At 38.8% G+C, this 57671-nt stretch carries 45 protein-coding genes, 2 tRNA genes and 2 pseudogenes (2 of these 49 cut by a window edge); 28 read left to right on the forward strand and 21 right to left on the reverse strand.

Going from position 1 to position 57671, the window contains the following annotated elements; translation table 11 throughout:
* Positions 1–531: pseudogene (locus tag BLS35_RS28205) on the forward strand (recombinase family protein) (its annotated part extends 414 nt beyond the left edge of the window); the annotation flags it as partial.
* A 595-nt stretch (positions 532–1126) separates the two neighbouring features.
* On the opposite strand, the gene BLS35_RS19580 reads toward BLS35_RS28205, so the two are convergent.
* Both BLS35_RS19580 and BLS35_RS19585 read right to left on the reverse strand, forming a co-directional pair.
* A tRNA-Arg gene (locus BLS35_RS19580) sits at positions 1127–1198 on the reverse strand.
* Positions 1199–1243: 45 nt separating this feature from the next.
* On the reverse strand, positions 1244–1759 hold the full coding sequence (locus tag BLS35_RS19585; protein ID WP_090784477.1) for a DUF2911 domain-containing protein: 516 nt from the start codon (positions 1757–1759) through the stop codon (positions 1244–1246).
* A gap of 135 nt (positions 1760–1894) precedes the next feature.
* Here BLS35_RS19585 and BLS35_RS19590 point away from each other — a divergent pair, with 135 nt between their 5' ends.
* Genes BLS35_RS19590 through BLS35_RS19610 form a run of 5 tightly spaced genes read left to right on the forward strand, consistent with a single transcriptional unit; the run spans position 1895 to position 7360 of the window.
* The gene (locus tag BLS35_RS19590) at positions 1895–3208 is read left to right on the forward strand and encodes a PAS domain-containing protein (RefSeq protein WP_090784479.1); all 1314 of its coding nucleotides are present in this window, start codon (positions 1895–1897) and stop codon (positions 3206–3208) included.
* A 50-nt stretch (positions 3209–3258) separates the two neighbouring features.
* Entirely contained in the window at positions 3259–4020 is a 762-nt protein-coding gene (locus BLS35_RS19595) for a glycoside hydrolase domain-containing protein (RefSeq protein WP_090784481.1), read from the forward strand.
* The gene (locus BLS35_RS19600; protein ID WP_090784484.1) at positions 4017–4490 is read left to right on the forward strand and encodes a TspO/MBR family protein; all 474 of its coding nucleotides are present in this window, start codon (positions 4017–4019) and stop codon (positions 4488–4490) included. Before BLS35_RS19595 ends, BLS35_RS19600 begins: the two co-directional genes overlap by 4 nt.
* An 18-nt stretch (positions 4491–4508) precedes the next feature.
* Positions 4509–6833, forward strand: coding sequence for a patatin-like phospholipase family protein (locus BLS35_RS19605; RefSeq protein WP_254778976.1), 2325 nt, complete (start codon positions 4509–4511; stop codon positions 6831–6833).
* Positions 6830–7360 carry a hypothetical protein gene (locus tag BLS35_RS19610; protein WP_090784488.1) on the forward strand — a complete coding sequence of 177 codons (531 nt, stop codon included), beginning with the start codon at positions 6830–6832 and terminating at the stop codon, positions 7358–7360. The genes BLS35_RS19605 and BLS35_RS19610 overlap by 4 nt, the downstream gene beginning before the upstream one ends.
* Here BLS35_RS19610 and BLS35_RS19615 read toward each other — a convergent pair.
* Positions 7357–9750: a translocation and assembly module lipoprotein TamL gene (locus tag BLS35_RS19615; protein ID WP_090784490.1), complete on the reverse strand. Its 2394-nt coding sequence runs from the start codon at positions 9748–9750 to the stop codon at positions 7357–7359. The two genes, BLS35_RS19610 and BLS35_RS19615, sit on opposite strands and share 4 nt — an antisense overlap.
* On the opposite strand from BLS35_RS19615, the gene BLS35_RS19620 reads away from it, so the two are divergent.
* From BLS35_RS19620 to BLS35_RS19630, 3 genes are all read left to right on the forward strand, one after another.
* Positions 9741–10490 (forward strand): TrmH family RNA methyltransferase, encoded by a 750-nt coding sequence (locus BLS35_RS19620; RefSeq protein WP_090784492.1) that lies wholly within the window; start codon positions 9741–9743, stop codon positions 10488–10490. The genes BLS35_RS19615 and BLS35_RS19620 overlap by 10 nt on opposite strands.
* 49 nt (positions 10491–10539) lie before the next feature.
* Positions 10540–10613, forward strand: a tRNA-Cys gene (locus tag BLS35_RS19625).
* A 33-nt stretch (positions 10614–10646) separates the two neighbouring features.
* A complete protein-coding gene (locus BLS35_RS19630; protein WP_090784493.1) occupies positions 10647–10820 on the forward strand; it encodes a spore protein in 174 nt (57 codons plus the stop codon).
* 80 nt (positions 10821–10900) lie between these two features.
* Here BLS35_RS19630 and BLS35_RS19635 read toward each other — a convergent pair whose 3' ends face one another.
* Positions 10901–11935 carry a quinone-dependent dihydroorotate dehydrogenase gene (locus tag BLS35_RS19635; RefSeq protein WP_090784495.1) on the reverse strand — a complete coding sequence of 345 codons (1035 nt, stop codon included), beginning with the start codon at positions 11933–11935 and terminating at the stop codon, positions 10901–10903.
* Positions 11936–12092: 157 nt separating this feature from the next.
* Here BLS35_RS19635 and BLS35_RS19640 point away from each other — a divergent pair, with 157 nt between their 5' ends.
* Genes BLS35_RS19640 through BLS35_RS19650 form a run of 3 tightly spaced genes read left to right on the forward strand, consistent with a single transcriptional unit; the run spans position 12093 to position 15853 of the window.
* Complete coding sequence (locus BLS35_RS19640) at positions 12093–14009, forward strand: ABC-F family ATP-binding cassette domain-containing protein (RefSeq protein WP_090784497.1); 1917 nt, start codon at positions 12093–12095, stop codon at positions 14007–14009.
* Positions 14006–15274: a type IX secretion system plug protein gene (locus BLS35_RS19645; RefSeq protein WP_090784499.1), complete on the forward strand. Its 1269-nt coding sequence runs from the start codon at positions 14006–14008 to the stop codon at positions 15272–15274. The genes BLS35_RS19640 and BLS35_RS19645 overlap by 4 nt, the downstream gene beginning before the upstream one ends.
* Before the next feature lie 57 nt (positions 15275–15331).
* Complete coding sequence (locus BLS35_RS19650) at positions 15332–15853, forward strand: acyl-CoA thioesterase (RefSeq protein WP_090784503.1); 522 nt, start codon at positions 15332–15334, stop codon at positions 15851–15853.
* 11 nt (positions 15854–15864) lie between these two features.
* On the opposite strand, the gene BLS35_RS19655 is transcribed toward BLS35_RS19650, so the two are convergent.
* The 3 genes from BLS35_RS19655 to BLS35_RS19665 all read right to left on the reverse strand — a co-directional run bounded on the left by BLS35_RS19655 (position 15865) and on the right by BLS35_RS19665 (position 19086).
* Positions 15865–16269, reverse strand: a complete 405-nt coding sequence (locus BLS35_RS19655) for an EVE domain-containing protein (protein ID WP_090784505.1) — start codon at positions 16267–16269, stop codon at positions 15865–15867.
* A 68-nt stretch (positions 16270–16337) separates the two neighbouring features.
* Complete coding sequence (locus BLS35_RS19660) at positions 16338–18506, reverse strand: cation:proton antiporter (RefSeq protein WP_090784508.1); 2169 nt, start codon at positions 18504–18506, stop codon at positions 16338–16340.
* A 16-nt stretch (positions 18507–18522) separates the two neighbouring features.
* Entirely contained in the window at positions 18523–19086 is a 564-nt protein-coding gene (locus BLS35_RS19665) for a hypothetical protein (protein WP_132226030.1), read from the reverse strand.
* A gap of 133 nt (positions 19087–19219) precedes the next feature.
* Here BLS35_RS19665 and BLS35_RS28210 point away from each other — a divergent pair.
* Positions 19220–19453, forward strand: a pseudogene (locus BLS35_RS28210) (acyltransferase family protein); the annotation flags it as partial.
* A gap of 278 nt (positions 19454–19731) precedes the next feature.
* Here BLS35_RS28210 and BLS35_RS19675 read toward each other — a convergent pair.
* Genes BLS35_RS19675 through BLS35_RS19685 form a run of 3 tightly spaced genes read right to left on the reverse strand, consistent with a single transcriptional unit; the run spans position 19732 to position 25455 of the window.
* Entirely contained in the window at positions 19732–22920 is a 3189-nt protein-coding gene (locus BLS35_RS19675) for an efflux RND transporter permease subunit (RefSeq protein WP_090784515.1), read from the reverse strand.
* 22 nt (positions 22921–22942) lie between these two features.
* Positions 22943–24097, reverse strand: coding sequence for an efflux RND transporter periplasmic adaptor subunit (locus BLS35_RS19680; RefSeq protein ID WP_090784519.1), 1155 nt, complete (start codon positions 24095–24097; stop codon positions 22943–22945).
* A gap of 8 nt (positions 24098–24105) precedes the next feature.
* On the reverse strand, positions 24106–25455 hold the full coding sequence (locus BLS35_RS19685; RefSeq protein WP_090784522.1) for a TolC family protein: 1350 nt from the start codon (positions 25453–25455) through the stop codon (positions 24106–24108).
* 274 nt (positions 25456–25729) lie between these two features.
* Here BLS35_RS19685 and BLS35_RS19690 point away from each other — a divergent pair, with 274 nt between their 5' ends.
* A complete protein-coding gene (locus BLS35_RS19690) occupies positions 25730–26821 on the forward strand; it encodes a sensor histidine kinase (RefSeq protein ID WP_090784525.1) in 1092 nt (363 codons plus the stop codon).
* Between the two features lie 10 nt (positions 26822–26831).
* Positions 26832–27590, forward strand: a complete 759-nt coding sequence (locus tag BLS35_RS19695; RefSeq protein ID WP_090784528.1) for a LytR/AlgR family response regulator transcription factor — start codon at positions 26832–26834, stop codon at positions 27588–27590.
* A gap of 2 nt (positions 27591–27592) precedes the next feature.
* Here the strand turns inward: BLS35_RS19695 and holA are convergent, their stop codons facing one another.
* Positions 27593–28618, reverse strand: coding sequence for a DNA polymerase III subunit delta (gene holA, locus BLS35_RS19700; protein ID WP_090784532.1), 1026 nt, complete (start codon positions 28616–28618; stop codon positions 27593–27595).
* Between the two features lie 64 nt (positions 28619–28682).
* On the opposite strand from holA, the gene BLS35_RS19705 reads away from it, so the two are divergent.
* Genes BLS35_RS19705 through BLS35_RS19715 form a run of 3 tightly spaced genes read left to right on the forward strand, consistent with a single transcriptional unit; the run spans position 28683 to position 30176 of the window.
* Complete coding sequence (locus BLS35_RS19705; protein ID WP_090784535.1) at positions 28683–29294, forward strand: RDD family protein; 612 nt, start codon at positions 28683–28685, stop codon at positions 29292–29294.
* Positions 29295–29306: 12 nt separating this feature from the next.
* A complete protein-coding gene (locus BLS35_RS28090) occupies positions 29307–29705 on the forward strand; it encodes a zinc ribbon domain-containing protein (RefSeq protein ID WP_090784539.1) in 399 nt (132 codons plus the stop codon).
* 9 nt (positions 29706–29714) lie between these two features.
* Entirely contained in the window at positions 29715–30176 is a 462-nt protein-coding gene (locus BLS35_RS19715) for a type I restriction enzyme HsdR N-terminal domain-containing protein (RefSeq protein WP_090784542.1), read from the forward strand.
* Between the two features lie 294 nt (positions 30177–30470).
* On the opposite strand, the gene BLS35_RS19720 is transcribed toward BLS35_RS19715, so the two are convergent.
* The 3 genes from BLS35_RS19720 to BLS35_RS19730 are packed head-to-tail and all read right to left on the reverse strand — an operon-like array spanning position 30471 to position 36163.
* Complete coding sequence (locus BLS35_RS19720; RefSeq protein WP_090784544.1) at positions 30471–31856, reverse strand: efflux transporter outer membrane subunit; 1386 nt, start codon at positions 31854–31856, stop codon at positions 30471–30473.
* Positions 31857–31876: 20 nt separating this feature from the next.
* Positions 31877–35011, reverse strand: a complete 3135-nt coding sequence (locus BLS35_RS19725; RefSeq protein ID WP_090784545.1) for an efflux RND transporter permease subunit — start codon at positions 35009–35011, stop codon at positions 31877–31879.
* A gap of 30 nt (positions 35012–35041) precedes the next feature.
* A complete protein-coding gene (locus tag BLS35_RS19730) occupies positions 35042–36163 on the reverse strand; it encodes an efflux RND transporter periplasmic adaptor subunit (protein WP_254778978.1) in 1122 nt (373 codons plus the stop codon).
* Between the two features lie 350 nt (positions 36164–36513).
* On the opposite strand from BLS35_RS19730, the gene BLS35_RS19735 reads away from it, so the two are divergent.
* Positions 36514–37104, forward strand: a complete 591-nt coding sequence (locus tag BLS35_RS19735) for a helix-turn-helix transcriptional regulator (RefSeq protein WP_254778980.1) — start codon at positions 36514–36516, stop codon at positions 37102–37104.
* 120 nt (positions 37105–37224) lie between these two features.
* On the opposite strand, the gene BLS35_RS19740 is transcribed toward BLS35_RS19735, so the two are convergent.
* Genes BLS35_RS19740 through BLS35_RS19750 form a run of 3 tightly spaced genes read right to left on the reverse strand, consistent with a single transcriptional unit; the run spans position 37225 to position 42153 of the window.
* Positions 37225–39501: an FAD-dependent oxidoreductase gene (locus BLS35_RS19740; protein ID WP_090784553.1), complete on the reverse strand. Its 2277-nt coding sequence runs from the start codon at positions 39499–39501 to the stop codon at positions 37225–37227.
* A gap of 42 nt (positions 39502–39543) precedes the next feature.
* Positions 39544–41226: a sodium:solute symporter family protein gene (locus tag BLS35_RS19745; RefSeq protein ID WP_090784555.1), complete on the reverse strand. Its 1683-nt coding sequence runs from the start codon at positions 41224–41226 to the stop codon at positions 39544–39546.
* A gap of 9 nt (positions 41227–41235) precedes the next feature.
* Entirely contained in the window at positions 41236–42153 is a 918-nt protein-coding gene (locus BLS35_RS19750) for a DUF4886 domain-containing protein (RefSeq protein ID WP_090784767.1), read from the reverse strand.
* Between the two features lie 463 nt (positions 42154–42616).
* Here BLS35_RS19750 and BLS35_RS19755 point away from each other — a divergent pair, with 463 nt between their 5' ends.
* Positions 42617–43666, forward strand: a complete 1050-nt coding sequence (locus tag BLS35_RS19755; RefSeq protein ID WP_090784557.1) for a GntR family transcriptional regulator — start codon at positions 42617–42619, stop codon at positions 43664–43666.
* 264 nt (positions 43667–43930) lie between these two features.
* Here the strand turns inward: BLS35_RS19755 and BLS35_RS19760 are convergent, their stop codons facing one another.
* Entirely contained in the window at positions 43931–46594 is a 2664-nt protein-coding gene (locus BLS35_RS19760) for a valine--tRNA ligase (protein WP_090784559.1), read from the reverse strand.
* Between the two features lie 236 nt (positions 46595–46830).
* Here BLS35_RS19760 and BLS35_RS19770 point away from each other — a divergent pair, with 236 nt between their 5' ends.
* On the forward strand, positions 46831–47949 hold the full coding sequence (locus BLS35_RS19770) for a FecR family protein (protein ID WP_090784562.1): 1119 nt from the start codon (positions 46831–46833) through the stop codon (positions 47947–47949).
* A 1-nt stretch (position 47950) separates the two neighbouring features.
* Positions 47951–48514 carry an RNA polymerase sigma-70 factor gene (locus BLS35_RS19775; RefSeq protein ID WP_090784565.1) on the forward strand — a complete coding sequence of 188 codons (564 nt, stop codon included), beginning with the start codon at positions 47951–47953 and terminating at the stop codon, positions 48512–48514.
* Positions 48515–48593: 79 nt separating this feature from the next.
* Here the strand turns inward: BLS35_RS19775 and BLS35_RS19780 are convergent, their stop codons facing one another.
* Positions 48594–50747, reverse strand: a complete 2154-nt coding sequence (locus BLS35_RS19780; RefSeq protein WP_090784568.1) for a S9 family peptidase — start codon at positions 50745–50747, stop codon at positions 48594–48596.
* 77 nt (positions 50748–50824) lie between these two features.
* Here BLS35_RS19780 and BLS35_RS19785 point away from each other — a divergent pair, with 77 nt between their 5' ends.
* The 5 genes from BLS35_RS19785 (at position 50825) to mazG (ending at position 54891) form a co-directional block, all read left to right on the forward strand.
* Positions 50825–51697, forward strand: a complete 873-nt coding sequence (locus BLS35_RS19785) for a DMT family transporter (protein WP_090784571.1) — start codon at positions 50825–50827, stop codon at positions 51695–51697.
* Between the two features lie 198 nt (positions 51698–51895).
* Positions 51896–52564: a tRNA (5-methylaminomethyl-2-thiouridine)(34)-methyltransferase MnmC2 gene (gene mnmD / locus BLS35_RS19790; protein WP_090784575.1), complete on the forward strand. Its 669-nt coding sequence runs from the start codon at positions 51896–51898 to the stop codon at positions 52562–52564.
* 89 nt (positions 52565–52653) lie between these two features.
* Positions 52654–53766: an AI-2E family transporter gene (locus BLS35_RS19795; protein ID WP_090784579.1), complete on the forward strand. Its 1113-nt coding sequence runs from the start codon at positions 52654–52656 to the stop codon at positions 53764–53766.
* Between the two features lie 9 nt (positions 53767–53775).
* Positions 53776–54072: a hypothetical protein gene (locus BLS35_RS19800; protein WP_090784581.1), complete on the forward strand. Its 297-nt coding sequence runs from the start codon at positions 53776–53778 to the stop codon at positions 54070–54072.
* Between the two features lie 9 nt (positions 54073–54081).
* The gene (gene mazG / locus BLS35_RS19805; RefSeq protein ID WP_090784583.1) at positions 54082–54891 is read left to right on the forward strand and encodes a nucleoside triphosphate pyrophosphohydrolase; all 810 of its coding nucleotides are present in this window, start codon (positions 54082–54084) and stop codon (positions 54889–54891) included.
* Positions 54892–54913: 22 nt separating this feature from the next.
* Here the strand turns inward: mazG and BLS35_RS19810 are convergent, their stop codons facing one another.
* Positions 54914–55858 carry an RpnC/YadD family protein gene (locus BLS35_RS19810; RefSeq protein ID WP_254778982.1) on the reverse strand — a complete coding sequence of 315 codons (945 nt, stop codon included), beginning with the start codon at positions 55856–55858 and terminating at the stop codon, positions 54914–54916.
* A 183-nt stretch (positions 55859–56041) separates the two neighbouring features.
* Complete coding sequence (locus tag BLS35_RS19815; RefSeq protein ID WP_090784584.1) at positions 56042–57331, reverse strand: DEAD/DEAH box helicase; 1290 nt, start codon at positions 57329–57331, stop codon at positions 56042–56044.
* 222 nt (positions 57332–57553) lie between these two features.
* Here BLS35_RS19815 and BLS35_RS19820 point away from each other — a divergent pair, with 222 nt between their 5' ends.
* Positions 57554–57671, forward strand: the beginning of a protein-coding gene (locus BLS35_RS19820; RefSeq protein ID WP_090784586.1) for a VOC family protein. 311 nt of this gene lie beyond the right edge of the window; the window shows 118 of its 429 coding nt (coding positions 1–118); it begins with the start codon at positions 57554–57556; the stop codon falls past the right edge of the window.

Consider the following 57671-nt stretch of genomic DNA (forward strand, 5'->3'; position numbering starts at 1 on the left):
GCGTTAAACGTAACGTACGGGATGCGCAGAGCCAGGAAAGAAGGCCGCTGGATGGCACTGGCACCCGTGGGCTATAAAAACAAAACCGCTGAAAACGGCAGAAAGTTTATCGCTGTTGATGAACCTCAGGCTGGTCATATGAGATGGGCATTTGAACAGATCGCAGAAGGTTTTCTGGCCACAGAGCATGTATGGATGAAGGCCCGTGAAAGAGGATTAAAATGCAGCCGTCCCAATTTCTGGAACCTTATTACTCATCCAGTATACATCGGTAAAGTTCCAATTCCAGCATTTAAAGATGAAGAGGCCTACCTCGCGGACGGGCAACATGCCCCCTTAATTTCCGAAGTTCTCTTTTATAAGGTGCAGGAAATACTGGAACTAAGAAAGCGACAGTTTGAAAAGAAAGGAACCAAAGCAGTATCACCGCGTTCATTGGCATTACGGGGATTTCTGATCTGTCCAAAGTGCGGTCACATTATGACTGGAAGTGCCTCCAGGGGGAAACAAAGGGTTTACTATCCATATTACCATTGTAAATCCAGTTGCGGAATAAGGTTTCAGGCAGAAATGGTGAATACTCTTTTTGAACGTAATCTAAATCAATTTGTTCCAAAACCAGGTATGGCCGAACTATTCAGGGCCATAATTTGCGATTCCTACATAGAAAACGGTGGAAGATCCTTAGCGGACCAAAATCAAAAAACTGATCAGATTGCCGAGCAAAATAACCGGAAAGCAAGGGCATTAGAGCTGTTGATAAATAAATCGATCTCTGGTGATGAATATCAGCGAATCAGAAAAGAGTGCGAAAATACCATTGCAAGATGTGAAGCAGAACTAAGAGAGTTAACTCAGCAGGTTGATAACGATCTTGATATAGAAGGTTTAGCTGTCTTAGCAGTGGATAACCTTAAAAACCTTCCTGAATTCTATGCAACAGCGGATTCTGATATAAAAAGGGCTATCGTGAGTTCGATTTATCCAGAAAAATGGGTTTTTGATGGCGAGAAACATCGAACCCCTGAAATCAATGAGGCTGCCCAGCTTATCTACCACATTAACAGAAATTTAAGGCATAAAAAAACCGGAGCAAAATCTTTATCAGATTTTCACTCCGGTGAGGTGTCCCCGACGAGATTCGAACTCATATCGTTGGTACCGGAAACCAAAATTCTATCCATTGAACTACGGAGACAGGAGCGCAAATATATGGATTCATTTACTTAAAATCCACATCAAATTACTTTACCATAAAAGGAACCAAAATATCACCCCAGATTAAGGCTACTTTCCCCCCTTTATCAACTGTAAAAGTCATTTTCTCCGTAAATGCTGCTGCTTTAGCTGGCTTAACCTTTATACGTAAAGCATCATCGGCTTCAACATGCTTATCAGCAGATACATCTGATTTTTTACCGAAAATAATTACCCATTCCTTTTCTCCTGGAATAGAATACATACCATATTTACCAGCTGCTAATGCTTTTCCATCAACCTTCACGGCTTTACTTACTTCAAATGTGGTTGGCTCGTTAGCTCCGGTGCGCCATACTTTACCAAATGGTGCAATTTCTTTGCCTATTGTCCTACCTTTTACAGATGGCTGACTGTAATCTATAGTAACTGTAGCTCCCGAATTCAGTGTTTCTTTTACCACTGCAGGTGGACTAGGTCTTTTACTTTTATCTTGCTGTGCAAAAACCGTTGAGGCTGCAAACATCCCGGCAACCATTGCTAAAACAATTATTTTCTTCATAATCTATTTTTTTATCTTCTAAGATGATGAAAAATACTTTAAATCGGAAATAATATATCGGAACAAATTTTGATCTCAGCGTATATTTGAATAAATTGTATCCTAATCATAAACGGGGAGTTAATATAACTTATCATGTTCTATCAAAATGCACTCATTATTAGGGAGAATGATCAGAATGCTAATGATGATTCCCTCCACAAACAACTTGTAAACATTGGTTACCATCCATCACAGCTTGTAACAGTGGTAGCATCTGCTTATCTGCAGGAAGATCCCATTAACTATGAAATAATCTTGTTTGTTACCGAAGATATGGGACAAGCTCATCCTTTTATCCTAAATTTAAGTACCACCCTTCCGGATCATCCATTGATTATCATTACCGACACAGCTTTAACCGATAGTATACCCCCACCGGGAGCAGATGACTGGTTGCTTAAAGCATGGCTAGAACCGCTATTGTTAAAAAAAACCATAAACCAGACTATAGAAAGAAAGAAGAATTCTTGCAATTACTCACGAATTTTTAGGGAGAACCCGAGCCCTATGTACATTTATGACAAAGAAACTTTTCAATTTTTGGAGGTCAATACTTCTGCATTGAAGCAATATGGATATGATAGAAAAGAGTTTCTACAACTGACTGCAAGAGATATTCGTCCGATAGAAGAATTAGAAGCTTTTTACAAGATAAATGATGAATTACCCGCTTCTTATTCAAATGCAGGAATCTGGCATCATACACGTAAAGACGGTGAGACATTTTATGTACATATTTATACTCATCAAATACTATTTGGTGGCAAAAGATGCAAACTGGTAACTGCTGTTAATATAGATGGCAGTGTAAAAGCTGAAAAGGTTCTTAAAGAAAAAGCAAGAGAAACAGAAAACATATTGGAGAGCATTACAGACGGCTTTTTCACTTTAAACAAGAGTTGGGAATTTACGTATATCAACAAAGAATTTGAACGAATATTAAGCAGAAACAGAGAAGATCTACTTGGAAAAAATATATGGGAGATCTTTACTGAATCTTTAAAATTGGATTTTTTTGCTCAATACCATAAAGCTATGGACGAACACGTATCTGTCCATTTTGAAGAATTTGACCACACCATTTCTCGTTGGCTAGCCGTAAATGCTTATCCAACAGAGAGCGGATTGGCCATTTACTTTGTTGACATTACCGACCAAAAGAATTATCAACAAAAAATAGAAAGACAGAATAAACAGTTTAAAGAAATTGCCTGGGTACAAGCGCACCAAATTCGTGGACCGGTATCTAATTTATTAGGACTTGTCGATCTTTTCAACATCAAGCAACCTAGCGATCCTGATAATCTTGAACTGCTGGCAAGAGTAAGACATACGGCTATCCAAATGGACGAGTCGATTAAGGACATTGTTTACCTCACACGTAAACTTGAATCTGAAAACATGTAATTATGCCTAAAAAGTTCTACTTTTAAAAAATTATCATTCAACCTTTTCTGATGAAACATACTATTGCCCTTTTTGTAGTCCTGCTACTGGTTAAAAATGCAACTGCACAAAAAAATAAAACAGCATACGCCCCCCTTGTTGTGAAAGAAAAAAGTATTACCCTACCGGGAAAACAGCTGGATATAAATACTGATGGATTCCCAGCAATGATCCAAACCTCATTTAATCTGGTTACAGAACCTATCCATTTTCATGTGATTAATGCAATGAACCATAAAGATATCAAATGGAAAAATGGAGCATTCAATTATACTTCGCAAAAACCAGAAATAGTAAGTTGGTCAGTTAAAAATACTTCCGACAGCTTAAGTATGGATGTGGACGGAATGATTAAAGCTGATGGAAAATTGGATTATACCGTTAAAATCACAGCCTTAAATGACATCAACCTGGATAACATCCGTATGCATATTCCTTTTACAAAAGAGGCTGCAAAGTTTGTTAAGGGCCTTGGTCAGAAAGAAGAATTAAGACCTGAGGCAATAGACTGGAAATGGAGTACGGACAAAGCTGCAGAAGCCAAGGTTTGGGTTGGAGATATTACTGGCGGTCTGCAATTTGAATTGACAGACAACCAGCGTAAGAAAATCCCTACATCATGGGCTAATGATGGGCATGGAGGTATTCATATCGAACAAAAAGGAAAAGCGATATTGGCTGATAACTACAGTGCTGAGCATCACTTAAAAAAAGGAGATGTCTTATATTACAATTTTAGCTTATTGATTACTCCTGACACCAAAAGTAAATGAGATTAAATCCCCTTGCGTTAATCATCAACATTGCCATTCCGCTTGCTATTGGAGCTGCTGGCGCCTTTTTCACCGCTAGTTCTGTCTCAACCTGGTATGTAACTTTGGCTAAGCCCTCATTTAATCCACCTAACCAGATCTTTGCTCCGGTATGGACTGCCCTTTATATCCTAATGGGCATATCGGCCTATCTGGTTTGGCAAAAAAGGCATACCATTAAACGTTTTCCTCGGACCATCGCCATCTATTTCATTCAATTAATCTTGAACCTGATGTGGTCTTTTATCTTCTTTTACTCACATCAAATTGGGGTGGCCCTATTCGAAATTGTATTTTTGTTATTTATCGCCATCGTAAATGCCATCATCTTTTATAAAATCGATAAAATAGCAGGCTTACTCTTTATCCCCTATATTTTATGGATAAGTTTTGCCACTGTATTAACTTATAATATATTCATTCTGAACTAATTTCCCTATTTTTAGGATGTGACCATATTAAAAACACTCCTAACCATTACCCTGGCCTTTTTGACATTTCATAGTCATGCTCAAAAGGTGGGATTGGTATTGAGTGGTGGTGGCGCCAAGGGGATTGCCCATATTGGAACCCTAAAAGCGCTAGAAGAAAACAATATTCCAATCGATTACATTACCGGCACTTCTATGGGCGGAATAGTAGGTGCCATGTATGCAGCCGGCTACTCTCCCAGCCAAATAGAGCAGGTGGCCTTAAGCCCCGAATTTCAGGATTGGGTAAGCGGTAGATTTAGTAGTGACTACAGCTTCTTTTTCCAGAAAAAACCTTTAAACCCATCTGTTGTAACGGCAAAACTATTAGTGGATACAGGGCTACGCCTAAGTTTTAGATCCAATCTGATCAATGACATCCCATTAAATTTCGCGTTGCTGGAACTCTTTTCTCAAGCATCGGCCATCTCTAAAGACAATTTCGACAACCTATTTATCCCCTACCGCTGTATGGTTTCTGATATTTTATCTCAAACCAGCATTACGGTTAAAAAAGGCAGTTTAGCCGAAGCGGTAAGAGGAACAATGGCAGTACCATTGATATATCGCCCTATAAAACTCGAGGACAAATATGTTGTTGACGGCGGACTGTACAATAATTTCCCGGCTGATGTTATGAAAAAGGAATTCAATCCTGACGTCATGATCGGTGCCAATGTTTCAGCTAAAAATCACAGTGAATATCCAAAGAATGGTGATGATCGGTTAATGAATAGGTTGATGAGATTCATGTTCCTGGCCAAATCAGACTCCACACTTATTGGCGAAAATGGTGTTTATATCCAGCCAGAGGTTAAGGATTATACCCCAAGTAATTTTACCCCAGTACAAGCGCTAATAAAGCAGGGATATGATGCCACAATGGCCAATATGGCACAGATTAAAAAGAAAATAAAAAGACGGGTGAGTATTAATGACCTTATGGCTAGAAGAAATCAGTTTAACAGTAAAAAGCCTGATCTGATTTTCAACAGCGTAACGGTAAATGGCGTAAATACACAGCAAAAAAAATATATAGAACGACTTTTTAAACGTGATCAAGCTACTTTTAATCTGAGTGACATTAAACAAGGCTATTACAAACTGGTTGCTGATGAAACCTTTGAAACAATTTACCCTAAAATATCTTATGACCCGGTATTAGACAATTTTAATTTTGAAATACTTGCTCATCCAAAAAAGAGTGTAAAAATAGATTTCGGAGGGAACATCTCCAGCAGACCAATTAGCAATGTTTTTTTAGGCATACAATACAACTTCCTGGATAGGAAAGCATACGCCTTCGGTGTGAATCTCTATTCAGGGCGTTTTTACGAATCTGTTCAACTCACAAGTCGTGTAGATTTCCCTTCACGTTTACCTTTGTTTCTTGGTGCCGATATAACCTATAACCACTTTAATTATTACGAGACGAGCTCCATATTTATCGAAAACCCACACCCGACTTATATAGAGCAGTCGGACAGAAAAATTGACCTTAAAATGGGTATACCATTGAATAGAAATGCCCGGATTACATTGAGCACAGCTTTTATCAACAATAATGATAACTATAGTCCAAACAATACTTTTTCTGTTGGGAATGTACTTGAAAAAACAATCTTAAATGGTTCGAGATCTAGTTTATCATTCGAACAAAATACCCTTAACAGAAAGCAGTATGCCAATAAAGGCCGTAATTTTTTATTTAGCTTCAATTATTTCTTTGGTCGGGAAAGTTATACCCCAGGCAATATCAATGAGACTCCAGCTTTGCTGGAACCGCTAAAAGTTGGTGTAAACAAGCTATTCAGGCAGTGGATAAATCTAAAAATGACTGAAGAGAACTACTTTTTAAAGTTTGGAAAATACACATTGGGTTATCAGGCTGAAGCGGTGTATTCTAATCAACCCCTCTTCTCTAATTACTATTCGACTTTATTAGCAGCACCTGCATTTTACCCACTGCAAGACAGTCGATCGATATTTTTAGAGAACTTTAGGGCGACAAGTTACCTTGCCGGAGGGCTTAAAAACGTATATAGCCTCAAAAAAAGTTTGGACCTCCGTGTGGAGGGCTACATCTTTCTACCCTACCGGGAGTTTGAAAAAGTTGGCTTCCAAGGCGTAGCCCATAAAAATGCATTTAGCAATTGGCATTATGCAGGCACTGCGGGCTTCGTTTATCATACTCCATTGGGCCCAATAAGCCTTAGCTATAATTTATACGATGACCCAATAAAAAGAAACGGCGTTTTATTACATTTGGGGTACTTAATTTACAATAAACGATCTTTAGAATGAGACAAATTTATTTATTGCTCCTGCTTGTGGTATTCAGTGGTACGGCCTTTGCCCAAAAAGCAGACATTAATAATTTCGTAGTTAAAGAGAGCTTGCTCAAAAACAGCAAACTTGCCATTATAGCTGCTGATTCTTTAGACAATCCGCTCGAAAAAATAAATGGCACTTATACTTTTACCGTAAGTGGATTTAGCCAACCTGTAAACTTTCATGATGGTGTAGCCATCCTACCTTTACAGCTGGAACGCTCCGCATTTGTATACATCAAACACCAAAATGATTCAGGCACACATAGTAAACTGCTTTACGTTTATAAAAAAGATGGGGATCTAAATCCTTATGCCATTAATAGCATGTGGTTGGTCATTATCCCTGCGCTAATTGTATTTTTCGCCTTTGCCTTTAGAAAATTTATCACAATAGCAGTGATCCTTTTAGTGATCTATATTTATTTCAATCATAGCAATGGATTAAACCTATCCACCTTTTTTGAAACTATATTTGATGGATTAAAAAGCATGTTTTAAAAAGGCATTCCAATACCAAAATTGTATTGTATAAAGCGATAAGTATCTGGAGAGTTGGCTATATTATAAGCATCTCTAAAGGCTTTTCCGCCCGTCAGAAACTTGCTGATCACCCATTGATCAGCACCTGTAAATTGTGGGTCTTTAAGCTTCAATCCCACGTCAAACCTAAATACAAAATATTGCACATCATACCTAAAACCTGTACCTGTACCCAAGGCAATCTGTTTGCCAAATGATTTAAGATCAAATCGTGATGCTGATGACCCGCTTGCGACATTCCAAACATTTCCTGCATCTAAAAAAACAGCTCCTTTAAGTTTGGCACCAAAAAATTTATTCAGCAGTTTATACCTATACTCAAGATTTGCTTCAATATGCATTTCTCCAGTCTGGTCAAAGCCATAAAGTATTTTACGTTGGTTTTCATCTGGAAGGGCGATCGCTCTGTTGTAATTTCCAGGGCCCAAAGTCCTGGCTTGCCACGCTCTTACCCCACTCGATCCACCTGCGTAAAACAATTTCTCGAACGGAATGCCTGTTACAGAGGAATTACCATAAGCATAAGCCATACCTGCATTTATCCTGGCTACAAATTGTTTATCCCCACCAAGCCCTTTGTACCAGCGAACATCAATCTCAGGACGCACATACTGATTAAATGGAACCCCAAATATAGTTGAAGAACCTAGCGAATCTACCTTTGTATGGAACAGTTTTGATACCCCTTGCAACATGTTACCAGCCAAATCCATGTCTCCCCTGAAGTAAATAAAGTTTCCATTAGTCAATAGTTTTTCGGCATTCAAAGTGTATGCATATTTGATACCCAATGTTACGTTCTTCCTTTCCAACAATATTAGGTTTACTAAATTATCCTTGATTATTGGGAAGTTCACATTCGAGGTATCAAACTGATTAAAGAGTAAGCCCCCAAAACGGTACTCAAAGTTTAATGGGGTTACCGTATGGAATTTAGACTTCGTTTCACGAAACTCATAAGCAACTGAAGTCAGGATCACTTTACGTTGAAAAAAGTCCTTCTGTAAGGCGTAGACATAACTGGCAGAGAAAATGGTATGCGGCATCCCACCCCTATTTGGTTTGGACCGCATAAAAGGAATCATCAAACGAGGAACAGTTAAATTTGTACTCACCGAAAAGTCGCGCTGATAAATCTCGCTAAAGATAGGCCCTTGCCCCAACCAGGCTTGTAAACCACCCTTTATCTGAAACTCGAATTTCTCTGCTCCTCTAAAAAGATTATTATTGGTATAGGTATTACTCAAAGTAAAACCAATCGTCCCTCCATTAAAAGGGACTTCCCCTTCAATCCTATTGCTCATCACCTTTTGCGGAATCAGATGAATTACAGGATCTACTGTGCCTGCGCTATCATTAGGCTTTTTATAGTCAATTTTAACGTTCTTAAAAACATTCAACTCATACATACGATCGTATGTTAAATTTTCGTTCCCAATGTCGTATTGTTGCCCTGGGTGCAAAAAATTATACCTGCTGATGGGGTTTCTTCGAAATTTCCCAGAGAGGTCGGTATACCTTACGCCCTTATAAATTCTAGGGTTCATTTTTATGGAATCCGACGGAAAACCATCAGAATTTGGTGCGATAATAATATTCATCTCGCCCAATTTGTACTGTAAATGTCTTGGCTTATCTACAGGATTATCTATAATCATGGTGACATTCGCTTTACTGGCATTTAAGTTTGAATCCACAGAGAATTTGACATACGGACGTGAAAAATCAAAATACCCATTTTGTTTCATCATCAGATACACCTGATCCCGCTCATAAGCTAAAGAGTCATCATCGTAACGCTTCCCTTCTTTTAAATGGCTATATTCGGCCTTATGCGATAAATACAATTCCTTAATTTTCTCATCCGGAATTTCATAATTAATCTTATTCACAGAAAATGCCGTCCCGGTATCAGCTTCAAAAAAAACTTCGGCGCGTTTATTTTTAACCTTTATATCAGATTTAACTTTTGCATTAAAATACCCTTTGCTCATTAGAAATTTTTCGATCTGGTTACGCGAAATTTCAACCAATGTGCTGTCTAAAATTGGGGGTGGTGTACCCAAAGGTTTAACATTATTTTTCTTATAGCGCCCATCTTTAGTATTAAAAACATTATAAATCAAAACATTGACACCAAGCTTAGATGTCGGTCTGATGTCCTTTTGTATATAATTGAGTGCTTCTTCTTGCAATGCCTTCGGAATACTATCTATCTCTACCTTTTTTACGATAGATTGGTAGTCTTCGATATACTTTGTTGATGAACATGCTGTAACAAAAACAATAATAAATAGTAATATTGCACGAAACAGAACATTTTTTTTATAATCGTGGTATGCTTTCAAAATCTCAGATAAGTTTTATAAAATCGTTACATCAAAAAAAGTACCGCAAAGAAAACGGAATATTCATTATTGAAGGTATAAAATCTATTGAAGAATTTATCCAATCCAACTACCAAATACACAGTATTTATTACCTGGCACAATACCATTCTTTACTACCTACTTTACCAGCAAATATAAAGTTATTTGAAGTAAACAACGCCGAACTGGATAAGATTAGTACTTTACAAACTCCACAGGGGATATTAGCATTAGTAAACATTCCAAAGCCGCCTGTATTAAACCTGGTCGACTTAAAAAACTCCTTTACATTGGTATTGGATGGTGTTCAGGATCCTGGTAATATGGGAACCATTATCCGTACTGCGGATTGGTTTGGTTTTAAACATATCGTCTGCTCAAATAATTGCGTAGAAGTCTACAATCCTAAAACGGTACAAGCTACGATGGGTTCCCTGAGCAGGGTAAATATTTATTATGAAGAGCTCCCTTTAGTCCTAAAAAACATAAAAATGCCAATATTTGGGGCTGTTTTAGACGGAAAAAGCATGTATAAAACTGACTGGGGCAATGAAGGATTAGTGATTTTGGGTAATGAAGGGCAGGGAATCAGCCCTGAGGTGATAAAATTAATTACAAATCCGGTAACCATTCCACGCACTGGAGGCGCTGAGTCTTTGAACGTTGCGATATCCGCTGCAATATTGTGTGCAGATATTAGCAGAAATTTTCAGAAATAAATTGCATCCTAATATATAATTACTATTTTTGCAACCTGAAATTTAATAAGGTCGAGTGGCCGAGTGGCTAGGCAGAGGTCTGCAAAACCTCCTACAGCGGTTCGAATCCGCTCTCGACCTCCAAGTTTTATTAATAAATAAATAAAAAAGATTGACATGGCAGTTACCAGATTAAAAAGAAAAGACAGAAGAAATAAAACTTTCGCAAAATTAGATGTAAAATTCTTAAAATTAGCGACTAACATTGAGTTGGGTAGCAGATCAAGACAATCTACTAAAGATCAATTGGCTAAAAACAACGCTGTATTAGCTCAATTAGCAAAAGCATAATTTTCTTTTAGAAAACGAATAAAAAAAGCTCATCTGCAAAACAGATGAGCTTTTTTTATTGACTCTATTTTTTGAGTTGGTTACTTCTTCACCAACTCCTTACAAATCCTTTTAACGATACCAGGACCTTCATAAATGAAGCCTGTATACAATTGAACTAAAGACGCACCTGCATCTAGTTTATCCTGCGCATCTTTTGGAGAATGAATCCCCCCTACTCCTATAATAGGAAATGCTTTATTCGATTTATCTGATAAATACTTAATCACCTCGGTAGAACGCACAGTTAAAGGCTTACCACTTAAACCACCGGCTTCAGTACTGATCTTCTCAGGCGATTTTAAGCCACTCTTATCAATCGTAGTATTGGTAGCAATAACTCCGGCAATTCCAGTCTGCATTACAATCTCCACAATATCATCCAATTGCTCATTGGTTAGATCAGGTGCAATCTTTAACAGTATAGGTCTTGAAATGTCGTTCTTCTTATTTCGTTGCTGCAAAGTGTTTAAAAGATTCATTAACGGCCCCTTTTCCTGCAACTCTCTTAACCCTGGTGTATTTGGAGAACTCACATTGACTACAAAATAATCAACCACATCAAACAGGCGGTCGAAACATTTAATGTAATCACTCACAGCATCCTCATTCGGTGTATTTTTATTTTTACCGATGTTGCCACCTACTACAATATCGCTATCCTTGCTTCTCAAAAGTCTTAACCTTTCCGCAAGTGTATCCACACCCTTATTGTTGAAACCCATCCTATTGATCAGGGCACTATCTTCTTCCAAACGGAACATCCTAGGCTTATCATTACCAGGCTGTGGCAAAGGAGTTACGGTACCCACTTCTATAAAACCAAAACCCAGATTGCTTAATGCCTCTATGTATTCACCATTTTTATCAAAGCCAGCTGCTAGTCCTACCGGGTTCTTAAATTTAATTCCAAAAACCTCACGTTCTAATCCTTTAATGTTGACATCAAAACTGCTGCGCAAAATGGTTTTTCCTAGTGGAAAATGATCGTGAAACCATTTCAACCTTTTTACAACAAAATAGTGGACTTTTTCGGGGTCGAACTGGAAAAATATAGGCTTAATTAACTGATACATGGCGCGAAGATAAGCAACGTTTTGATGTATCACAAAAGTACAGCTTCCATGTTTTTGTATAATATTTCACAACTATGGCAAAAAAACAATACAATTCTGCTATTGCCCTTGCTAAACACCCACAAATTTGGTCGTAAAGTTGTACTTTTGCAGCCAAATGATTTCTATAAACGACTTAACATTCCTGCTGGGCTCTAGGGCATTATACGATGAAGCAGACTGGCATATTAAACCAGGAGAGAGAATTGGACTTATTGGTGCCAATGGAACGGGAAAATCTACCTTACTAAAAATAATTGTTGGCGAATACGCACCTTCTTCGGGTTCGATCTCTATGTCGAAAGACTTGAAAATCGGTTACCTAAATCAGGATTTACTTTCTTACGATTCACACCATAGTATTTTGCATGTAGCAATGGAGGCTTTTGAACGCCAAAACCAATTACATGATGAGATTGAAGAACTATTAAAAAAAATTGAAACAGATTATTCTGAAGAAGTTTTAAATAAACTGAGCGATAAGCAACAGGAGTTTGAGGCTTTAGATGGATATAGTATCGAATATAGAGCAAATGAGATTTTGGCAGGTTTGGGTTTTAGCACCCAGGACCAGCATAGGCCGCTAAACACCTTTTCTGGAGGTTGGCGGATGCGCGTAATGCTTGCAAAGATCCTTTTACAAACTCCTGATATCCTATTGCTGGATGAGCCAACCAACCACATGGATTTACCTTCCATTAAATGGTTAGAGACTTACCTGCTTAGTTTTGAAGGCGCTATCGTAATCGTTTCTCACGATAGGTACTTCTTAGATAAAGTGGTCAATAAAATTGTAGAATCCCGCAAAGGAAAATTAACGCCATATGCAGGTAACTACACCTTCTATTTAGAGGAAAAAGCTTTACGAGGCGAAATCCAAAAAGGAGAGTTTAAAAACCAACAGGCCAAGATTAAGCAGGAAGAAAAATTAATTGAGCGTTTCAGAGCCAAGGCATCAAAAGCTAAAATGGCACAATCAAGGATAAAAGCCTTGGATAAACTAGAGCGCGTAGAGGATGTGGATGACGATAACCCAACGGTTAACTTCCAGTTTAAATTCTCTAAACCATCAGGTCGTCATGTGATCCGCATCGATGAAGCGAACAAAAGTTATCCTAACATTGAAATTCTGAGAAATGCTGATGGTTTGATCGAAAAAGGCGATAAAATTGCTTTAATTGGTGCCAACGGTAAAGGTAAATCTACTTTACTAAGGATTATTGCCGGTGCTGAAGGATTTGATGGAAAATGTGAAACAGGTCACAATGTAACGACTACCTTCTTTGCACAACATCAATTGGAGTCACTTCACCTTGAAAACACTATTTTAGAAGAACTACAGGCTTTTGCGCCTAAGCATACTGACACAGAGCTTCGTGGTATTTTAGGTTGTTTCCTTTTTACAGGTGATGACGTTTTCAAAAAGATCAAAGTGCTTTCGGGAGGTGAAAAATCAAGGGTGGCCCTGGCTAAGTCTTTAACGACAGATTCTAACTTCCTAATTCTGGATGAGCCTACCAACCACTTGGACATACAATCTGTAAATATCCTGATTCAGGCCTTAACACAATATGAAGGTACTTTTATAGCGGTATCTCACGATAGGTATTTCTTAGATAACGTAGCCAATAAAATCTGGTTTATCGAAGATAAAGACATAAAAGAATATCCTGGTACTTACGCGGAGTATGAAGAATGGAATGCCAAGAGGGTACAACCAGTTGCCACGAGTATCCCGGTAAAACAGGAGAAAGAGGTAAAGCCTAAGGTTGAGGAAAAAGCAGCTCCAAATGCTCAGCAACAGCTTAAAAAGTTAAATGATCAATTGCAAAAAATTGAGCAGGAAATTACTGCTTTTGAGCAGAGCGTAGAAACCATTGAAGCAAAAATTGCTGATGAGGATGTTTATTCAAATTCTGCGAAACTAGCTGAAGCCAATAAAGAATATGCTGCAGCCAAATTGTTGCTGGATAATGCACACAAAAATTGGGAAGAGCTCGCTTCGAAAATCATGGAATTAGAACTAAGTCAATGATAAAACGGATAGGATTGTTCTTTTTGCTTGTATGCAGCATTCAAATTGCAAAGGCACAAAACCAGCAGTTTGTTTACGACAATAAAGTGTACCTGCCACAAATCAAAACTGTGCAGTGTTACAATGCTAAAAAAGAACAATCCATCCCAATCATTACCTTAAAATCAAATGAGCAGCTCATCTTCTCCTTTGATGATCTGAATGGAAGTAGTAAGATTTACTGGTACACAGTAGAGCATTGTACATCGGATTGGAAATCTTCGCGTCTCTCTCCTATCGATTACCTGGATGGCATATCTGAAGACCGGATAAACGATTACAAGTATTCTTTCAATACGCTTCAAAAATATACTCATTACCAAATTCTCCTACCTAATTACCAGATTAAGCCTAAAATTTCGGGCAATTACCTGCTAAAGGTATATGAGGATGGTAACCAACAGAAACCTGTAATCTCTCAGCGTTTTTACGTGGTAGAGAATCTGGTTGATGTAGGTGTAGAAGTTGTCGCAAGCTCACAGGTTCCGCTACGTTTTAGCAACCAGAAGGTTAATTTTACTATTTTCCATAAAACACCGATCCAAAACCCATACAATGACCTGAAGGCCATAGTGATGCAAAACGGCATTCCTCAAACGGCCATTTTAAATACTAAGCCAACTTTTATAAAACCGGGCTCATTGGTCTACAATGACCTTTTATCGAATGATTTTCCCGCAGGCAATCAGTTTAGAAAGTTCGACATCCGTAGCTTACGTTTTAAGGCAGAGAACGTACAAAACATCATCAGAGACACAGTAATTGATGTGGTATTGTTTCAGGATGTGAATACGAACAAACCTAAATACACCAATCTTGTTGACGAGAATGGTAATTTCTTTATTCGCAATACAGAAGGCAGGGATAACAATACCGACGCTGATTATGCCAATGTTTACTTTACGCTAAATGCAACTCCACCCAATGCCAATGGCGATGCTTATGTGGTAGGTCGCTTTAATAATTATGTATTGGATGAAAGCAGTAAAATGACTTTTGAACCTGCTAAAAGAAGATTTTTTGGGAAAAACTTATTAAAACAGGGCTTGTACGATTACAAATACATTTGGCTTGACAAGGCGACAGGAAAAATTGATCCTGCCATTTTTGAAGGCTCCTATTTTGAAACAGCCAATACTTACCAGGTGTTTGCTTACTACAGAAAACCGGGTGCAAGATGGGAAGAACTGATTGGTTACAGCAATGTAAACACTTTAAGAAAATAGTTTCTATTCATCCTTCCTACGGATGTCTATTCAATTTTAATTACTTTTGCAGAAATTATGAGTACAAAATTAAAAAGCCCAAAAGACTCTTTCACCATTATGAATGAGTTGGTATTGCCGAATGATACGAATACCCTTAACAACTTAATGGGAGGAAGATTGCTCCACTGGATGGATATTGCCGCGGCCATTTCTGCTCAGAAACATTGTAATCGCATTGTAGTTACTGCATCGGTTGATAACGTTTCGTTTAAGCAGCCAATTAAATTAGGTGATGTAATCACAATTGAAGCTAAAGTAACTCGTGCATTTAATACCTCTGTTGAAGTGAGACTAGATGTGTGGGCTGAGAATATCCCATCAGGTTCCAGAGCTAAATCTAACGAAGCTTATTATACATTTGTGGCGGTAGACCAGAGTGGAAGAACTATCCCAGTTCCGGAATTGATACCGGAAACTGATGAAGAAAAAGAACTGTTTGCCGGAGCTTTAAGAAGAAGACAATTGCGCTTAATATTAGGTGGAAAAATGAAGCCTAATGATGCTGTAGAGCTAAAAGCCCTATTTTTCCCAGAATAAGCTAAAAAAAATTAGCTTCCCATTTCAAGGATTTTATCAAATTCTTCAGCTTTCAATGGCATAACAGAAAGACGTCCCTGGCGAACTAAAGAAATATCTTTTAAGCTTTCCTCAGCTTTAATCTGCTCTAGGCTTACCGGATTTTTAAGGGCTTCGACAGGGGCCAAATCTACCACTACCCAGTTCGCATCGTCAGTAGTCGGATCCTGATAAAACTCTTTTACAACTTTAGCAATACCTACTACATTTTTGCCTTCATTGCTGTGGTAAAACAAAACCAGATCACCTTCCTTCATGGCTTTCAGATTGTTACGTGCCTGATAATTACGAACACCATCCCAAAAGGTACGTTTGTCTTCGTTAAATTTAGTCCAACTGTATTTAAAAGGCTCACTTTTGACCAACCAATGATTCATCTGTATATTTTTTGTTTTGAATGCCAAAGCTAACAAAACCTAAATAATCTACACAATTACAATCCAATCTATTTACTTTTGAAAAGCCCTCTCACAAAGCGTCCGGCTTTTCCAATTACACCAAACTGTTCGGTAATCGTTTCGATCAAATGGCTATCAGCCTGTTCGATATTGCCCATATTAATACCAGCTTCCAGCTGTTTAGGATACAATACGATCAAACTTTGTTCAACAAAATAGTTAGATAAATAATAAGGAAGCTTGTTCATTTGGGAAACATAGGAATCATGACCTTTACGCGATGACACAATGATAAACAGGTCATTCAGCTTTAATTCCCTGCTGAAAATCAGAAAGTCGTCCCAATTGCTGAATTCAGTAAATTTCACTTTAATCACACCAATGCTTCTTTCTATAACTTTTAATACCGCATCATTGGTAGCCAACGTACCATAGAAATTAACAGGTATGCCAGCTTCTTTCGCAATCATCATCAGTTTTTTCAGCCAGTGCAAAAACCCGGGTTCAGTCTCCGCATTAGGCGGCATAGCCACCACAATCCTCTTAAAAGTGTTTAGCGGTTGGGTCGGCTTATAAATGTAGATCGTTTCGTAAATCTTTTTAATGATGTTTTCGGCCTTGGTACCCAAAAAAGTATGTTGATCTGCTTTTTTATGCATTCCGATTACAATATCACCAATGCTATGTTCCTTGATGGTATACACAATTCCGTTACTGATACTCGAATCATACCTGGTTATTGGGATAATACTATTTTCAGAAGCTGCTGCATGCGCAATAGCCTTGGCAATGATTTTCTTTGAAGTTCCTGTATGCTGACTGGCAGCAATTTCATCGTCTATTACATTTAATCCATATATAGAAGTATCGTTCTTTTTAGACTTCAGCATAATTCCAAAATCCACCAATTGCGTAACCATATCAGGGTAAGCTAGGGACACCAGTATTTTCTCATTTACCTGTTCATTTGCGGTATTTGTTTCTTCCTGATCCTGATCAAGGGCCAGTTTCTTCGATGCTCCTTCAACTACAAAAGAACTCACCCCGCAGCTTACCAGGATCAACAAGATGGTACCATTCAGCACGTCTTCATTCAAAAGCCTGATAGGCTCACCGGAAGCCGTCTCCCCTGTTATAATGTTATAGCCGACCAAGATAATGGCTAAAGTTGCAGCGGCATGAGAAGAGCTCAATCCGAAGATCATGGTGCCCTCAGTCTTAGTTAGCTTAAATATTCTTTGTGTTAACCAGGCTGCCAGGTATTTGGTTGCAAGCGCAACAACCAGGATAACCCCGGCCACCTTCAAAGCCCCCCAACCTTTAACCAGTACCGTAACATCAACCAGCATCCCTACACTGATTAGGAAAAATGGGATAAACAAGGCGTTACCAACAAAGTCTATCCTATTCATTAAAGGAGAGCTATGTGGCACAAATTTATTGAGTACAAGTCCCGAGAAAAACGCACCAATAATCGCTTCAATCCCCGCAGCTTCAGCCAAAAATGAAGCGAGGAAAACCATTGCCAGCACAAAGATATATTGGGAGATACTGTCATCAAAACGCTTAAAAAACCACCTGATTACAATGGGGAATACAGCAAAAACTATAGCTACAAAAATGAGGGTCGACACACCAAGTTGAACCCAGAAAGCCGAAGAAACATCTTCTTTTGTCATACCTGCAATCCCTGCGAGAATAAGTAAGGCCAGGATATCCGTAATCATCGTCCCACCAACGGTCATACTTACAGCTCTGTTTCTGATAACGCCATATTTACTGGCAATGGGATAGGAAACCAGCGTATGGGTAGAAAACATACTAGCCAGTAATAATGACGACAAAAAGCCGTAACCCAATATATAATAACTGGCCAGAGAGCCAAATACCAATGGGAATATAAATGTGAGTAAGCCAAATACTAAAATCCGTTTCCTGTTCTTTTTAAACTCGGCCAGATCGATTTCCAAACCAGCAAGAAACATGATATACAGCAGTCCTACGGTACCAAACAAAACGATGCTACTGTCCCTTTTGAGCAGATTTAAACCGTAAGGTCCTACAATTACCCCCGCTACAATTAATCCAATAATATGAGGGACTTTTATCTTGTTGAAAATTATAGGGGCAAATAAAATGATAAACAAAACCAGCGAAAAAATGATAACCGGATTTTGCAATGGTAAAGAAAAATCTAATGAAGACAATAAAGTCATAAGCTACAATTGAATGTTATTTTAACTTCTTGGCACTTAACACATAAACAATTTTGCATTCTTTCTGTCGGATTTCCCGTGTTCCATCCATTCTGCCATCAACGATAAAATTAAGCGTTGCACCAATTAAAGCATCTGGATTTGGTTTTTCATCAATTATTTTCAGTGTATTGTTCATATAGGTCCCCACGTACACTCTAAGCAATACGGCTCCTGAATAAGCCCGCACCATCACCGTATTTTGATTATAACTGATATACCACTGCTCAGTTTTTGTATCTCCTATTGCAGATCCGTCACAGCTTGTTTCGGTACAGCTCATTTTCACACTCCATTTACCAGTAATTGCCGGATTATATACACTCGTAGTATCTATTTGTTTCTTTACACTGTCTAACGATACTTTTTCAGTCTCCAATTTCTGTTCCTTTGTCTTTAACTGCTGCTCCCAGAGCATTAATTGTTGTTCTTTCTTAACAATTTCTTCTTGTTGCTGCTTTAGTTTTTTTTCACGATCATTTAATCCACAGCTTTGCAAAAAAACAATCATAATCAATAACAGGATGGAAATTGGCTTCATAGGCATACAGTTAAATTCTTCAGTCCAGGCTGTAAACTTACAAAAATTCGACCAACACGGTAGCTACCCCGCTTTTCTTTCATTAAATAGGAAACAAGAGAAGGGATATTTAATAGAATAAGTATTATTGTAAATGAACGCGAATCAACTAAGCCCAGAGATCTTAAAAACTAAACAACATTTTGAAGTTCTTGACGGATTAAGAGGAATAGCAGCACCAGCTATAGTGCTTTTTCATTGTATGGAAATGGTATATATGCCCAGCAAAAACTTCATTGCACATGTTTTTTTAGCGGTAGATTTCTTTTTCTGCCTCTCGGGATTTGTGATTGCCTATGCTTACGATGATCGGATCGAAAAAATCGGATCTTATCCCATTGTACCTGACACATTATGCAGTGATCTGGACGTTCTTAAACTACTATACCAATCATAAGCCATGAACATCACAACTAACGATGATTATATTGACCGGGATGATCTTATTATTTGGTTTTGCTTATCTGGTAATGACGGTTTATGATACGCCCGTAAGGGCTTACTTAACCAGGTTAAGGTAAGAAATAGACAAGCTAAAACACGTACAAAAAAGAGCGGGTGTATCATGATTTTGATACACCCGCTCTTCGTTTTTGCCGCTAAATCTTAATCTTCAATATCCGGATCTGCATGCAAAGTATCTTTATGCGCATCCGCACTGTAGCTTGCTTCCAACTCGGCTAACTTCTGCTTTCCGTAAGCCAGTTTTGTAATCAATACAAACAATACAGGCACGATAAATATGGCCAGAATAGTTGCCGACAACATCCCCGCAGCTACTGTCCAGCCAATCGTTTGTCTGGATACCGCTCCTGCTCCTACCGACAATATCAAAGGAATAACCCCTAAAATAAATGCCACAGAGGTCATCACAATTGGTCGTAACCTCAATTTAACAGCTTCCATTGTTGCAGGAATAAGTCCCATTCCCCAGTCAACACGCTCTTTTGCAAATTCAACAATCAGAATCGCATTCTTCGCCGAAAGTCCGATCAGGGTAATTAAACCTACCTGAGCATAAATGTTATTATCCAGGTGAGGTAAAAACATCAATGCCAAAATAGCACCGAATAAACCTAATGGAACACTTAGTAAAATTGAAAATGGAACAGACCAACTCTCATATAAAGAGGCCAATAAAAGGAATACGACAACAATAATTAGTGCAAATATAACTGTGGTACTGTCACCTGCTTCTTGTTCCTGCTGACTCATTCCGGAGAAGTTGTAATTGTAGCCAGCTGGTAGGTTTTCGGCCGCTGCTTTCTCTAAAGCAGCCAATGCCTCACCACTACTCTTACCTGGTTTTGCAGCCCCACTAATCTCAATAGACCTAAACAGGTTATAATGATTAATAACTGAAGGATTCTCTATCTTTTTATAAGAAACCATTGTAGTCAAAGGAACCGGAACTCCTTTTATGTTTTTCACATAAAGCTGATTCAAATCCTCAATCTTGCTCCGGTAATTGGTGTCGGCCTGAGCAACAACCCTAAAGCTTCTGCCATATTTAGTAAAATCATTAATGTAGGCACTACCAAAGTAAGCAGATATCGTACTGTAAACAGCCCCAATGGACACGCCCATCTTCTTCACCTGATCGCGATCTACATTGATCTTATAGTTTGGCGTATTGGAATTGAATAAAGTATAAGCCATTCCAATAGCCGGATCTTGATTTGCCGCGCCTAAAAACTTGCCCACTACCTCCTGGAATTTCTTAATATCACCAGTTTGCTGCTCCTGAATCTGCATGGTAAAACCACCGCTGAAACCTAAACCCGGAATTGGAGGTGGCTGTACGGCAATTAAATTACCTTCCTTATCACCTGCAAAAGCGCTTTGCACATTAGCGACTACAGCTGACACATCCTTTTTACGGTCATTCCAATGGTGTAACTGCACAAAGAATGTAGCGGCATTGGATTTAAATGAACTATTTAAGATGTTCATTCCAGAAATAGAGGTCACATTTTTGATTTCAGGATTCTCCTTACGGATCGTTTCAATAATCCTGGCAACATAAGCATCCGTTCTTACTGCAGATGAACCTTCTGGTAAAGTGGCACCCATAATGAATACCCCAGCATCCTCATTCGGAATAAATCCTGATGGTTTTGCACTAAACAAACCAACGGTACCTACATAAATACACACCAATAATACCATTACTAAAGGCGCTTTTTTCAAACACCATTGTACTCCTTTAGAGTATTTACTGGTTACGCGTGCAAACCAGGCATTGAACTTATAGAAAAACTTATTTATGCCTTTTGAATCTTCATGAATGTTCATTGGTTTTAACATCAATGAACACAGTGCAGGCGTTAATGTTAAGGCAATAAATGCGGAGATCAATACAGATATGGCAATTGTGATGGCAAACTGCTGATACAACTGACCAACCATCCCTGGAATAAATCCTACTGGAATAAATACCGCAGCCAGAATTAATGCAATGGCAATAACGGGCGCTGTAATGTCTCTCATCGCTTTCATGGTCGCCTCTTTGGCCGATAAACCTTCGTGGTCCATATAATGCTGTACGGCCTCCACCACAACGATGGCGTCATCTACCACAATACCGATGGCGAGGACGAAACCAAACATCGTCAACACGTTTACCGAGAAACCCAGCAAGTTAAAGAAGATGAAGGTACCAATAATGGAAACCGGGATGGCCAATACAGGGATCAATGTTGCTCTCCAACTTTGAAGGAACAGGAATACCACTATAGTTACCAATATCAAGGCCTCTATCAGGGTTTTAACTACGCCATCAATAGATACATTTACAATAGATACCGTTTCGTATCCGATGGTATAATCCAAATCTTCAGGGAAAGATTGTTTTAACTTATCAAGCGTTTTAATAATCCCTTCATAAGTTTGTACCGCATTACCCCCTGGAGTCTGGTTAACCCCCATCATCGCTGCCGACTTACCGTTGATCTGCGCATTGATACTATAAGCAAATTCACCCAGTTCAATTCTGGCAACATCTTTCAAATAAACTGCCGAACCGTTTTCGGAAGTTTTTACAATAATGTTTTTGAATTCTTCTTCAGTACTCAGGTCACCATCCATAATTACCGAGAACTCAAAAGTCTGGTTACCTTTCTGTGGTGGTCCACCTACACTACCACCTGGAATACGTGTGTTTTGCTCCTGAATAGCTGCCGAAACCTCTGCCGGAGTAATGCCCATAGCGGCCATTTTATTGGCATCTAACCATACACGCATACTAAATGGCTGTCCGAAAGACATTACATCCCCGACTCCCTGAACCCTTAGCAGGGCATCTTTTAGATATAGGTTAGCGTAATTAGATAAAAACTTTTGGTCGTAGGTGCCCTTTGGGGAATACAATCCAAGCACCATCAACATATCTGTATTTGCCTTTTTTGTGGTTACCCCTAACCTTCTTACCGCTTCCGGCAATGAGGGTTCGGCAATACCAACACGATTCTGCACATCTAATGCAGCAATATCAATGTCGGTGCCTACTTCGAAAGTTACCGTAATGGTAGATCTACCATCGGCAGTACTAGATGAGGTCAGGTACTTCATACCTGGTGTACCATTAATCTGGCTTTCAATAGGTGTGGTTACAGTTTGTTCAACGGTCTGTGCATCTGCACCGGTATAGGTGGCACTCACCGTTACTGTCGGCGGTGCAATATTCGGGTACTGGCTTATGGGTAGCCCTGTCAGTACAATGATACCCACCATAACAATCAGTATGGAGATAACAATCGCCGTTACCGGACGTTTTATAAAAACTTCTGAGATCATAATGTCTTAAAATATTTTGAAACTATTTTTTTACAGGCTGCGTTGCTGCAACCTCTGGAGATTTTGTAGCTGCCTGAACTATCGAACCTGGTCTTACGTTTTGCGCTCCTTCCGAAACGATTACTTCACCGGCCTGTAAGCCGTTCAATACCACAATCTTTTCTCCTGTCTCCGAGCCAAGCTTAATGATACGTTGCTGCGCTTTACTGCTATCACCAACTACATATACCATATACTCCCCTAATTGCTCTGATACCGATTTATAAGGAATCGTTACCTGCTTGCTTTCGGCTTTGTTTAAAACCTTAACGTTACAAGTCATACCGCTCAACAACATACCTGATGTATTGGGATAACTGATTCTTACTTTTATCGTTCCTGTTCCAGGATCAACTGAACGGTCTACCGCTACAATTTTTCCCGCCATCTTATACACGCTTTTATCCTGAAGTTCTATACTGAATACGGAATCTTTAACGGTTGAGGCATTTTGCTGTAGCTTAAGAAATCGTGGAATATCTTTTTGATTTACGGCAATATCAACCGCAATCGGATCATTTGCTGAAACGGTGTTTAGCAAGGTCGTTCCCTGACTTGCCAATGCGCCGACCTTTACTTGTGAGATACCGATAGTACCTGTTAGTGGCGACACGATAACTGAGCGGTTAAGGTTTGCTTTTGCAGTAGCCAAAGCAGCTTCTGCTACTGCAACCTGAGATGCAGCATTAGCCAGATCTGTTAATGCATAATCTACACGTTGCTTGGCAACAGCTTCCTGTTTTGCCAGATTGGTATAGCGTTCTGCATCTTTTTTACTTTTATCGTGATTTGCTTTAGCGACTTGAACATTGGCTTTTGCTGAATTATAAGCAGCCAGATAATTGGTACGGTCTATTTCATAAAGCTTCTGTCCTTTAGTTACTTTTTGGCCATCTTTTACAAAGATCCCTGTAATATAACCACCTACTTCTGCTCTTAGTTCAACTTCATTTAATGCCACAACCACGCCTGGATAGGTATCGACCGTGGTAACGTCTTCTTCAGCTACCGTATAAACACTTACTGGAATGGCTGCAGGGGCTGCTGCCATTTGTGCTGGTTTTTCTGAACTCCCGCATGATGCTAAAATAGCAGCGCCTAATATTAAAATGCCTGGTTTTATCGAATTGAGTTTCATTGCTGATTTTATTGAGTAATGGTTATTGTTCCTAATGCTTGTTGCACATCTAATTTTGCGGAAAGCAAACTGTAAAGTGCGTTTAGATAATTGAGTTGTGTAGTTCTTAGATCGGTTTCTGCAGTCATCAGATCCAGGTATGTTTTAATCCCTTCATCGTACTGAAGCTTTATCGTTCCGTAAACTTGTTTAGAGATTTCTTGATTCTCATTTGCAGTTTTCCAATCGTTTAAACCCGCTTTATAAGTTGCTATCGCCTGCTCATATTGACTATTAATCTGGTTTTTGGTATTCTCCAGGTCTAAATCAATTCGTTTCTCCAACAATTGCGACTTACGGATTTCCTGAGTACGCTTGGTTCCCTGGAAAATTGGGATACTCAATTTCAATCCTGCCATTGATCCTGGGTACGAGTTACTATATAAATCTTTAAAATCGTTGTTCATATAATTCCAGCTGTAGTTTGCAAAAGCAGACAGCTTAGGCATATATGCCAATTTGTTATAGGAAGTATTGATTTGTTGTAACTGACGTTGGGTTTCTAATTGTTTAAATTCAATTCTATTGCGTGGATTAAGTACCTGTGCCGTATCTAACAACACCTCCTGCTCCATGCCCTTTTCATTAAATACCAGACTTAAATCATTACCGGCATCGTAACCTATAATAGATTTTAGATAAGCATACTTGTATTTTAACAATTCCTGTGTTCTTTTTCTATCAGCTTTAGCGTTACTTAAGCTGATTTGAGCTCTTTGGAAGTCAGTTTTATCCACTAAACCTGCACTATGCTGTGCTTTGGCATCTTTAAATTGTTTTTCTAAACGGGAAATGTTTTCATTGATGATTTTAAACTGCTCCTGACTGGTCAGAATGTCGTAAAAAGCCTTGCTCACTTCAACCACCGTAGTGATTTTAGTATTTTCAGTACCTTGTTTATACTGCTGTCTGTAATACTTTGCTGACTTAGAAGCCTGAATCAAACCTGCATTCAGTAATTGCTGGTCGGCTTGTAAAGTAATACCCGAAGTATTTTTAGTACCTAAAGTCATGTACGAAGTCTGTCCATCAACAGTTAAAGCATTTACTTGTTGCTTCATGTTGTGGTTAAAACTCGCATCCGCATTGATCTGTGGCAACCAGCCTGAAAGTGCAGATTTGATATCACGTTCGCCAATTTCTTCATCTACCAGGGTCTGTTTTACACCTGGTTTGTTTTTAAGGGCATAGTTAATCACATCCTGCAACGATGCTTGTTGCAATACTGTCTTTGTGCTGTCGGTCTGCGCAAAAATATGCGAAGGAATAAAGACCGTTGCCATCACAAAAAGCATAAATGATATTTTATTTAATTTCATAATGTCTTTCGAATTGAAAATTTTGAAGCTGCAAAAGTAATTTTACCTGGAAGTGGCTGGGGTAAAAGTTGACTGAACTTGTCTATTTTGAGACTGAAGCGACGCATGAGCAAACTCAAATGAAATTCATTTGTGTAAATTTATAGTTCGACTCGGCTATCGGTTGAGGAGTGGAATTATCCGTTCTGGCCTTAAGTTTATGGTATTCGGTTAGTTTTGCTGATCAGAATGGCTTTTAAGTGGTATCCTTGTACATTAAGCTCGTATAAAATCAATGACATTAAAGAAAGAATCAAAAGACTTTTATAAATATTTCAGGTTTATCATTATCCCTGTAGTGTTTATTGGCTTCTATTTGTTGGCCTATATGATCGACCCTTATAGGCCCTGGTCTGGGTTTTTCAAAAGAGATACAACGGAAATCCTTACAGAATGGGGATTCGTGTCCATATTTTGTTTGTTAATTACAGAGATTAGCTTAGCTATTGCGCGAGCACTAGATCGTAAAGTGCCCTGGGTATCCTATCCAATATCAAGGTTTTTCCTTCAGTTTAGTATCCAGATTATCGCTTCGATCCTATTCCTTTATTTTTACTTACATGCGACCTTAAGCGTTTTTGGAGGAGAAACCAGGCTTGACGATCTGAATTCATTAGCCCTGCGACAGTCATTTGTGGTGAGTATGCTCTTATCTGTATTGATCAGCTTAATTTTTACGGGTAATTTCTTTTTACAACAATGGAAAGCCGCTATGCTGGAAACATCAAACTTAAATTTAAAGGCTGCCGAATTGAAACAGATTGCACTCGAATCAGAGCTACAATCGCTCAAAATGCAACTCGATCCCCATTTTATGTTTAACAACTTCAGCACGCTTTCTGCGCTCATCGCTGAGGATGCTAATTCCGCTCAACACTTTCTAGAAAACCTTTCCCGAGTATATCGGTACATGATCATTAACGTCCATAAAAACATCATTTCAGTAGAAGAAGAGATTCGTTTTGCTGAGGCCTATTTTTACCTGATCAAGATCCGTCTAGGCGAAAACATAAAAATGCAAGTAACATTAAGTGATGAGGTGCTTAAAAAAGGAATCCCCCCTATTACTTTGCAATTACTCATAGAGAATGCGATTAAACACAATACAGCCTCACGTTCGAAACCACTCACGATAAATATTAATGAGGATGATCAGGAAAATTTGGTGATCACCAATTCCCTGCAACGACTTAATTATAACATCCCATCTACCTGCACTGGTTTAAAAAATATTGAAAGTCGTTACCGCTTATTATCCGATAAATTACCTGAGGTTACAGAAACTGAAAGCTTGTTTATCGTGAAATTACCCTTAATGAATATTTAAAATCCCAGCGATGAAATTACTGATTATTGAAGACGAGATACATAACGCGAACAGATTACAGGCGATGATTAAGGAACTTAATCCTGATATTTCCATTGTAGGGATTTTGGAAAGTGTGGCCGACAGTATTGAATGGTTTTCAGTAAATCAACAGCCTGACCTTATTTTAATGGATGTTAGACTGGCAGACGGGCTTTGTTTTGAGATTTTCTCTGCCTGTAATATTACAACACCAGTTATATTTACGACCGCATATGATGAATATGCCATACGCGCATTTAAAGTAAACAGCATAGATTACTTGTTAAAGCCTATCCATAAACAGGAATTAGCTGGAGCACTGGCCAAACACAAACAGCTAACAGGTAACCAGCAGGCCGATCCTATGATTTCTAATCTTATTGATATCATTAAAAAACAGGATCCGGTTTATCGCTCGCGCTTTTTAATTCAAATAAATGATGGGTACAAAACGATCGTAGTAAAGGACATTGATTATATCTATTCTGAGTTTAAAATCACCCATCTGGTACTTAATCAAGGACAGGAACATGCTGTTCCTTATACCATGGACGAAATGGAAGAGCAGTTAGACCCCGCAGTATTCTTTAGGGCAAACAGACAACATATCATCAGCATAAACAGTATTAAAGACATCCATAATTTCTTTAATGGTAAGCTGAAGGTTATTTTACACAAGTATCCTGAAGCAGAAATTTTTATCAGCAGAGAAAAAGCCGCTGCATTTAAACAATGGCTCGATAATTAATGTTAATGCAGCATTTTAAACAACAACTCTTTCAATAACTCCCCATCTGTGGTGTTACCAGTGCTATCTACGCCTTTGCTTTTCAAATCATATTCCCTCATCAAACTAATGATGTCAAATGTTTTAGGGAGGCTATAACTGCGAGCTGCAGTTTCAAAATCTTTAACAAAAAATGGATTTACCCCTAACTCTTTGGCTGCATCACCTTTGTTGGGTAAATAATGATATTTCAATATTTTGGTAAAATAGGCATTGAGGTTGGCCATTACCATCACCATAGGGTTGGCCTTGGGATTGTCGGCAAAATAATTAATGATCTGATTACACTTCAGCACGTTTTTTACCGCCAATGCTTTCTGTAATTCAAATACATTATACTCTTTACTAATACCAATATTTCGCTGTACAATATCTGTATCGATAGTAGTTTCTTTGCTAATATTTAACAACAGTTTTTCTACTTCATTGGCAATTTTTGAAAGATCAGCCCCCAGATATTCCGCCATTAAGGCTGATGCCTGCGGGGCTATTTTGTAACCTTTTTCCTTTACTAGCTCGTCAATCCATTGCGCAAGTTTGTAATCGCGTACCAAGTCTGATTGAAAAACCACACCATTCTTATCGATCGCTTTATAGATCTTTTTGCGTTTATCAAAATTGGCATATTTATACCCCAGGACCAGAATTGTACTAGGTAAGGGATTTTCGAAATAACTCAATACAAATTCTGCAGTTTTGCTATTGCCTTCAGTTTCTTTGGCCCATTTCAAATCCTGCGCTTCCTTCACTACGACCAGCTGATAATCAGACATCATTGGGTAACGTTTAGCGGCATTCATTACCGTAGCCATATCTGTATCTTTTCCATACAGAACAGTTTGGTTAAAACCCTTCTCCATATCATTCAGAATATGTTCTTCCATATAATGGATGATCTGATCTATGTAATAGGGTTCTTCACCATGTAACAGGTAAACAGGCTTAAACTTTCTTGCTTTGATGTCTTTTATTATGTCGGCAGCACTCATATAATGCTGTAAACTTAGATAAAAAATTTGTCTACTTTTGCACAATTATCATTTATACCTACCTATGAATCATTTATGTCCAATATGCAAAACCAGCTACCCTTCAGATGTAAAGTTTTGCATCAATGATGGCGCCCGGCTTATAGCGACCAACAGTTCTGCGGAACAAACTGAACCTCAAGTTCACAATCCTTTTGAACGTCAGCCACAAGTTGGCCAAGCCTATTACAAAGCCTCAATTGGCAATAGATTCGTAGCGTCTTTGTTAGATGGCTTAATTTTTCTTGCATTGATGATACCGGCAGCAGTGATTTTCGTGTTGGCTTTTATTGCCGCATACGGAAGTAAGGAAGAAGAGGCTGCCGCATTTTGTATTGTTGGCATATTACTATTCCTAATCCCGATAGCCTTCCAAATGTTTAAAGATAGTTTCGGAACGGGCCAGAGTCCAGGCAAAAAAGCCATGAAACTCATGGTTATTGATCTCGAAACCAATATGCCATGTACGAAGCAGAAATCATTCTTAAGAAATATCATTATGATGTTGATGGGTATCGTTCCTATTGTTGGCGGATTTATAGAACCGATTATGGTATTGGCAACTGAGGATGGAAGAAGGCTGGGCGACCGTGCCGCAAGTACAATGGTTATCGAAAAAAGTGATTATTTCAACTAAAAACTGCTCCTTATGAATTGTATTAGATGTAATGCACCCAATGCTCCGGAAGCAAAATTCTGCAAAAACTGCGGAACAACCATGATTACCCCGGAGATACAGGCAAAAGACGATCATCAAACCATCAAAGCATTGTTGATCATTATTGGAGTAGATTATCTGCTTTCGATGGTCATGTTCCTGATTCAAAAACTAGTTACCCCATTTGTATCCCAAAATGGTGGAGACTTTGCTCGAATTGACCTGATTTATAAAGTATATGGCTGGACATCAGATATTGTGACTTTAGCTGTAATGCTATTCTTTCTGGTTACCATTAAAAACCAAACCGTTAAAACGGCCTTGATTGTGTTCATCGTGTTAAGATTTATAATTATGATCGGCTACCGGGTTTTTCCTTTCTTCCTGTAATAAAGACCGATGTCATTTATACCTACTCCACTTAACCTACCTGAATATCCTTTCAAAATCACCCTTAAGGATACCCAGTATTTTATATTTGATGAGATAAGGAAAAAGCACCTGGTATTAACGCCCGAAGAATGGGTAAGACAGCATTTTATCCAATTTTTGGTCTTTGTTAAGAAATTCCCAAAATCCCTGATCCAAATAGAAGGAGGATTAACGCTCAACAAGCTCCAGAAAAGAACCGACATCGTTATCTTCAACAATCTAGGTGAAAGAATTATGGTGATAGAATGTAAAGCTCCGGCTGTAAAAATCACACAATCTGTATTTGACCAGGCTGCCCGATATAATTCCGTACATAAAACCAAATGGTTGGTGGTAACGAATGGCTTAAGGCATTGCTATGCGATTATAGATCATCAAAGTTCGCAGTTTGCTTTTATTGAAGAGTTACCAGATTATCAACTGCTTTAAAAATCAAAATTAGCCATTCTATTCAGAGTCTGGAACTGCGAAGCACTCTTGAGGACACAATCCAATAAGTACTCCCGAAAAATCTTTTGCCTGAAGAAGGCAAAAGTTCCTAGGTCTCTTCACAGAAGGCAAATTTTGTTTCAACATGATGCATAACCTGCCTAAACCACAAAAAAATACGGTATTCTATAAAGCTTTTCTAACACAACTGCTTAAAAGAAAATTTAGCTTCTCCGAAAAGGCCTAGGAACTTTGCCTTTTTCAGGCAAAGATTCCAGCCTTAGAGGAGAACGCTTAATTTTCACCTTTACCACCGCCGCCAAGCGCTCTATACAACCCAATCACAGCCTGCCACTGCTGCAATTTATCATCAACTCCTTCCAATTGTGCCGATAACAAATTCTGTTCAGAGGTAAGTACATCTGTATAATTTGTAGCCGAACTATAGCGCAATAACTTCTTTGTAAAATCAACTGACTTTTCTAATGCGGCCAATTGCTTTACTCTGATCCTTTCTTGTTCGACAGCAGTTTGATAAGCGTATAATGCATTGGAGACTTCCTCTCCGGCTTTTAACAGAGATCCTTGAAATACCAATGCTGCTTCCTGTTGAGCCGCCTTTGCAGTAATTAGCCTGGCTTTATTTGCTCCTTTATTAAAGATGGGCTGTGCAATTCCAGCTGCGATATTACCAAATAAGCCATCTGGAGTCAACCAATCTTTTAGGCTAAAGCTGGTAAAACCTCCAGAAGCCGTTAAAGTAAGAGAAGGATAAAATAGTTTACGCGCTACATTTGTATTTTCAAACGCAGCCATAAAAGCATATTCTGCTTGTTTCACATCGGGCCTGTTTTGCAACAACTGTACAGGCAAACCAACTTTAAGATCGACCAATAATTGCTGATCATTTAAGGAAGCTCTATTAATCGTAGCTGATGGCCTTGCCAACAGCACATTTAAGGAGTTTTCAGTTTCTCTGATTTGTCGCTTTAATTTTGGGATAGCCACTTCAGCAGCATATTGGCTGGCTTCACTTTGCACCTCAGCCGCTCCGGTTACTACATTAGCGGCTTTTAAAGACTTCATTGTACGCACATCTGTTTTTCTATTATTGACAGTTTGTTCTAAGATCAACAGTTGCTGATCTAAAGCCAATAAAGTAAAATAACGATTACTGACCTCGGCAATCAGCTGAGTTTGCACAGCTTTACGCGCTTCTTCGGTCTGCAGCAGATTGGCCAATGCAGCTTTTTTAGCACTCTTTAACTTACCCCATATATCAGTTTCCCAAGTTGAGGTTAAGCCCAAATCATATTGCGTAGTGGAACTAATAATTCCGAATCCCTGTGGGAAGGCCAATTTGGATTGTTTAATGCTGGCATTACCATTCAAGTCGGGTAAAAAGGCCGACTTGCTCTGCTGAAAGCCAGCTTTTGCAGCTATGATACGTTCGTATGCTATCTTCAGATTTATATTTTGTTGTAACCCTTCAGCAATCAAACCATTTAGTATGGTATCAGCAAACAACTTGTTCCAGTGTAAAGAGGCTATATTAGTGGTATCTACAGACTCATGATCCCTATATAGCTTTGTGGTATTTAACGCTGGTCTTTGATACTCCTTCGATAGCTTGCAGGAAGCAAGCACGAGAAGCAACATTAATCCTATGTATGATTTCATTTTCTTTTTTCTTTATTGACTTATTCAATTTCATTGGTTTTTGCGGTACCTGAGATCTTTTCCTGTAAGGATTGAAAAACGACAAACAATACAGGGATTACAAATACGCCAAATATGGTCCCAATCAGCATACCACCTACAGCAGCCGTTCCGATAGAGCGATTACTGATTGCACCTGCACCCGTTGCAAGCATTAAAGGCAATAAGCCGAAAATGAAAGCAAAAGAAGTCATCAGGATTGGTCGTAACCTGGCCGTTGCGCCACCTATAGCAGATTGAACAAGACTTCTGCCACTCAATCGGTGCATCAGTGCAAACTCAACAATCAGGATTGCATTTTTTGCCAATAGACCGATCAACATAATCAGACTGATTTGCAGAAATATATTGTTGTCTAAGCCAAATAACCGGGCAAACAAGAATGCTCCTGCCAAACCGATCGGTAAGGATAACAACACCGAGAAAGGCAAAATATAACTCTTATACTGTGCACTCAATAGGAAATAAATAAAGAGCAGGCTCAGTATAAAAATTAGCAAAGTCTGGTTTCCACTAGATAATTCTTCCAACGTTAAACCAGAGAATTCAAAGGTATACCCTTGTGGCAAAGTTTCTGCTGCAACTTCCTGAATAGCCTTGATCGCATCACCAGAACTGTATCCTGGTTTTGGCGCACCGTTTACGGCGCCTGCTGTAAACAGATTAAAACGGTTAATAAACTCAGGACCATAGGTTTTTTTCAGTGTGATAAAACCAGAAATCGGCGCCATTACCCCTTGATCATTTCTAACGAAAATTTTGCTTAATGCTTCTTTGTTACTTCTTTGCGAAGCTTCCGCCTGGATCATTACTTTGTATTGTTTACCAAAACGATTAAAATCAGAGGCATAAATACCACCTAAATAACCTTGCAAAGTTTCCAATACCGTATTTACAGCAACCCCCGCCTCTTTACATTTGGCTACATTTACACTTACCTCGTATTGCGGGAAGCCAGTATTATAAGAAGTGGCTGCATACATAATTTCAGGGCGCTGATTAAGTGTCCCCATAAACTTGCCTATTACGGCATCAAAGGCTTTATAACTTCCGCCGGTTTTATCTTGTAACTGGAATTCAAAACCATCATTGTTTCCAAATCCCTGTAAGGTTGGCGCTGCAAAAAATATAATATTAGCACCTTTAATTTCAGCGGTCTTAGCAAACAATTGCCCAACAATACTCTTAATATCCTGTCCTTTTTTTGTCCGCTCTTTCCATGGTTTCAAACGAATAAAGATGGCTGCGTATGAACTTCCGGTACCACTCATCAAATCCATTCCCGCAAGTCTGGACGACAGTTCGACTTCAGGAATAGAGCGTGCAATACTATCGATCTGATCTGCAATGATCTCTGTGCGTTCCAACGAAGTCGCTGGCGGAAGAATTACGTTTCCGTAAATAGATCCACTATCCTCATTGGGAACAAAACCCGTCGGTGTTGTTTTAACCAAAAACCAAAACAACAAAGAGAATAAGGCGATACCAGCAAATGCCAGCCATTTTTTGTTGATCAAGAAAATCACCGATTTTTTATATCGATTGGTCATAACGCTGAACGAAGCATTAAAACTATCATAAAACCGCTGCATAAATCCCTTTTTAGGTTGATCATGAGCATGATGAGGCTTAAGTAATAAGGCACATAGAGCAGGACTCAAAGTCAATGCATTAACAGCGGAAATAATGATCGCTACGGCTAGTGTTAACCCAAATTGTTTATAAAACACACCTACAGACCCCGTCACAAAGGTTACGGGAATAAACACAGCCGCCATAATCAACGTAATGGAAATGATCGCAGAACTGATCTCGCTCATGGCATGCATAGTCGCTTTCTTAGCCGATTTCGCCCCCTGATCGAGTTTTGCATGCACTGCTTCTACCACTACAATGGCATCATCTACTACAATACCTATAGCGAGTACCAAAGCAAATAAAGTCAACAAGTTAATGGTAAAATCGAACAACTTCAGGAAAAAGAAAGTTCCGATAATGGCCACTGGTACTGCAATAGCCGGAATCAAGGTTGAACGAAAATCCTGTAAGAAAATAAACACCACTATGAATACCAGGATAAAGGCCTCAATAATCGTAAAGATCAGTTTAGAGATTGATGCATCCAGAAACTCGTTAGCATTGGCAAACACCCCGACCTTAATCCCTTTGGGGAAACTTTTCTCTGCATCTTTTAAGATCTTTTCACATTGCTTAATGATATCATGCGCATTCGATCCGGAAGTCTGACTCACGGCCACATAGGGCGATTCCTGTCCTTGCGCAGTCAAAGTACTTGAATAGATAAATGAGCCAAGATTGATATCAGCTACGTCCTTTAATTTAAGTACCTGTCCGCTCCCAACCGATTTCAGAATAATTTGCTCAAACTCTACAGCCTTTTCGAAGCGACCAGTATATTTTAGCGTATACTGAAAACTCTGATTGCTGTTCTCTCCCACCTTACCTGGGGCAGCTTCAATATTTTGTTCTGCAAGTGCTTTTACAATATCGCCAGGAATAAGACCATAAGCGGCCATCGCATCAGGTTTTAACCAGATTCGCATACTATAATCTTTACCGCCATAAACTTGTGCATCTCCAATTCCCTGAATCCTTTTGATCTGAGGAATGATATTGATCTTTAAATAATTATCCAGGAATTTCTGGTCATACTTTCCATCTTCGCTATACAACAGAAAGCTGAACACCTCACTATTCAATCTTTTACTGGTCGTGATTCCCATTTTAATTACCTCAGCAGGCAATAAACTAGTTGCTTTAGTGATCCTGTTCTGCACATTGATGGCAGCCATATCCGGATCTGTACCCTGCTTAAAATTAATGGTGATACTCGCACTGCCGTCGTTACTGGCTTTGGAGGTCATATAAGTCATGTTCTCCACCCCATTGATTTGCTCCTCTAGCGGGGTAATCACACTCTTCATCACTACATCAGCACTGGCGCCCTGGTAGGATGTACTGACCTCAACTGCCGGAGGTGCGATATCAGGATATTGGGAAATGGGCAGGGAGGACAAGCCCAGCAAGCCCAACATGACAATGATCACCGATATTACTGTAGATAATACCGGATTGTCTATAAACTTCTTTAACATGGTTATTTTGTATTTCGTATAAAATCTTATCTATTTTTTAGCAATCAGGGCTTTGATTTTCGTTCCCTCTTTCAGGCTCCCCATTCCTTCCGTCACCACCTGATCGCCGGCATTTAGGCCTTTCTTCACCACATAAAATTCACCGGAAGGAATGTCCATGATCTCTATTTCAATAGGCTTTACTACTCCATCTTTGGTTACTACTACAGCCATCAGCTTTTCCTGCATTTCATAGGTAGCGCTGGCCGGGATAAGCACAGCATCTTTTACTGGCATAGGGATCCTGATGGTTGCACTAGCTCCACTTCTAATCACTCCCTCAGCATTAGGAAATCCGGCTCTTAAATTCACCGCACCGGTTTCTGTGTTGATCAATCCACCAATACTTTCCATATGTCCTTTGTCCTTATAAATCGTACCGTTGGCCAGTAAAAGTGTAACCGCAGGGAAGTGTTTTAGCTTATCCGCCATACTTTTACCTGTAAAACTTTCCGCGAAGTCTAAAAACTGTTTCTCATTAAAAGAGAAATAAGCAAAAACATGAGCAATGTTGGATACTGTAGTCAATGGCTGTGGCGAAGCACCGCTAACCAAGCTTCCTGTCTTATATGGTATAGCGCCCACTACACCGTCAGCTGGGCTATTAATCTGCGTGTAACCCAAATTGGTACGTGCATTTGCAAGACTAGCTTTAGCTTGCGCAAGCGCAGCTTCTTTAGCATGTAAATTAAAATTAGCCGATTTCAATTCGTAATCGCTCACTATCCCCTCTTTTACAAGTGGTAAAGTTTTTTCGACTTGCATTTTTGCGGTATTCACTTCCGCCTCCGCATTTTTAATCGCAGCAGCAGCTGTTCTTACTTCCTGCTCGTATTGTGGCGCATTGATTCGGAATAAAGGCTGCCCTTTTTTCACTGATGCACCTTCATCCACAAAAATCTGCGCGACAAAGCCGTCGACTTTCGGACGAATCTCTACATTTTGCTGTCCCTGAATAGTAGCTGGGTATTCCGTATTTATAATGGCCTCACGCCGTTCAATCGTCGTTACAGGATATTCCTGAATACTTTCTACCTGAGTCGTTTGCTGCTCAGGTCCACATGCCTGTAAAAAAAGCAGTGTTATTAATAATGGTAATTGTATTGATTTCATAATGACAGTATTTGTTTTATGTATTAGTTAAAAAATAGCCGTAAGAATCCCAGTACTCCCAAAAACATCAGGTTTCAGGGCAGTCGGCTGCAATTAAAATGTTACTGGATACCCGCTAAGGCCAGGTTAATATAGCGGCGGTCCGGTAGGCTGAAGAAAAAAGGAATTGAGGTAATAAAAATCCATTGTTGTCTGTTTTAAGTAATTAATACAAATAATAGGGATTACATCACCGTGCATGGAGAAATTATAATTCCTGATATTCTTATAAGTTCAGCAAAGTTAGTACTTTTGTTAATAAAACAACTAAACACTTGTTTTATTAGATTATGAAGACAAATCGTTTTTTAATGTTACTGAAGACTCGTGGTGCTTTAACTTCCGCGGACATATCTAAAGAACTGGGAATCACTAGTGAAGGAGCCAGACTTCAATTGCTTAAGCTTACGGAAGAAGGTTTAATACAATCTACCCATGAGTCAAGGGGAGTTGGCAGACCTACCCAATACTTCAGTTTAACTGAGCTTGGTAACAAAGGCTTTCCAGACACCCATGCGGAACTTACGGTGAAATTGATCCAGCAAATTAAAGAAACGCTAGGAGAAGAAGCCCTCCAAACAATTATATCAGCTGGCGAGCAAAAAGCCAAGCAACGATACAGTCAACAATTACAACAATCAACTACATTAGAAGAAAGAATACAACAACTGGTAAACATCCGAACAGCGGAAGGTTACATGGCCGAATACAGCAAGGATGAAAAGGGTTACCTGTTGATTGAAAACCACTGCCCTATTTGCGCAGCAGCACAAATTTGTCAAGGTTTTTGTACTTCAGAGCTCAATACATTTAAGTTTGTACTCGGAGAAGATGTCAATATCACGAGAGTGAATCATATTATTGCCGGGGATAGGCGATGCGCTTATAGGATTCAAAATTAGCCATTCTGTTCAGAGTCTGGATCTTTTGCCTGAAAAAGGCAAAATCTCCTAAGTCTCTTCACAGAAGGCAAATTTTGTGTCAGCATGATGCAGAAGGCAATTTTGCTTATAGCATGATGCTTAGTGGCATCTTACTGAGAATAATGCTGCTGGTGTACTTTGAGATGGATGCACCAGGTTTATAGTAATACTATCAGTATGTATTGGTTCATTTAGTACAATAATATTTTTGGTTTGATAGTTATCTTTCTTGGTATATATAATGTTTCCATTGCTATCTTTAATCTCATAATTTCTCACACAAAAAGGCATCACATTTTCCGGATGGCCCATCAATACCGATTCCATTGGATGATCATAATCCGTGTCAAAAAACAATTCAATAGTCCTTATTTTCTGTTCTTTATCCCATTTTAAGTTGAGTGATGGCTTAGGATCCGCTAATGCAGCAACCCAGGCATTAGGTGTTGTGGTCGGTCTAAAAACTCCTGATTTAATATTTTCTGCGGCAAATTTAGAAAGTCCAGGTTCTACCTGGATGGCCAGATTGTGACCTTCTGGCCTACGCTGTGGACACCAAAACTCAAATTCGTCAACACCAATATCTTCCGCTGGCGTTTGCTTGCCATAATTAGACACCGCTTTGTTCACGAGGTTAAATACAGAAAGCACTCCAGTAATACGATGTTCAGAATGATAGATTTTCACCGAGGGATTTTTGTGTATTACGATAAACACATATGCATCTTCGACTAATGTCGCAGCAAAATCCACATGCAAACGGTTCTCGCCCGGTACAATCGTCAATACTTTCTTCTCCAATATCACATCCGGCGTATAGTTACCCGATTTTCCGCTAATACGCAGCTCTACATCAAGTGTCGTATCCACTGATGATTCCGCATAGAAAGTAACCTGAGGCACTTTACCTTTATTCAATGGCAGCATTTGTGCGACAGACACATCCAGATCTTTCAATATATCTAAAGGCAATTTATTCAAAACGTATTCACTTGATGCAGAAACTTCAGCAGATTGCACAAGATCCTCATCATCTGCCAACTCAAATCCAGGGATATGCTGACCACTTTTCAACAATTCCTTTTGCAGATCTTCCATAAAGTTTTTAGGCAATAAATCTGCTGGGTTTAGCTCATGCTTGTTGGCCAGAAATGCAGCCATCCCTACAGCCTGACCTACATGCGCTGCAGTGGCCATTACTCTCGTTGATGCGAATGCCACATGTGAAGCACTAATAATCCTTCCAGCAAAGAAAAGATTCTTGATGTTTCTGCTGTATAAACAACGATAAGGGATTTGATAAATGCCTTTACTGTGCCATTGATTACAGCCTGGTTTTTCACTAAAGACACCATCAGCAGGATGGAGATCTATTGACCAGCCCCCGAATGCTACTGCATCTGTGTGGGTATTTTGAGAAACCACATCTTGCTGACGAAGTATATAATCTCCTTCAAATCGACGGCTCTCTCTTTTCCCTGGAATAGTGCCTACCCATTCCAATGTCATGGTTTCTGCTTCAGGAAATTCACCCGAATTTTTAATGTAATCCCATACACCATAGACTACTCTCCAAAGTTCCCACTTAATCTTTTCAGTATCATGTACAGTATCTAGCCTTCCACCATATTCAAGCCACCATAATTTACAGCCATATTCTTTGGCATTAAAGCTTTTGAAACGTGGAATTTCCTTCGTAATGTCTTTTAGTGCAAAATCTGGCGCCACAAATTTCACTGGCTTACCTGTATCCTTACTGTAAAAATAAAGACTGTGCCCCAGGAGTTCGCCATACTCAGTACTTGGTGCAAATTTCTCCCCGAATTCCTCTTTACTTTCAGCACCCATCCTAAAGGCCGCTCCCGCTAAAAAGCCAACAATTCCATCTCCAGATGCATCACAGAACAAAGGTGCTTCAATGATATATTCGGTTGAATTTTGGCTACAAAAAGCTTTTACCGATGAGATGGTATCCTTATCTGATTTATGAACCTCATAAACTACAGTATTTAACAAAAGAGTAATATTAGGCTCAGCAGCTATCTTATCTAATAAGATGGTATCAAAAATTAAGGCATTACCTTCTTTATTTCTATAAGTATTCTCTACCAAAATCTCATCAACAACACCACCTTCCCTACTCCATCGGTTGTTATTCCCCATGTGTGAAGTAGCGCCAAGGATCCATAATCGAACTTCACTAGACGAGTTTCCGCCTAAAACGGGCCGATCTTGCACAAGAACAACTTTGAGACCTTTACGCGCAGCAGTAATCGCTGAGCAAACCCCAGACAATCCGCCTCCAACTACTAAAAACGCTGTACTTAATTTTTCAGATACCAAGCTACGGGCATCTGTTCCTTCTGATTTTATCATAGTAAATATTTGGGTGAACCCAATAATGTTATAGATTTTATATTAATGTACTTTCTTAAATGATGCGTTTAGTGGAATCCATGCACTCAATAAAATTACAGTAGCAATAACGGCCACCATGGATGTTCCTTTACTGGTAAAAGCGCAAAGTATATACAATAGCAATGCGATAAATGCCAATGAAAATGAAATGACCTGTAAACCGAACTTGTTTTGTCTTTTGATCTCTGCTACCTCTTCTTCATCAACTACAGGCACATTTGCCGCACGATAAGCTTTGAGCTCTTGCAATTGCAAATACTCCGCGCTTACTTTCCCTTTATAAGCTGCATACAGTTCATAAATCAAAAGCAAAATAAAAGGAAGTAATACACCAAGCAGCATTTCACTTGCACGACTGAGTTTATAGTCAAGCACAAGTGGCAACACTATTTTAAATATTAAATTAACGGCCAGACTGACCATGGTAATGGTGATAGTCGCTTTGCCTGTAATACGTTTAGAAAACAATGCCCATATTGGTGGAGCCAATAATGGTCCGCCTGTAATTGCGCCTACACTTAATGTAAATTCAACAATTCCTCCTATATAGGGTACAATAAGCGCAATTACAATCATACCAAAACCAAAGCACCAAGATGAAGTACGAGCAATCTTCATCAGCTTCTCATCCGACGCCTTTGGGTTAATTGTTCCTTTATAAATGTCATTTGTAAAAACTGCAGACACCACATTTAAAGCTGTATTGGCTGATGCCGACGTTGAGAAATACATACCTGTCAAGATTAAGCCCATCAATCCTGCTGGCAAAACTTGCTTACAAACCATTAAATAAGCATTTTCAGTTTCTAAACCCGTAAGACCTGGATTAATCGTCTGATAAATCATTGGGGGTAGCATCCACAATACCGGACTTAAAATGTATAATCCAGCAAATAGAAACGCCACTTTAGAAGCAGACTTTGGGGTATCTACACTGGTATAACGTTGTACGAAAGTCCAGTTTCCACCGATATAAAAGATATGATACAGTGCAAAAGCACCAATAAAGCCCCAGGTATACTCCCCATTAACTACATTAAAGAAATCATGGGGTACTTTAGTCAAAAATGTTTGTACGCCACCAGCCTCTGTAAATGCCAAAGGAATGATCAAAAGAACGGCAGCTGTGAGGATTACAAATTGCAAAATGTCAGTAACCATAACTGCCCATAAACCACCAACTGCAGTATAAGCAATCATGAGTATCCCTAAAATAAGGGTAACAGGCACTAAGGGAAACTCCAAAGATGACCCTACCAATTTAGCTACCGAATACAACACTGATCCTTTGATGAACAGTGAGACCAACATAAAAATATAAATAAAGCTTTTCTGTACGTGAGCACCTAATCTGTCTTTTATAAATTCAGCTGCAGTCAAACTTCCCGTTGCCTTCCACTTTGGCGCGATATATAAGCCTGTTATTAATCCTCCGATACACATGGTCCATTGAATAGTAACAGCTACCCATCCATATTTATAAGCGATTGAACCCCATGCTACAAAAGTACCCGCAGAAAAAAAGCTCATGAAAAGGGATAAGCCACCGATAAACCAAGGCACCGCCTCGCCACCCGCAAAGAATGATTTCAGGTTTCTTCCCGTTCTCGAAAACAGCAAACCTATAACCATAATAAACACTGAAAAAACGACGATAACCGAGGTATCTATTATTGAATTCATGCGATTGGTTTATTTATTTGTCTTTAAATTTTTAATTACTTTTTCCGCTACTGTTTTTAAATAAGCAGCAAAATCCGCAGGAACTTTATTAGGCACATACTCAATTTTTAATGGAGATTCATTAAATAGCGTCGCATACCAGATTAATGAGCCTAGATATCTACCCGCTTCATTGGCATGATTTGGATCAAACACCATTTTGTTATCTTTCCAGTAATAGCCCATGTTAAGAGAGTTTACCTGGTTCGGCAGGTTGGGATACACCGGATTTGCATAGTCAAAAGCAGTATCCTTTTTAAAACCAAATACCTTATCTGAAGCCACTTCATAGAAAGCATCACCTACAGGCATAATTTTCGCATTCAACTGTTTGGCTAGTGCGTGATAAGCCGCTCTTGACTTCTTCCACATTTCAGTCTGATCTTTAGCCAACTGCTCTGGCGCTACTCTTCCAAATTTTAGAGCATCACTTCTATAAGCCCAGGTTTGATGAATAATGATCCTGGCATTCGGTTGGATTTTTTTAATAAAATCGTATAGTTTTTGAGCGTAGGGATTATAGCTTTGCTGATCGGCAGAAAAATAAGAAGCCTGTTGTAACGTAACGACATCCCAGGTACCTGCTGATAAAAGCATACGCAAGGATTTACCTTTATAAGGTTTTCCTTTAGGGTCTTCAGGATTGGCTTCTGCAGCCTCCACATATCCCCAATGCTGCTCTAAAGAATGACCACCTAATTCTGCTCTACCAACAGTCAGTTCAGTTCCCTTTTCATTTGTAAAATTTGGTAAATACGCTGACGCATTTTGAGAAAAACTATTACCAATAATAAATAGCCTTAAATGCTTAGGATTGCTTTGCCCAAATGATAAACCAGTAATAAGGCACAAAATGAGCAGTAAGGTAGATTTTTTTATATGTTTCATTTTTTCAGTGTTTTTATATTTCATACTATAATTGATCTCCATCTATCAATTTATCACCGGCCCCTTGATCAGATTTACGCCTGGCAGGAATTCTCATCATGGGGCCAGTCTCCCATACATTGGTTACAAACAAGATTAAAGACAAATAATATCGGGATGAAAAAATATATAATGCCCGATTTTTTGGATGATAATACATTGCTCATATTTGGTTTGGTCTGGTTTGGTTTAAACCATTGAAACAAAAATATAAATTAATCTTAGTTTTCAAACATTATTTATCTTTTATTCTCAAAAAATCCTGCTCAGTAGCCAAAAACAAAACCACAAAACATTTAAAACCAGTGAAATAAAAAACAAAACAACCGAAATAAAAATAATTAACAATCTAATTGGTTTGGTTTGGTATGGATTGTGTTTTATCGAAAATATCAGTTAGTTTTGCAAGGCAACAAAAAAATATATGCCTCAAGATTCAAAATCTAAAATTGATAAACAAAGTATAGACACCGACTCATCTGCTGTCTCTACACATAGATTGAAATATTTGCAGTTAGCAGAATATATTAACCATCTCATTGAAATAGACGAACTCAAAATTAACGACAGGCTCCCATCTTTAAACCAATTAATTGAAAAATTAAAAATCAGTAAGGAAACGGCATTAAAAGGCCTTAGCTATTTATCTGAAAAAGGAATAATAGAAGCCGAATACCGAAAAGGTTATTATGTAAAGAAGAAGACGCACTATCAACCCTATCGGATATGCCTGATTCTTGATAAAATGAATGTCTTAAGGGATCGGGTATATCAGTCTTTTTTAGAAGCAATTAAGGGTCAGGCAGATGTAGATGTATATTTTCATCATCACAATTTTAAAGTATTCGAAAAACTTGTTGATGAGAATCTATCCAATTACACTCATTTTATAATCACAACTTTCCTACAAGGTAACACTACCGAAGTCCTCAACCGCATCCCCCCACAAAAGAGAATCATACTGGATTATGAAGAAAAAAACCTGACTGGGGATTATACCTGCATTTATCAGGACTATAAAACGGATATTCAAGAATCGCTTACTGAGCTACTTCCACAGCTGGAGAAATACTCTAGATTGGTATTAATTGCACCTCTAGAAGCATTTCATGCCAAAGAGGTAATAAAGGGCTTCGAGGCTTTCTGTAAGTTGAACCGCAAAAAACATATCATTTACAACACAGTGGATGAAAATCATTGTAAACAAGGCGATGCCTACATCACATTTAGCAGATATGATCAGGATGATGTTTCCATTATTAAATTGGCCCGCAAAAATCAATGGAAATTAGGGAAAGACATTGGACTGATTTCCTATAATGATACCGCAGTTAAAGAAATATTGGAAAACGGAATTACCGTAATCAGTACCGATTTTAATAAAATGGGAGAAGAAGCAGCTAAAGCTATCCTGACAAAAACGACGATTACAATGCGAGATCCAGCAAAAGTGATCTTAAGGAATTCTCTCTAATAGTGTCAAAATAAAGGCAAAGTAAAGGCAAAATAAACCATTCTATTCAGAGTCTGGGATCTCTTTCCGATGAAGAATCGAAAAAATCTCCCTAGGCCTCTTCACAGAAGGTATATTTTGTTTCAACATCATGCTTTTACATTATTTTCATTGCTTTGGGTGAGATAAAAATATACCTTCTCAGAGAAGACCTAGGCGCTCTTTGCTCCTCTTCAGGAGCCTAAGAGATGCCAGACTTCGAAGAGAACGGTTTATTTTTAATTCTTAATTCAAAGCAGCCAGGCTTTCTTCAATAATTTTGATTTTTCCCTCAGCATCAGCCTGCTTGTTTCTTTCATTTTGAATAATTTCAGGCTTAGCGTTCTGCACAAAGCGCTCATTGCTCAACTTAGCGTTAACAGACTTCAAAAAGCCTTGCAAGTAAACAAGCTCCTCATTCAGACGTACTCTTTCCGCATCAGCATCAATTGCTTCATTCAAGTGTATGAAAAACTCATCATTTCCAACCATGAAACTAACAGCCCCAGGAATCTTATCATTTACCAGTTCAACCTGACCAATGTTAGCCAACTTGAAAACGATGTTCAACCATTTTTCATAGTCTAATCCCGAGTTTACTTTAATCGCTAGTGGCAATGCTTCTTTAGGCGAAATCTGTTTTGTATTTCTTACATTTCTGATTTCTGCAACTAAAGTTTTAATCACCTCTACATCTTTCAATAAGGCTGCATCAGCATTTCCAACAACAGGGTAGTTAGCTACAATACAACACTCCATTTCACCTCTTTCGCCAAACAGCTCATCATGCCACAATTCTTCTGTTAAGAAAGGCATAAACGGATGCAATAAGGTTAATATCCTTTCGAAGAAACCTGCAGTTGCTTTTAAAGTTTCAGCATCAACCGGATGCTGATAAGCTGGTTTCACCATTTCCAGGTACCAGGCACAAAAATCATCCCATACCAGCTTATAAGTCGCCATTAAAGCTTCAGACAGACGGTATTGCTTAAAGTTATCTTCAATTTCAGCAAGTGCCTCATTAAAACGGTTCTCGAACCACAATATAGCCTGCTGATTTGGGTTTTCCAGGTTCTCATCTACTTCCCATCCTTTTACCAGACGGAAGGCATTCCATATCTTGTTGGCAAAATTACGTCCCTGCTCACAGTAGCTCTCATCAAACATCAAGTCGTTTCCAGCTGGAGAACACAATAGCATCCCTACCCTCACACCATCAGCACCATATTTTTCAATCAAGCCAATTGGATCAGGAGAGTTACCTAATGATTTAGACATCTTACGTCCAAGCTTATCCCTAACAATACCTGTAAGGTATACATTAGTAAATGGCTTCTGACCTCTAAACTCATGCCCTGCCATAATCATCCTTGCAACCCAGAAGAATAAAATTTCCGGTGCAGTAACCAGGTCATTCGTTGGATAATAATAATTGATATCCGGATTATCAGGATTTTTAAAACCATCAAATACCGAGATTGGCCATAGCCATGAAGAGAACCAGGTATCCATTACATCAGGATCCTGTTTTACAAATGGAGCAAACTGGTTTTTGCAACCTGCAGCTTCTTCAGCTGTAAAGTTTCCATCAGGATCTTTAAGCTTCAATAGCTCAACTAGAGCCTCATCTTTAGTTTTAGCAACCACCCAGTTTCCCTGGTTATCGTACCAAGCTGGAATCTGTTGTCCCCACCAAAGCTGGCGACTAATGTTCCAATCGCGCACATTCTCCATCCAGTGACGGTAGGTGTTCACAAACTTCTCAGGAATTAGCTTTACATCGCCATTTAAAACATCATCTAAAGCCGGCTTAGCCATCTGATCCATTTTACAGAACCATTGCATAGACAGTTTTGGCTCAATAGCGGCATCCGTACGCTCAGAAAAACCAACCTGAGATTTATAATCTTCTACCTTTTCTAAATGAGCTGCTTCGTCCAATAACTTAGCAATCTTTTTTCTGGCGATAAAACGATCTTCACCCACCAAAATAACAGCAAGTTCGTTTAACGTACCATCGTCATTTAGAATATCTATAACCGGTAGTTTATGTTTTAAACCTAGTTCATAATCGTTAAGATCATGCGCCGGCGTAACTTTTAAACATCCAGTACCAAAATCCATGGTTACATATTCATCCTCAATAATCGGAATTTCACGATTGATTAAAGGAACAAATACCTTTTTACCTTTCAGGTGCGTATAACGCTCATCGTTCGGATTGATGCAGATTGCCGCATCAGCCATAATAGTTTCCGGACGTGTAGTAGCAATAGTAACAAAGTCATCACTTCCTGAAACGGTATATTTGATGTAATATAATTTCTGGTTTACTTCCTTACGGATTACTTCTTCATCGGAAACAGAAGTTTTACCAGCCGGATCCCAGTTTACCATACGAATGCCTCTGTAAATCCATCCCTTTTTATATAAATGAATAAAACTGTCGATAACCGCGTCAGATAGATCATCTTCCATGGTAAAGCGTGTACGATCCCAGTCGCAACTTGCGCCTAGTTTTTTCAACTGCTCAAGGATAATGCCTCCGTATTTCTCTTTCCACTCCCAGGCATACTTCAAAAACTCTTCACGGCTAATGTCCGCTTTATTGATCCCTCTTTCTTTAAGCATGGCTACTACCTTAGCTTCTGTAGCAATAGAAGCGTGGTCGGTCCCCGGTACCCAGCAAGCATTTTTACCCTGCATACGAGCTTTACGGATCAATACATCCTGAATGGTGTTGTTCAGCATATGGCCCATGTGCAAGACCCCAGTCACATTTGGTGGCGGGATTACAATTGTATAAGGCTCACGCTCATCTGGCTCAGAGTGAAAAAACTTCTTTGAAAGCCAGTAACTATACCATTTATCTTCAGTCGATGCCGGATCGTATTTAGTAGAAATGCTCATTATTTTGAAAGTATCAGATTTTGAAGGCGTAAAATTAAGGAAAAAAAAGAGAAAAGCTGTTAGCTTCATTAAACCGACCAAAGCGAGCTACCGAATGCAAAAAACAATAAAAACTAACGAAAAATCTTTCGCTGATTGCAAAATCTTTGCAAATCAGCTCGGAGCGCCGATTTTTTTTAGGCACCAACTAAGGGATTGTGTATTTTCAGGGGACCTATGGTTAAATTGATAAAAATATGAACCATTCAGACGAAAATGACAATTATGATGAATTTGCTGCCCGGTGGATCGACAAGACTATAAACCAGGAACAGCAGAAGAAGTTTAATGCCTGGTATTACCAGGGTCAGGATCAGCCCCTGGTGATACCTACTACTTTTGTGGCTGACAAAGAAACACACAAGGAACGCATTTATCAAAAAGTACTTGCTGGTATCGAACAGGGGCCGCAGCGTTCGCCGACAAAACTTTGGAACAGGATATTTATCGCGGCGTCCATATGCATTTTGTTTTCGGTAGCACTATATTTTTATATTCAGAGGCCTCAGCAATTTAACCTCAACGAGCTTGCCAGGCAATATGGCACTGGTAGTCAGGTGGCGGTTTTAACAGATCCGGATGGCAGGCAGTCCCTGTTGAAAGATTCGACTTTTAATATGTCAGCCGAAGCAGGACGTTTCAATTCAAGATCAGGAAACGGCTCAGCCAGTATTACAACACCTAGAGGTTCGCGTTATCAGGTATCGCTGGAAGACGGAACTAAAATTTGGCTGGGAGCAGCCAGTTCTATCACCTATCCGGTTAAATTTGGTAGGACCGACAGAACTATCAAACTTTCTGGAGAAGCCTATTTTGAAGTTGCACACCAGCCTCAGAAACCTTTTCATATTAAAATCACATCGCAGAAACGTCAGCTTGACATCACCGTGATTGGGACTAAATTTAATGTGAGTGCCTATCCTGAAGATTCCGAAGTACAGACACGTGTATTTGAAGGTTCAGTAAAACTGAGTTCAGACAGCCATACTACTGTTTTAACAAAAGGAGAAAAAGTTATTTTTAAAGATGGAATATTACTACCTAAAGAGGAAAATAATGATGAAGACTGGATGCGTGCTGGAACATTGCATTTTGACAAGGACGACATAAAACAGGTGATGCGCATGCTTGCAAGGGAATATAATGTAAAACTAATATACCATGGAAGAGCAAAGAGAATATACCTGACGGGTGAAATCAGTCGTAAAAGAGAACTAAAAAGTGTCCTGCATATTATTGAAGCAGTAACCGATTATCAGTTTTTGCTTGAAGATGGACGTGTAACAGTTTTTGAACCCAATGCAACCCGCTACTGATATGGAACAATACAAGAATTTTACAGATATTGAATTGGTGGCAACATTAAAAAACAGTGATAAGACTGCATTTGCAGAAATTTATAACCGTTATTGGGATAAGCTCTTTAGTATTGCCGGGCATAAGCTGGATCAATTGGAAGATGCAGAGGAAGTGGTCCAGAATATATTTATCTCCTTATGGAACCGCCGTGCGACTTTAAATATCACCAGTACATTAAACAGCTACCTTGCCGTATCGGTCAAATACAGGGTAATAAAAGTACTGGAAAAACAATATCATAAAAGAAAATATGCAGACAGCTTAGGGCAGGGACAAAGACTGGATGATTCTACCCAGGAATGGCTTGAGTTTACGGAACTTAAAGCACAGCTGGAACAGTTGGTAAGGGGGCTCCCTGATAAATGCCAGCTAGTTTACCGGATGAGCAGGGAAGATGGATTTAGTCAGAAAGAAATTGCGAAAAAACTAGACATTTCCGAAAAAACAGTAGAAGCCCACATGGGTAAAGCCCTAAAAACCATCCGATCAGGATTAAACATTTTCATCTCTATGCTTTTATAACAAAGTAAAGGGGGCAGTACTTTTTGTGCTGCCCCCTTTACCTCTTGTGACCATAAAAATTCAGAGTAATCTGTATTTCTTACTTCAGATTCTGATTAAAATAATCCGTTACTTTTTGATATAAATGCACCCGATCTTTGCCCATTACATTGTGCTCATGACCAGGATAAATCATATAGTCCACCTGCACGCCTTTATCAACGGCATGTTTCACAAAATCAACTGAGTGTTGCTGTACAACTACAGGATCCTGCTGACCATGGATTAACATCAGTTTTCCTTTCAGCTGATCAACTCTGTTGCTCAAATAAGTAGCCGCATAACCTTCAGGGTTCTCCTGAGGTGTATCCATATAACGTTCAGTATACATGATTTCATAAAACTGCCAGTTAATTACCGGACCACCTGCTACCGCAGCTTTAAAAACGCCAGGATGTGTCAACATAAAATCAGTAGTAGCAAAACCGCCAAAGCTCCAACCAAATAAGCCCATATTAGCTGAATCTACATAAGGTTGACTTTTTAAGTAATCAACAGCGTTCATCATATCTTCCATTTGGACATCACCAGCATGGCGGAACATCGACTGCTCAAAAGCCTTACCTCTGTTGTCGCTGCCCCTTACATCAACCGTAAGTACTACATAGCCATTTTGAGCCATATATCTCGACCAGTAGTCACCAGCACCGCCATTCCAACCATTCGTAATCAATTGTGCATGCGGCCCGCCATACCAGTAAACAACTACGGGATACTTTTTAGTGGCGTCATAATTTACTGGCTTGTACAAATTCATGTACAAATCATCACCAGATTTACTTTTAATGGTAAATATTGAAGAGTTTTCTGTAGCATATGTAGCCAAAGGATTAGCAGCTTTCAACAATACTTTAGCTTTTAAAGTAGCCGTCTCCACCAACTGAATCACTCTTGGATCTTTAGGCGTGCTGTAACTATCAATTACGGTATTGCCAGAAGTACTTACCTGTGCATTATGAACAGCAAACCCTTGTGTAATCCTTCTCGTTTTACCAGACTTTACATTTAACACATATAAGTTCCTTGTAATTGGCGATTCTTCTGTCGACACATAAAACAACTGATCTCCTTTAGCATCAAAATCTTTTACATCCAATACCTCCCAAGGCCCTTTAGTCAATTGTTTTAGCAATTTTCCTGTCGAGCTGTATAAATACAAATGGTTCCAGCCATCTCTATTACTTTGCCAAATGAACTTCGAAGGATCATTTTTCAAGAATAACATAGGTACCAATGGCTCCACATACTTCTCGTCCTTTTCTTCAAACAAAGTCTTCACAAAATCACCAGTTACCGCATCATACTGATTTAGCTTCATGTGATTTTGACCACGGTTCAATACAGCTATATAAACATATTTATCATCCGGGCTCCAGGCAATATTGGTTAGATATTGCTCAACAGGCTCACCAGTTTTCAAATAAACTACGCTTTTGGTTTCCGCATTGTAAACCCCAACTGTTACATGATGACTTTTATCACCAGCCATAGGATACTTGATGTTCACATTGTGAGCTGGTCTAGTCGTCCAATCGATAATCGGATAATCAGTAACCATGCTCTGGTCCATTCTGTAAAAAGCAAGCAGCTTACCGCTATTGCTCCAGAAAATTCCTTTGCTGATACCGAATTCTTCCCTGTGTACCGATGAAGCATAAACAATATCCTTGCTACCATCCGTAGTCACCTGTTTTTTATCAGCACCTTTAGCGACAAACAAGTTAAAATTATCAAGGTAAGCTACATAACCTGCTTTACTTTCCTCAACATTAGCCATACTCATTAACGACTTGTCAACAAGCACTTCTACAGTATTTTTAACCGGATTAAGCGCTACCTTGCTACCATTAAGATTTAAAATCCAATTCGCTCCCTGATTAAATTGAATTATAGGCAACATTTTCAAGGTATCCTGTTGTGCTGCTCTTAATTTTTGGTTCAGCAAGCTTAAAGTCAAAAATGCTTGATCTTCTTTAGTTTTAGCATTGCCACTTAACCAAACCGGAACATTACCAACCCGTTTGGCATATACATAATCCTCTGTTCCATAGATAAATTGAATTTGAGATAAGTTTTCGGGTGCAAGCACAGTCCGCGCATTGCTCATCGCATCCTGCATGGTCAACTGTTTATTTTGGGCAAAACCACAAAAAGCAATTGATACCAGGTGGATCAGCAGAATCAGTTTCTTCATTCGTATAAAAAATTAGTTTGGACAAACTTATATAAAATGCTGCAAATAACATTACTTCTTGCCTTACCTTTGTCGCAATGAAAACGATACTTGCCGGCTTACTATTTGCCATGTTATGGGCTTCAGCATCTGTAGCTACCAAATTTGGTATACTATCGGCCCCACCTTTAATACTCGGAAACCTGCGTTTCTTTATTGCCGGTCTGGTTTTGCTAGGCTATTGTTACCTAATTAGCAGAGATAAACAATACAGACTACCCAATACAGAAGAATGGCGACAGCTAGCCATTTTTGGCTTTTTAAATACCACGGTATACCTTGGCATGTATGTTTTTGCGATGAAATATACTGCTGCAGGAATAGGTAGTCTGGCTACTTCTACCAATCCATTGTTAATTGTATTACTCTCATCCTGGTTAATGGGCCGCAAGCCTGCCAAAAGCGAAATCATTAGCATCATTATTGGTATGACTGGTATAGCACTTGCCACTTACCCCCTACTTAAAAACAGCGGTACAAGTGTATTCGGAGTAACGATATTAATGCTAAGCATGGTTGCTGTCTCCTTCGCCAGTGTTTATTATGCTCGGGTTACATGGACACTGCCCAACCTGTTGATCAACGGCTGGCAGGTAACACTTGGTGGACTATTCCTACTACCCTTCACCCTTACCATGAGCGATTTCTCTTCCGTACAATTTGATAGCAGGCTTATTTATTCCGTGCTTTGGCTTAGTTTGTCCGTTTCTGTCGTTGGATTGATCTGTTGGTTTTATCTGTTAAAAATAGACACCGTAAAAGCTTCGCTATGGTTATTTCTTTGCCCCCTATTCGGCTTCTTCTATGCCTGGTGGTTGTTAAATGAGCCCATTACACTATACACTATTGCAGGTACATTACTGGTAATAACCGGATTATATATTGGTCAACGCAAAAAGTTTATAGCATAAATATTAAGCTTCACACAATATTTTTTGTTAAAATATGTTAAATACATATAAAACGAGAAGAGATGAAGACGATAAATGTATTTTCCTTTACGAGCAGCATCCTTAGAAGACTTAGTTTAGTCAAAATTTATTATTGGTTTAATAAGTAGTCTTTTTATTGATACTTAGTTAAAAACTATTTTATCTAAGTTTGCAGGAATGAATAAGATCACTTTAACTGCCGACGGCTCGAACACTTTATACAACGAAAGCATTGGCGAACATTACCATTCCAAACACGGAGCCCTGCAAGAAAGCAAACATGTATTCATTGATGCAGGATTAAAACATGCTATTACTAGTTTCCCCAATCAGGAAATCAATATTCTTGAAGTTGGTTTTGGTACTGGTCTTAATTTTTTACTGAGCGCCGATTATTGCCATAAAAATCAAATAAAGCTTAATTACATCTCATTAGAAGCCTTTCCTTTACAAATTGAAGAACTAGAATCAACAGGATACAATAACTATGTGCCAAAGGCTATATGGGACGGGGTGATTAACAATTATGGCAAAGCCCTACAACAAGCTGTAAGCATCCTTCCAGATCAGCAATTGAAAATCCTGCATACTTATCTGCATCGGTACGAAACGGAACAGCAGTTTGACCTGATCTATTATGATGCCTTCTCTGTACAACACCAACCCGAAATGTGGACCGATGAAATCATTGCTCATGTCTGTAAATTTCTTAAACCATCTGGCATTTTCGTAACCTATGCCATTACAGGTAAACTAAAACGTGCTTTAAAAAGCATTGGCTTTAGTATAGAGAAATTACCAGGCGCACCAGGAAAAAGAGAAATGCTTAGGGCTACGAAGGGATAAGTAATCTCGTCGATAAAATATTATTCTTTCCTAACCCTTGGCAAGCCATTTGTTTTTTGGTTAATTTAGGTAATCAATAACCCATCTATATGAAAAACATCTCTCTGCCTTTTCACACCAAATTAGCAATGGTGCTATTTTCTATTATTTGTCTGGGTTACCTGGCTATTTTAGGACAAACTTTGCTCGCACCCCTGCTTACCTCTTTTTTACTAGCTTTATTGCTACTACCCATATCTGGTTATATGGAGCGAAAATGGCGTTTTAAAAGGAGTGTTGCCTCCATCGTATCCGTAGTCTTGATGATTGTGGTCATTACAGCCATACTTTACTTTTTGGCTAATCAGCTTACAGATCTCTGGAAGGACTGGCCATTATTGAAACATCAAGCAGAATCCTCTTTCCACGACATCCAGCATTGGATTTCCAATACCTTCAATGTCAACACACAAAAACAAATAGACTACCTTAAAGATAGCGCCAGCAGCGCTTTATCCACAAGTGCTTCGGTACTTGGTGCTACATTACTTACCGTATCCTCTACTTTCCTATTTCTCTTTTTCCTACTTTTATTTACCTTTTTCATCCTTAACTACCGCGCGGTACTGTTCAGTTTCCTAACCTCAGTTTTCGAAGCAAAACACGCACAAAAGGTAAGTGATGTTGTAAGACAGGTTCAATACATTATTAAAAAATACATTACAGGTCTTTTTTTACAGATGTTTATTGTTACCATCCTAATGGTATCCGTACTCTTGATATTAAATGTAAAATATGCCGTTCTGCTGGGATTGATTACCGGGATTTTTAATATCATTCCTTATCTAGGGATTTTCACCGCATTGCTAATCAGTGTGCTCATCACCTTTGCTACCGCCGGAGCTGGTAAAGTTTTACTAATTGTAATTGCCTTTGTATCTGTTCATGCCCTCGATGGAAACGTCTTAATGCCACTCGTTGTAGGCTCAAAAGTAAAAATCAATGCCCTATTTGCCTTTATTGGCATCGTGATCGGCGAAATGATGTGGGGCATATCAGGCATGTTTCTGTGTATCCCATACCTTGCCGTACTCAAAATCATTTTTGATAGAATTGATCAGTTAAAACCATGGGGAGTTTTATTAGGAAGTGAAGAAAAACCTTTAAAGAAACGAAGGGTGTATCGTATCACCAAGAAAATAAAACTCGAAGAGCAAGAATAGTCCAGGCATATGGAAGAGAACAAATCACCGCACATACTAAATACATCCGCTACTTTACTTGGACTGTGTTTTATTGTACTGACCTCCATTAAAGTATCAAAAATGCAGGACAGTACATTGATTGATGAAACAACAGCCCTAGCTATTATTTTATTCATGACCAGCTCCATCCTCTCCTTTCTCTCTATGAGAAAAAAAAGAGATCTAAACGATCGCTTAGAGAAGTTTGCTGATTTTATGTTCCTATTTGGTCTGCTGGTTCTTTTTTTAACCACAATGATGGTTACCTTTAACATCGTAAAATAATTCTTAACAATGCCCAATAATATACCTCCTGTTACCGCAACAGACCCATCGTCTGCTTTCCTTAGATTATTAAATGTTTTAGATACCCTACGAACACAATGTCCATGGGATAAAAAACAAACTATGGAAACCTTGAGACATCTTACAATTGAAGAAACTTACGAGCTTTCGGACGCCATTTTAGAAGGCGATCTTGATGAGGTGAAAAAAGAATTAGGTGATGTCATGATGCACTTGGTGTTTTACGCACGCATAGCTTCCGAGACTAATGACTTTACCATTGTAGATGTGTTAAACAGCGTTTGCGACAAGCTGATTAACCGTCACCCGCATATTTATGGAGATGTAGAAGTGCAAGATGAACAGGATGTAAAACGCAACTGGGAAAAAATTAAACTGATGGAAGGTAATAAATCTGTATTAGCAGGTGTACCTGCTGGTCTGCCTTCTTTAGTAAAAGCTAGCCGCATTCAAGAAAAGGCACGTGGTGTTGGCTTCGACTGGGAAGATAAGTCTCAGGTTTGGGAAAAGGTCGAAGAAGAAATGCAGGAGTTTAAAGCCGAGTTTAATGTGGTCGACAATTCAGCTATTGATATTGAAAAAGCAGAAGAAGAGTTTGGTGATTTATTGTTCTCGTTGATCAATTACGCACGTTTTATCAACATTAATCCAGAAAATGCCCTGGAGAAAACCAATAAGAAATTCATAAAACGCTTTCAATATTTAGAAAGCAAAGCCAAAGAAAGTGGCAAGGAATTGCAAGATATGACATTAGCAGAAATGGATGTTTATTGGAATGAAGCTAAATTAAAAAAATAACCGTTCTTTTCGGATTATTAATTCACTTTAACTTCTTGATTTCATCAATAGTAAGTTTAGTGGTTTTGGCTATAAAATCAATAGAGAGGCCCTCCTTTTTAAGCTGAATTGCGATTTCAATAGCTTTTTCATAATGCCCTTGCTTTGTTGCCCTATCCAATAATAATTCTTCTATTCCCATGGTTTCAGTTCTTCCTAAGGCTTGCACCTCTTGTTCAAATATATTGTTAAATTCTTCTGTTTCAAAACGCACATAGTATCTCAGAAAGTTCATTATCTGCTTTATTTTATCAGTTCCAAAGCTCTTTTTATGCAGCGCTTCAAGTATGGTTCGTTTTATGGTAAGCAATAAACAATCTCGTTCTCTCTTATTCGAGATTCTACTAACTTTAAAAGCTGCTTTAGCGATCAATACTATTAAGGCGAAAGGATTATTGCTCTTTAATAGTAACTCATCATCTTGTTTGGAAATTTTGTAGGTATTGAATTCATAAAGCAACCTGGTACCTAAAAAACTTCTTTCATATCGATTTGACCTTTCTATTTTAAATGGATCAGTAAAAATTGCGTAAGCTGTTATTGGCTTGCGATGCTTGTCCCAAATTCTGTAATTATAGGTATACATCCGCTCGCTAAAATTTTTCTGGTATTTGCCTTGTACTTCAATATGAAGCAGGATCCATTCTTCCTTTCCATCAATGGTGTACACTTTCACCAACTTATCGACTACTTTTGAAGAAAATAAATCTTCCCCTAAAGGAAAAACCTGTCCAAGTTCTTTATCAAGAAATTCAAAACCTTTTTTAAGGTCGAAAATTTGATTTGCTTCCGGATGCATAAAACACAGAAAATCCTCGAAAACATCCTCAAGTATTCCCTTCCAAAGGAGATCATCCTTTCGGGAGACCTTTTTTCGAGGCAATTTTTGTGGCTGCGTTGTAATTATCGTTAGATTTTCCTGCATCATGTTCAATTGTAAACTTCGCAGGAATATTTCAATTAACAAAAAATAAACAAATTAATTTGAAATTTAAGTTTCAGTTAAGTTAAATATAACAACCAAACTTAAATGCATTATTGCACCAGAAATGTAAAAGGGTGATTACACAATGTGCCATCACCCTTTTTACGTATTATTCACTACGGCTAATTAGCCGTGTTTCTTCTTCATTGTCATTTTGGCCTTCTGACCTATTCCGTAGTTATGCGTTTTTGAGTTACTTTCCTTTTTTTCATGGAAAGCACCACCACCCGTAGGGCCTTCAACAACTACTTTCTTGGTTTTAATTGCAGCAGCCTTAGCAGCTTTATCAATCACCAAATCCTCAGGTAAATCCATCACCTCGATTTTTTTACCCATAGACTGCTCAATCTTTCTTACTTCAGCAAGTTCAAGATCAGTTGCAAAAGTTATCGCAACCAATTCACTCGCATCCCCTTTTACTACTCTTCTTAAGAAAGTTTCCTTTTCCTCAGGAATCTCAAAATGGAACATAAAATTGATACCAGAAAGATCAAGATCAGATGAACCTTCATTGGCAACAATTAAAATTCTAGCTTCAGGAGTATCCTTAAAATCCTCTATATGGTCAAAACCATCCTCATCAAAAAACAAAGGATTTAAAACCGAAATAGCACCAGGTGTAGCTGAATGTAAGTTTTTAGCCAACTTTTGAGCAGTTAAGCGAGTATTTACAAATACAACTACCTTATCAAATACCTCATCATCCCTTAGTAAAAGGTTTAAAAGATTAGTCTTCGTTTTAGTGTTAGGTACCTGGTACAGCAAAAGCTCATGTGTTTCCACTTCACTATCACCCAAATCTTCTACCTCAATTGTGGTTGGAAAATTCATAAACTGATCAATCATCAAACTCAGTTTATCATGCACCACAGTCGTAAAAACTAAGTGCTGTACTTTACCTGCACTTCTAGCCAATTCGGCCACAGGCAATTGCATACCTTGTTTTACAATTACTTCTGCATCATCAACAATAAAAGTTTGCAGTCTATTTAAGTTTAAACCCAACTTGAGATAAATAGCACGCGCCCTTGTTGGCGTAGCAACAACAATATCAATCCCCTCTAGAAGGTCATTAATATCATCATCCATGCCACCTGTTCCGTATAAACCTATAATCCGTAAGTTTCTGTTTTTACTCAACATCAAAAACTCTGCAATTACAGCCTCAACACGTTCCCCATCAGGCACCAGAATCAACACCTTAGGTGCTTCATCCGTACTGTATTTTAGCTTCATTAAAACGCCAAGCACATAAGTGGTGGTTTTACCACAGCCTTCAGGGCCAATAGCTATTATATCCTGCCCACCAATAATCCGCGACATAGTTTTTGCCTGAATTTCTTTTGCAGAGATGTATCCCGCATCATTCATTGCGGCTATAAGCGACTTGCTTAGTTTTAATTTATCTAACGACACAGTATCTTTATTAATTAATGAATTCGCAAATTTACGGATTTTACCATGTACTACGTCTTTCTATCTGTAAAAGATATTAATCAATCTACTTACTCTGGAAACACCAGATCATTATTATGTCGCAGACCACCCCTAACATTGGCGTATTACCACCCAAACATGTTCGATTAAGGGCATTAAATTTGCAATAGATAATTAAATCTCATTATAAAATTTAAAACTATGATAGCCATTAATCCTTATTTAAACTTTCCGGGAACCACCGAGGAAGCTATTAACTTTTACAAATCAGCAATTGGCGGCGAAATTCTAATGACCATGCGCTTTAGGGATATGCCTG

Origin of the sequence: Pedobacter sp. ok626 (genome assembly GCF_900100435.1) — a bacterium.
Taxonomy (GTDB): Bacteria; Bacteroidota; Bacteroidia; order Sphingobacteriales; family Sphingobacteriaceae; genus Pedobacter.

Bases quoted from the DNA above. Each gene is read 5' to 3' on its own strand.
- BLS35_RS19585 (WP_090784477.1), bottom strand. From the start codon at position 1,759: ATGAAGAAAATAATTGTTTTAGCAATGGTTGCCGGGATGTTTGCAGCC.
- BLS35_RS19590 (WP_090784479.1), top strand. From the start codon at position 1,895: ATGTTCTATCAAAATGCACTCATTATTAGGGAGAATGATCAGAATGCT.
- BLS35_RS19595 (WP_090784481.1), top strand. From the start codon at position 3,259: ATGAAACATACTATTGCCCTTTTTGTAGTCCTGCTACTGGTTAAAAAT.
- BLS35_RS19600 (WP_090784484.1), top strand. From the start codon at position 4,017: ATGAGATTAAATCCCCTTGCGTTAATCATCAACATTGCCATTCCGCTT.
- BLS35_RS19610 (WP_090784488.1), top strand. From the start codon at position 6,830: ATGAGACAAATTTATTTATTGCTCCTGCTTGTGGTATTCAGTGGTACG.
- BLS35_RS19620 (WP_090784492.1), top strand. From the start codon at position 9,741: ATGCTTTCAAAATCTCAGATAAGTTTTATAAAATCGTTACATCAAAAA.
- BLS35_RS19630 (WP_090784493.1), top strand. From the start codon at position 10,647: ATGGCAGTTACCAGATTAAAAAGAAAAGACAGAAGAAATAAAACTTTC.
- BLS35_RS19635 (WP_090784495.1), bottom strand. From the start codon at position 11,935: ATGTATCAGTTAATTAAGCCTATATTTTTCCAGTTCGACCCCGAAAAA.
- BLS35_RS19640 (WP_090784497.1), top strand. From the start codon at position 12,093: ATGATTTCTATAAACGACTTAACATTCCTGCTGGGCTCTAGGGCATTA.
- BLS35_RS19645 (WP_090784499.1), top strand. From the start codon at position 14,006: ATGATAAAACGGATAGGATTGTTCTTTTTGCTTGTATGCAGCATTCAA.
- BLS35_RS19650 (WP_090784503.1), top strand. From the start codon at position 15,332: ATGAGTACAAAATTAAAAAGCCCAAAAGACTCTTTCACCATTATGAAT.
- BLS35_RS19655 (WP_090784505.1), bottom strand. From the start codon at position 16,269: ATGAATCATTGGTTGGTCAAAAGTGAGCCTTTTAAATACAGTTGGACT.
- BLS35_RS19660 (WP_090784508.1), bottom strand. From the start codon at position 18,506: ATGACTTTATTGTCTTCATTAGATTTTTCTTTACCATTGCAAAATCCG.
- BLS35_RS19665 (WP_132226030.1), bottom strand. From the start codon at position 19,086: ATGAAGCCAATTTCCATCCTGTTATTGATTATGATTGTTTTTTTGCAA.
- BLS35_RS19675 (WP_090784515.1), bottom strand. From the start codon at position 22,920: ATGATCTCAGAAGTTTTTATAAAACGTCCGGTAACGGCGATTGTTATC.
- BLS35_RS19680 (WP_090784519.1), bottom strand. From the start codon at position 24,097: ATGAAACTCAATTCGATAAAACCAGGCATTTTAATATTAGGCGCTGCT.
- BLS35_RS19685 (WP_090784522.1), bottom strand. From the start codon at position 25,455: ATGAAATTAAATAAAATATCATTTATGCTTTTTGTGATGGCAACGGTC.
- BLS35_RS19690 (WP_090784525.1), top strand. From the start codon at position 25,730: ATGACATTAAAGAAAGAATCAAAAGACTTTTATAAATATTTCAGGTTT.
- BLS35_RS19695 (WP_090784528.1), top strand. From the start codon at position 26,832: ATGAAATTACTGATTATTGAAGACGAGATACATAACGCGAACAGATTA.
- holA (WP_090784532.1), bottom strand. From the start codon at position 28,618: ATGAGTGCTGCCGACATAATAAAAGACATCAAAGCAAGAAAGTTTAAG.
- BLS35_RS19705 (WP_090784535.1), top strand. From the start codon at position 28,683: ATGAATCATTTATGTCCAATATGCAAAACCAGCTACCCTTCAGATGTA.
- BLS35_RS28090 (WP_090784539.1), top strand. From the start codon at position 29,307: ATGAATTGTATTAGATGTAATGCACCCAATGCTCCGGAAGCAAAATTC.
- BLS35_RS19715 (WP_090784542.1), top strand. From the start codon at position 29,715: ATGTCATTTATACCTACTCCACTTAACCTACCTGAATATCCTTTCAAA.
- BLS35_RS19720 (WP_090784544.1), bottom strand. From the start codon at position 31,856: ATGAAATCATACATAGGATTAATGTTGCTTCTCGTGCTTGCTTCCTGC.
- BLS35_RS19725 (WP_090784545.1), bottom strand. From the start codon at position 35,011: ATGTTAAAGAAGTTTATAGACAATCCGGTATTATCTACAGTAATATCG.
- BLS35_RS19730 (WP_254778978.1), bottom strand. From the start codon at position 36,163: ATGAAATCAATACAATTACCATTATTAATAACACTGCTTTTTTTACAG.
- BLS35_RS19735 (WP_254778980.1), top strand. From the start codon at position 36,514: ATGTTACTGAAGACTCGTGGTGCTTTAACTTCCGCGGACATATCTAAA.
- BLS35_RS19740 (WP_090784553.1), bottom strand. From the start codon at position 39,501: ATGATAAAATCAGAAGGAACAGATGCCCGTAGCTTGGTATCTGAAAAA.
- BLS35_RS19745 (WP_090784555.1), bottom strand. From the start codon at position 41,226: ATGAATTCAATAATAGATACCTCGGTTATCGTCGTTTTTTCAGTGTTT.
- BLS35_RS19750 (WP_090784767.1), bottom strand. From the start codon at position 42,153: ATGAAACATATAAAAAAATCTACCTTACTGCTCATTTTGTGCCTTATT.
- BLS35_RS19755 (WP_090784557.1), top strand. From the start codon at position 42,617: ATGCCTCAAGATTCAAAATCTAAAATTGATAAACAAAGTATAGACACC.
- BLS35_RS19760 (WP_090784559.1), bottom strand. From the start codon at position 46,594: ATGAGCATTTCTACTAAATACGATCCGGCATCGACTGAAGATAAATGG.
- BLS35_RS19770 (WP_090784562.1), top strand. From the start codon at position 46,831: ATGAACCATTCAGACGAAAATGACAATTATGATGAATTTGCTGCCCGG.
- BLS35_RS19775 (WP_090784565.1), top strand. From the start codon at position 47,951: ATGGAACAATACAAGAATTTTACAGATATTGAATTGGTGGCAACATTA.
- BLS35_RS19780 (WP_090784568.1), bottom strand. From the start codon at position 50,747: ATGAAGAAACTGATTCTGCTGATCCACCTGGTATCAATTGCTTTTTGT.
- BLS35_RS19785 (WP_090784571.1), top strand. From the start codon at position 50,825: ATGAAAACGATACTTGCCGGCTTACTATTTGCCATGTTATGGGCTTCA.
- mnmD (WP_090784575.1), top strand. From the start codon at position 51,896: ATGAATAAGATCACTTTAACTGCCGACGGCTCGAACACTTTATACAAC.
- BLS35_RS19795 (WP_090784579.1), top strand. From the start codon at position 52,654: ATGAAAAACATCTCTCTGCCTTTTCACACCAAATTAGCAATGGTGCTA.
- BLS35_RS19800 (WP_090784581.1), top strand. From the start codon at position 53,776: ATGGAAGAGAACAAATCACCGCACATACTAAATACATCCGCTACTTTA.
- mazG (WP_090784583.1), top strand. From the start codon at position 54,082: ATGCCCAATAATATACCTCCTGTTACCGCAACAGACCCATCGTCTGCT.
- BLS35_RS19810 (WP_254778982.1), bottom strand. From the start codon at position 55,858: ATGATGCAGGAAAATCTAACGATAATTACAACGCAGCCACAAAAATTG.